This is a genomic window from Martinezella paranaensis (assembly GCF_014200235.1).
In the GTDB taxonomy this organism is placed as follows: domain Bacteria; phylum Pseudomonadota; class Alphaproteobacteria; order Rhizobiales; family Rhizobiaceae; genus Rhizobium; species Rhizobium paranaense.
Window position 1 is genome coordinate 228833 of the sequence record NZ_JACHBI010000004.1, and the last position, 54343, is coordinate 283175.

Consider the following 54343-nt stretch of genomic DNA (forward strand, 5'->3'; position numbering starts at 1 on the left):
ACGTTCACCCGCGATCCAAAGCTCAGGCGATCGCCGGCGCTGCCTGCTTTTCGTCCAGCCAGCCGCCGGTAAAGCCGGCGCGTTCCAGGCCGCGGCGCAGGATCGGCGATTGCCGCATCAGGTTCCAGATCAGCCCGGTGCGTTCGTTTTCGATCATCATGACGAGCAGGCCCTGATCGATGGCAACCGAACGGTCGTCGACCCAGCCTTCCGGGCCGGGACCCCTGACGCTCGGGTTGAAGCCACCGGGAAAGCGGCCGTCCAGCAACAGGTTCGGATAGGTGGCAAGGATAGCCCTGGTGCCATCGAGCGCGGCTTTGCGGTCGAACGGCAGACAGGATAGCGGCCCCCAGGGCGCAATCGTACCGTCGTCGGGACCGAGCGGCGCACCGCGGGCGGCATAGCCGAGAACCTTCGGGCTGTAACGCCGGCTGTGCTTGGTGCCCGTCGGGTTCGGGCCGTCGCAGGCCGAGAGCCCCCAGATGTCCTTAGCATAGCCGATGAAGTGGCCGGGGTTGCGGTCGGTGTAATCGCGTTGAACGGCGATGGCCGTCTGGGTGTTGCGGAAATAATCCGTATCCTTGTCGGCCACATGCCGGTCGGCAATGCCGCGAAAATCGATCCAGGCGTGCGAGAAGAGATGGATGAACAGCGGCCCGGCATAGAGATAGGGCGTGTCCTTGAACATCATCCAGGTATAGGTCGAGGCGAAGGCGTCGTAGCTCGAGGACGGCACGGAATGGGTGGTCGAAGCGAGCGCCAGCACATAAAGGAAGATCGCCTCGTCATAGCCCTGATAGCGCCAGCGCAGGAAACCGCTGCTCGGCTTCCAGCCCATGCTGATCGTTTGGCCCTTGTTCAGGGCCCAATGCCAATCGCAGCGCTCGTAGAGAAACTGCGCCTGCTTACGGATGTCCACTTCGTCCTGGTCGGGGCCGTTGAAATAGGCAGCCGCCGTCAAGACGCCAATCAGGAAAAGGCCGGTATCGATGGTCGAGAGTTCGCTGTTCCAGGCGCGGTTGCCGGTCGCCATATAGAGGAAGTGATAGTAGAAGCCGCGATAACCGGTGGCGCCGCGTTCTTCGCCCTGTTGGCTTTCGGCAAAGAAATTGAGTGTGGTCAGCACGCGCTCTGCCGCTTCCGCGCGGCTGATCCAGCCGCGTTCGACGGCGACGGGGTAGCTCGACAGTGCAAAACCAACGGCGGCGATGCTGCAGTGGCTCGTCTTGATCGACGTATCCGCCACCAGCCCGTTTTCCGGATTGGTGTAGAGCATGAAATAGTCGAAGGCTGAACGTTGCAAGCGATCGATCAGCACATCGTCGGCTTCGTTGGTCTGTTGCAGCATTGTCTGATCCATCTCCTCGGCGCCCCCCGTTTCTGCTGAGCACAAGAGCTCGGACAGTTGCAAATCAAAGATGATTGATGCTGCCACGCTTTTGTGGACGATTGTTTAAGATGGAAACGTCCGCCGGATATACCGGCAGGCGGCCGCCTCCAGAAAGCTCAATCATCGACAAGACGAATAGCCGCGAGCACTGCGTCCAGCAAACCATCGGCCGTTTCGTCGCCGGGAAGCGATCTGATCATGCCGTTCAGACGTCCCTCTAGCCGGAGCATAGCGAAGCCATGCACCAGTGACCAGAGGGCCGTCGCCTGTGCCGCCATCTTCAGCGGCGATGCCGATGTGTCTGATGTGCGGGCCTGGACGGCGGCCATAAGCGCCTGGCGCGCCGCGAGGGCGGCGCTTGCCGGTGCGGTAAGATTTACGGGGTGGTATCCGCAGCGCGTGCGGCGGCAATTGGCGGGACAGTAAATGCTCGCGCGCTTTTCGTCTTACCGAGCATGAGACATCCTGTTGTTTGGCTTAGCGGGAAGCCGAGTTTGGTTCTGGAAACTTATCCGGCCCGTCGAGTCTGACCTGCCTGCTCGGCGGCTTTTTCAAGGGTTTCTTCCGCCCACTGATTCAGGCTCTTGCCGGAAAGCTCGGCAGCCATGGCGGCACGACGATGAACTTCCGGGTCAACTCTGAACATCATCTTGCCGGAATAGGGCTTTTGCGGCTCCTTACCAATCTGATGACACGTAGCGACATAATCATCGACTGCCTCGTGAAAGGCTCTCTTAAGTTCGGTGACGCTTTCGGCATGAAAGCCGATAACGTCGGAAATGCCGGCGATCTTGCCGAAAAAGATTTCATCTTCATCGTCATATTCGATGCGGGCGTGATAGCCCTTGTAACTCATGGTGTTCACGGCCTTACTCCGATTTGGATCAGAAATTCTCTGGCATCACGAACTTGATATCGCTTGGCTTCCTTGTCCGGATGGGGGCGATGAAAGCTCGCAACCGCGCCATCTTTTTCGAACTTCACGCGCGAGCCACTTCCTTCGATGACATTTGCGCCTGTTGCGATGAGAAGACTTTCGATATCGGCCCAATCAATCGTGCCAGATATCGGGTTTCTGAAAACCGCGGCAAAAGTTCTGATCTGCTTGCTATTTATGCTAGCAATATAGAGGATGCTAGCAGAATATGCAAGCGGTAGGTTGAGTGCATAGCTCAGGTCAACCTAGCCTCCACCCGCTCCCTCAGCCTTTGAAGCGTCCGCCCGAAAATCCCATCGTCCCCGAGCGCTCTCGCGAGTGTCAGCGCGCCTTGGATGCCGACAACCGCTTCTTCGGCGAGCGCATTTGCTTCCGCCGTCGTGACGCATGCTCTCATCAAAGCGCCGGCAAGCGCTTCGATCCAACGGTAGAAATAGGCCTGGATCGCGCCTGCGAAACGGTCGCGTGTTTCGTCGAGTGCGAAGGCGCCGATGAGGCAGATGCGGCGGCCGGAGCGGAAATACGTGTCTGTCGTCTCCCACATGCGGGCGATGGCGGCGCGCGGGTCGTCCTCTTCGAGCGGCTTGAACATCTCGTTGACGAACCAGGCGTCGATGTTGGCCATGATCTCCGCCGCCATCTCCTCCTTTCCGCCGGGGAAGAAATGATAGAGGCTGCCTTTCGACAATCTGGTGCGCGCCGTGATGTTGCTCATCGATGCGCCCTCGTAGCCGAGTTCGCGAAAGACTTCGGCGACGAGGGTTATGGCATCCGATTTTTCGAAGATGGTGCGTGTCATCGCCTTCGTCTTAGAGCCCGAGATCGGACAGTCCCGGATGATCGTCCGGGCGGCGACCGAGCGGCCAATGGAATTTCCGATCTTCTTCCTTGATCGGCATGTCGTTGATCGAGGCGAAACGGCGCTGCATCAGGCCGTCAGCGTCGAATTCCCAATTCTCGTTGCCATAGGAGCGAAACCAGTGACCGCTGTCGTCGTGCCATTCATAAGCGAAACGCACGGCGATGCGATTGCCGTCGAAGGCCCATAGCTCCTTGATCAGCCGGTAATCCAACTCCCTGGCCCATTTGCGGGTGAGGAATTCGATGATTTCCTTGCGGCCGCGCGGAAATTCGGCGCGGTTCCGCCACTGGCTGTCTTCGGTATAGACCTTCGAGACACGTTCAGGATCGCGGCTGTTCCAACCGTCTTCAGCTAGGCGGACCTTGGCGATCGCGGTTTCGCGGGTGAACGGCGGCACGAGTGGGGTGGCCATGGCTTGCTCCTTTTAGACCGATGTAGCCACACTAGACCGATCGGTTTATAAGAGCAAGAGTGAGTTCAGCGCCTTCAAGAGGCTATCGCGCGAATTTCTTTGCACCGACGACGCAGCAGACAACGCCAAGGGTCACCGCAAGCATTGACCAACTGACGCTTTCCTTCAGCAGCGTGGCGGCGAGCGCCAAGCCGAAGAAGGGCTGCAGCAACTGCAATTGCCCGACGGCAGCAATGCCGCCCTGTGCCAGTCCGCGATACCAGAAGACGAAGCCGATCAGCATGCTGAAGAGCGAGACATAGATCAGGCCGATCCAGGCTGGCTCGCCGATGCCACCGATCGCCTGCGGCATGGTGAACAGGCAAAGCGCGATCATGACCGGCAGCGACAGGACCAATGCCCAGGAAATAACCTGCCAACCTCCCAGCCGGCGTGACAGCACCGCACCCTCGGCATAGCCGAGCCCGCAGACGAGGATTGCCGCCAGCATCAGCAGATCGCCGACCGGCGAGGCGGAGATACCCTGGGCGAGCGCATAGCCGCAGACGATGGCGCTGCCGATGGCGGAAAATAGCCAGAAGGCCGGCCGCGGCCGTTCGCCGCCGCGCAATACGCCGAATATGGCCGTGGCCAGCGGCAGCAATCCGATGAAGACGATCGAATGCGCCGAAGTGACATGCTTGAGCGCCAGCGCCGTCAGCAGCGGAAAGCCGACGACGCAGCCCAATGCCACGACGGCAAGGGGGATGATATCGCTGCGAACGGGCCGTTTCTCCCGAAAGGCAAGCAGCAGGCACAGCGCCAGAATGCCGGCGATTGCGGCGCGGGCGACCGTCAGGAAGACGGGATCGAAATCCATGACCGCCACCCGTGTTGCCGGCAATGAGCCGCTGAAAATCAGCACGCCCGTCATTCCGTAGATCCAGCCGCTTGTCGTCTTGTCCATTGCGATGCTCCAAGTTTGCTAGCCGGTATCGACGAAGTCGGCTGGTCATTCCAGAGACGGTGCAGTACAATTTCCGCAAACTGTTATGGTATGAGGTGCAGTACGGATGAACGATGTCATCGTCATGAAAGCGGCCAGCGGCACGCGTATCCAGGGTGTGATGGCGGCGATTGCGGATCGTATCGCCGCGCGCAGCCTGGCGCCGGGTGCGCGGCTTCCTTCGGTGCGCAGCTTCGCCAAGACGATGCAGGTGTCTGTTTCCACCGTGGTCGAAGCCTATGAACGGCTGGCGGCCGAGGGCGTCATCCGCTCGCGGCCCGGTTCGGGTTTCTACGTCTGCGGGCCGCTTGCGCCGCTTTCTCTGTCGGAGATCGCTCCCCGGCTCGAACGCGATGTCGATCCGCTCTGGATTTCGCGGCAATCGCTCGAGGTGGACGACGGTGTTCTGAAGCCCGGCTGCGGCTGGCTTCCGCCCTCCTGGATGCCGGAGGAGGCGTTGCGTCGCGCGATGCGAAGCCTGGCGCGAAACGGCGGCAGCGGCATTCTCACCAACTATGGGACGCCGCTCGGTCTGCCGCCTTTGCGGCAGCTTCTGGCTCGGCGCATGGGTGAGCACGGTATCACCGCGTCGCCCGATCAGGTCATGCTCATGGAATCCGGCACACAGGCCATCGATCTTCTCTGCCGGTTCCTGCTCGAACCCGGCGATACCGTGCTGGTCGACGATCCCTGCTATTTCAATTTCCACGCCCTCTTGCGGGCGCATAGGACCAATATCGTCGGCGTGCCCTTCACGCCGACGGGGCCGGATATCGAGCTGTTCGCTCAGGCGCTCGAAAGATATAAGCCGCGCCTCTACATCACCAATTCTGCCGTTCACAACCCGACCGGTGCCGCATTGTCGCCGGTGACGGCGCATCGCCTGTTGAAGCTGGCGGACGCTTCCAACCTGATCATTATCGAAGACGATATTTTCGCCGATTTCGAGCACATGCCAGCGCCACGGCTTGCCGCCTATGACGGGCTCGATCGGGTGATCCATATCGGCAGTTTTTCAAAGACGCTGTCGGCCTCGGTCCGGTGCGGCTTCATCGCGGCCCGGCAGGATTGGATCGACAGCCTTGTCGATCTGAAGATCGCCACCAACTTCAGCGGCGGCCAATTGGGGGCTGAGCTGCTGTTTGCGGCCCTGAAGGACGGAGGCTATCGCAAGCATATCGAGGCGCTGCGGGTCCGGCTTGCCAAGGCCATGAGCGAAACCATCTCCCGATTGGAGGCAATCGGCATCACGCCTTGGCTGAAGCCGCAGGCCGGCATGTTCCTTTGGTGCCGGCTGCCGGAGGGCCTGAATGCCACTGGCATCGCCCGCGCCTGCCTTGCCGAAGGCATCATCCTGGCGCCCGGCAACGCCTTCAGCCAGAGGGATACGGCAAGCAATTTCCTCCGCTTCAATGTCGCGCAATCGACGGATGCCCGCATTTTCGACGTGCTGGCGGCGTCGATGCGGAGATTGGGGTCTGGATGATCGGCGGCGTAGCTGCTCAGGTCCCGGGCGATGACGATCCGGCCGGCGAGACTGCCGGATGTGTTACTTGTGCAGCATCTTCAAAGCTTCGAGAAAATAGCTGTCGGCGCCGGAATAGTCGTCGGCCTTGCAGCGCTTGAGACCTTCGGCCACCAGTTCGCGTGCCCGCTTTCTGTCGGCGGGGCTAACCGTCGATGTCTTCAAGCCCTCATTGATGCTGTCCACCATTTTCGCGCATGGGGCGGAATTGTTGTTTCCCGTGGTTGCGGCGTTGGCGCCCAAGACGGTGAAGGCAAGGGCGAAGGTGACGGAGATGAGCGACGGAATGACAAGAGCGAGCGTTTTCATATCCCGGCATCCTCAGCTCCGTCCGCGATCTACGGACAGGACATAAAAAGCAAGCGTCTCTGGGTATGGCCTGACGCCGGGGAAGAGATGGGAAAGACAATCGGACACTAGGAAGCAGCTCGGATAGGCTCTTGCAGGTCTTGCTGAACTCAAGCATCACATTATACCTCTGCCACAAGGCCGCTTCAATTGCGGTTCACATCGGCTTCATAATCCCCGTTGACCAGACGAGATCGACCGTGCGTGTTCTGCTTGTTGAAGACGACAATATTCTTGGATCATCCCTCAAGAAGGCTTTGGAGAAGCATGCCTACGGCGTCGATTGGATGCGCGATGGCGAGTCCGGTCTCGAAGCCGCACAGCATTCGCATTTTGCGGCGGTCATTCTCGATATCAACCTGCCGCAGCTCAATGGCATGGAGGTGCTGAGAGGCATTCGGCAGCGGGGCAATGCGGTGCCGGTTCTGCTGCTGACAGCGCTGGATGCGGTACGGCAGAAAGTCGAAGGGCTTGATGAGGGCGCCGACGATTACCTGGTCAAGCCGTTCGATCTTGACGAGCTGCTTGCCCGCCTGCGCGCGCTGATCCGCCGCCGCGACGGGCGGACCGAAAGCCTCATTCGATGCGGCGATGTCGAGGTCGACCCATCGGCGATGGTCGCCCGCAAGGGCAATGCGCAGGTCCATACCACCGCCAAGGAATTCCATCTGCTGAAGCTGCTGATGGAGCGCAGCGGCCGATACGTGACCAAGAATGATATCGAATATGCGCTCTACGATGCCGAGAACACCGTCGAAAGCAACGCCATCGAGGTGACGATCTATAATCTGCGCAAGAAACTCGGCACCGATTTCATCAAATCGATCCGCGGCGTCGGCTACATGATCGAGCGATGAGCACCTCCACACTAACCCGCAAACTCTTCTTCAGGATCGCGCCGGTCGTGGTGGTGACGATCGTGGTGATCGGCGCTTTCGCGTTCAACAGTGCGACGCGCGAGATCAACAATATCTACGATGCCCAGCTCATCGACGATGCGAACGTTATCTGGAGCTTGCTGCGCCGCCCTCTGGAACTATCGCCCGACCGCTCTCCGAAGAAGATCGACGATATCGACTTCAACATGGACAATCAGCTAGCCTTCAACGAGGACGCTGACGATTATGCCGACGCTCACATGTTTCGCGCCTGGGTGGATGGCCGCATCCGCTTTTACAGCAGCACGGCCTTCATGTCCGACGTGCCGCAGCAGAAGGTCGGCTTCACCACCATTACCTACCGTGGAGAGGAGTGGCGCGTCTATTCGCTGCCGATACCGAACACGACCATCGTCATGGAGATCGGCGAAAAGATTGCCCTGCGGGAAACGCTTGTCTCCAACATCCTGCTCAATCTCTTCTTTCCGCTGCTTGTTCTCGTGCCGGTCATCGGCTTTCTCATCTGGCTCGGCATCAACAGCGGCTTGCGCACGATCCATGGGCTGGTACGCCAGATCCGCACCCGGTCGCCCGACGATCTCTCCGCCATCCCTGTCAAAGATCTGCCGCGCGACCTGTTGCCGCTCGGCCGCTCAATCAACCAGCTTCTCGAAAAACTCGGTCATTCATTGACACTCGAGCGGCGCTTCTCTGACCTTGCGGCACATCAATTGCGCACTCCGCAGGCCAGCGTGAAGCTGTTGCTGCAGATGCTGGGCAACAGCGACAGCGAGCAGGAGAGGCAGACGATCATCGCCGATCTCGTGGCCAGCAACAATCGCGCCATACATCTGATTGAGCAATTGCTGCGGCTTGCCAGGGTAAGCCACCATCCCCTCAATCCGACGTCCGTCACGCTCTATCATATTGTGGCGTCGGTTCTGGCGGAATTCGGCAATATCATCACCAGCCGGCAGCTCGATGTCTTGCTTGATGGCGACGAGACGGCGCAGGTCAAAACAGATGAATCGCTGCTGCGCATGATGATCGGCAACCTTTTGGACAATGCCATCAAATATACGCCCGTCGGCGGCAAGATCGAAGTGGTGATCTCCTCCGAAAGCGCACTCTGGCGGATATCGATCAGCGATAGCGGACCCGGCATTCCACCCGATGAGCGGGCGGCGGTCTTCCAGCGATTCTACCGGCTTAATACGCTCCACACCGAAGGGTCTGGCCTCGGTCTTGCGATCGTCGCCGATACGGCTGACCGACTTGCTGCATCCATCCAGCTATCGACGCCGCGTTGGGGCACGGGCCTGCGGGTCGACCTGCGGCTGCCCAAAAACCCATAAAGCGCCCTCTGCACCTTCCCTTGAATATGCGATTCTCATAGCTGGACGGGTTCAGCTTTTCACGGAATCTTGAGCCGCTCCATTTTTCATTTTCGCATCATCCTGCCCTCATGCCTGGCTCATCCGTCGTTGTTAAACGCAACTTCAGGATAAGGCGAAGGGATATTTTCATGCAGGTGTTTTGCGATTTTGATGGAACCATATCCATCGAAGACGCGACGGATATGGTGTTATCCCGTTTCGCCGGCTCCGAATGGGAAGATATAGAACAGCAGTGGAAACGCGGGCTGATCGGGTCGGCCGAGTGCATGCGCCGGCAGATTGCCCTCGTGCAGGCAAGCCGGAAAGATCTCAATGCTCTCCTGGACGAGGTGTCCATCGACCCCGGCTTTGAGGACTTTCTCTCATACTGCAACCGCAGTGATTTGCCGGTGACGATCGTCAGCGACGGTGTCGACTATTTCATTCGCCACATCCTGGCGCGTCACGGCATCGACGACCTGCGGATAATCGCCAACGTCCTCACCTATCGCTTCGCTCATGGCCGAGAATTGTATTCTCTTTCTCCGTCGCTTACGGCAGCCGGATGCATGTCCGGTTCAGGCGTCTGCAAATGCCGGGTTGTCAAAGGCACCGAACTGCAGATCTACATCGGCGATGGGCGAAGCGATTTCTGTGTTTCCGATAAGGTCGACCTTGTCTTCGCAAAAGCCAAGCTCGCCGATTATTGCGAGGACCAGGGCATTCCCTATGTCGGCTTCGAAAGCTTCGTCGACCTGCTTCCAAAGATGAAAGCCATTCTTCCGAGCGTCGCCCGGGGACCCCGCGCGCTGCTGCAATCCAAGATCGCATGAACTAGATCAAGAGGCATTTAATGAAAACCAATGTAGTCGAAGCCTTCAGTGGCGAGATGGAGTCGCACGTCAAATCTGAGGCGGAGTTGCGTGTCCTTGAAGAGACCTATTGCTCCCATGGCGATACGGTCCACTACACAGCAAAGCCGAAATTCTTCGAGGAGTGCGAAGGCTCTTATGTCTACGACAAGGCCGGGACGCCGTTCCTCGATCTGCAGATGTGGTATTCCGCCGTCAATTTCGGCTACCGCAACGAACGCCTGAACGCCGCCGCACACCGTCAGCTCGACCGGCTGCCGCAGGTCGCTTCGCAATATCTGCACCGTGAAAAGGTGGAGCTTGCGGCGATGATCGCCCAGGATGCCGAGAGCAAATTCGGCCACAAGGGCCGCGTCCATTTCAACGTCGGTGGCTCGCAGGCCGTCGAGGATTCGCTGAAGCTGGTGCGCAACTACACCGGCGGCAAGAGCCTGATGTTCGCCTTCGAAGGCGGTTATCACGGCCGTACCCTCGGCGCTTCGGCGATCACCTCCAGCTACCGCTACCGCCGCCGCTACGGCCATTTCGGCGACCGCGCGCAGTTTGTTGAATTCCCCTATCATTTCCGCGGCCCGAAGGGCATGTCGAAGGAAGAATACGGGCATCACTGCGTCCAGAAGTTCGCCCGCTTGTTCGAGAGCGAATACAACGGCGTCTGGGACCCGAAGGCCGGCAAGTCCGAATATGCCGCCTTCTACATCGAGCCGATCCAGGGCACAGGCGGCTACGTCATTCCGCCCATGAACTTCTTCGTCGAACTGAAGAAGGTGCTGGACGATCACGGCATCCTGCTCGTCGTCGACGAAATTCAGATGGGCGTCTACCGCACCGGCAAGCTCTGGTCGATCGAGCATTTCGGCGTTTCGCCCGATGCTCTCGTCTTCGGCAAGGCGATCACCAACGGGCTCAACCCGCTTTCAGGCGTCTGGGCAAGGGAAGAGATGATCAATCCAGAGATCTTCCCGCCCGGTTCGACACATTCCACCTTCGCCAGCAACCCGATGGGGACCGCCGTGGCTCTCGAAACCATGAAGATGTTGGAAGAGGAGGATTTCGGCGCGGCCATCATGGCCAAGGGCGCCTATTTCCTCGATGGGCTGAAACAGTTGCAGAAGCGCCATGCCATTGTCGGCGAAGTCGACGGTCTCGGCTTGGCCTTGCGGATGGAGATCTGCAAGGACGACAGCTACACGCCGGACAAGGCGACGATGGACTGGCTCTGCGACGAGGGCATGAAGGGCGACATTCAGGTCGGTTCCAAGATGTACGGCCTCGTGCTCGACGTCGGCGGCTACCACAAGAACGTCATCACCTTTGCGCCGAACCTGCTCATCACCCGCGAGGAGATCGATCTGGCGATTGCACTGCTCGATCAGCTTCTCACGCGCGCGGCCCGGAGGTAAGTCGGTGCAACTCCTTCTTCTTCATCTCGATGATGCGTTGGAGTTGCAACCAGATTTCGTGCGCGCCTGCAAGTTTGCGGGCGCGTGCCAATATGTCGATAAAGCAAGCGGCAAGGCGGTCCGTCTCTGGAGCAAGCAGACGGCGCTTTCCGAACTCAGCCGCAATATCGTGCGGAACACGCCGGCAGTCGGCAAGGATCCGCAGCTCTGCTTCATGGGCTCGGGCGACTTTCATCACATAACGGCGCTGCTTCTTGACGGGGCGCTGGAGCGGCAATCCGTGTCGGCGACGCTCATTCATTTTGACAACCACCCGGACTGGGTGACCTTCAATGGTGGCATGCATTGCGGATCCTGGGTCAACAGTGCGCTTGCCAACCGCAATATCCAGAAGGTCATTACCATCGGTGTTTGCAGCCACGACCTTCGCAGCCCGGAGCGCAAGGGTGCCAACCTGCACTGGCTCGGCGAAGGCAAGCTCGAACTTTATCCCTATGAACATCCGCCGAGCCGGGTCTTGGCCGATTACGGCAGCGGCGCCAGCTATCGGCAGGAAAAGGGCGCCTTGCACTGGAAATCCATCTCCGAGATCGGCGAGGAAAATTTCATCGACCGGATGCTGAGCCGGATTCGTACCGAAGCCGTCTATCTGACGATCGACAAGGACGTGCTGGCCGCGGACGACGCCGTGACGAACTGGGACCAGGGGCGCATGCGGTTGCCCTATCTCCTGGCGCTGATCAGCGAAATCGGCAACCGCCATCGCATTATCGGCGCAGACGTCATCGGCGACTACTCCGCCCCGAACTATGCCGGCAGCTTGCAAACCAGGCTTTTGAAAAGGGCCGAGATTTTTATCGATCAGCCGCATATCCGGCCGAAGGCCGACGCGATCAGAAACATCAACAGTGCCGCCAACCACGCGCTGCTGGAGGTCTTGGCGGAGTACATGGCATGAGCGGCAGCCTGACCCTTCCCATGCTTGGCCTGATCCTTTTCTGCGTGCTGGCGGAAACGGCGCGCGAGGTCTGCTTCAAGCAGTCCGCAAGCCAAAACACCTTGCTTTCGGCGTTGGCCAAGCCCGTGACATGGCTCGGCATCTTCTTTTGGGCGGTGGAGCTGTTGGCCTGGACCGCGGTGCTTGAGCACGTCCCCCTATCCATCGCCTTTCCGCTGATGGCGCTGAGCTATGTCGTCATCGTCTTCGCCGGAGCCTTGGTCTTCAAAGAAAATATCAACCTCCGCCACGCGACGGGTGTGTTCCTCGTGACCGCCGGCGTGGCTTGTGTGGGAGTAACCGGACTATGAAAATCTTCGCGCACTCGAGATGGGACGTCGTGCCGGTTCTGGCCGCTGCGGCGCATCTCGTCTTCGACATCTACCTGATCGTCGGTTTCGAAAGCCGGCCATTGTGGCTTTCGGCTGTCCTCGGCTGCCTGTATGCCGTGTCGATCTCGTGGAATATCAACAGCATATCCCATAATTTCATCCACACGCCCTATTTCAAGCCGCGCTGGATGAACTATGCGTTCAGCCTGCTGGAATCGGTCGCGATCGGCTTCTCGCAGACCTATTATCATTGGGTGCATATGCGCCATCACTCCGGCAACAGCGACCGGCCGGATGAAAAGGGCGATACGATCGATCTGCTGTCGATCTATCGCCACGGTCGCAACGGCGAGCCGGAGAATGTGTGGTCCTACACGCTTCTGAGCTTCTTCCGTGACAGCCTCGGCGATATCCATAAGGCCATCGCTCGCAACCGTCCGTTCGATGCGAATTGGGGCCGTTTCGAGCTCTTCTTCTTCCTTGGCCTTGCTGCGATTGCACTGATCTACGACTGGAAGGCCGTGCTGTTCTTCGTGCCCTTCTATTATTTCGGCAACTGCCTGTCGTCGCTCAACGGCTATTATGAGCATCTGCATGGCGATCCGGACGAGCCGATCGCCTGGGGCGTCAGCAGCCACAAGTCGTTCTACAATTGGCTGTGGTTCGGCAACGGCTATCACGCCGAGCACCATTACCGGCCGCGGACCCATTGGACGAAACTGCGCACGCTGCACGAGCAGATCAGGGAAGAGCAGGAAAAGGCCGGCACGCACGTCATCAGCACCTGCCACGCGCTTGGCTTCATGGCCAAGGAAAATCGGCAGGCGGAGCTTTCGCATCATGAAGGCTGATGGACTGAGCTTTTTTCTCGAAGGCTCGAATGACAAAGGCGTGCTGCTTGTTCACGGACTGACGGGGGCTCCGGCGGAAATGAAGCTGGTCGCCCGCCATCTCCATCGCAAGGGCTATAGCGTCTATGCGCCGCTGCTGGCCGGCCATGGCGTCGACGCTGGTACGTTGCGGCGCACGCGATGGGAGGATTGGCTGGAGAGCGTCGTGCAGGCGTCGGAATTGCTCGCGCAGAGAACGCAGCAGGTCTTTGCCGCCGGTATCTGCGTCGGTGGCAAGCTTTCGATGCTGGCGGCCGAAAGCCGCCCCGATACGATCCGCGCCGTGGCCATCTATTCCCCGTGCTTTCATTATGACGGGTGGGACGTTCCTTTCTATTATCCGCTGCTGTCGTCGCAAATCGGCTGGCTATCCCGCATTCCTTTTCTCGACCGCCTCAATTTTCGCGAGACCGCATCTCTCGGGATCAAGGACGAGCGGATGCGCAAGCTGATCGAAGCCATGGGGGGTGAGGGTGTTCTTGAGAAATTCCCCGGCAGGGGGCTCGTCGAGATGCATCGGCTGGGCAAGGCCCTCAGGGGCAGACTGCCGGAGATCAAGACGCCGACGCTGATCCTGCACGCCGAGGACGACGACCTCAGCAATCCCCGGCATGCCCGCTATATTTCCGACCATATCGGCGGTCCGCACCAACTCAGATGGATCAAGGATAGTTACCATATGATCCATGTCGACCGTCAGCATCGGCAGGTAGCCGACTTCACCGCAGATTTCTTCGAGACGAGCCATGTCACAGCCCTTGCCTAGCCTTTCGCCGGCACCGGTCCGCGATCCCGTCGCCGAGGTGCATTTCAGCATTCGCGCCATCGGCCGCGATGCCTGGAACGCGTGCTTTCAAGATCAGGTCGAGGACTATGATTGCCTGCTGGCCATCGAGGAGGCCGGCATCGAGGGCTTCGAATGGCGCTATATCACGATCGTCGAAGACGGGCGGGTCAGCGCCGCCATGCCGGCTTTCCTCTGCCCCTATGCGCTGGACACGACTCTGGAAGAGGGCGCGCTGCGCAGGATGGTACGTCGCGTGCGGCAACGCTTCCCGGGCTTCCTGACGCTGCGCCTTGCCTGTCTCGGCTCGCCCTGCACGGAAACGGGCGCGGTCGGCTTTCATCCTGATGTGGCGCTGGAACGCCGCGAAGCGTTGTTTGCGGAGCTGCTGTCGTTCTTCGAACAGCTTGCGGCGACGGAAGACTGCGCGCTGATGGGCCTGAAGGATATTCCCCAGCCGATTGTCCCCGCGCTCGATGGCCCACTCTCCGCCCGCCGTTACGCCATGATCGGCGGCCTGCCGACCGCCTGGCTTGATATCGATTTCAAGACGATCGACGAATATCTCGCCCGGCTCTCCTCGGGCACGCGCAAGGACATGCGCCGCAAGTTGAAATCCTTTGGGGAGGTCAGGGTCGAGATCCGCACGGATTTCGGCGATTTCCTGCCTGAGGTCATGAGGCTCTACCACGATACCCGTAATCGCAGCGAATGGCAGTTCGAGGAGCTGACGGCCGGCTATTTCGAGGGAATTCTCTCGCGCATGGAAGGTCGTTCCTTCTGCGCCTTCTATTTCGTCGAGGACAGGCTCCTTGCCGCCAACCTGATCGTCCATGACGGGCGCGTCGCCATCGATAAATTCTTCTGCATGGATGGCGAAGAGGGCCGACCCTACAATCTCTATTTCCTGAGCTGGTTCACCAATCTGCGTTATTGCCTGGAACACGGCATAGGCCGTTACCAGAGCGGCCAGGCCTATTATGAGAACAAGGTGCGGCTCGGCAGCACTCTCACCGCCAATGCGATGTTCTTTCGCCATCGCAATCCCGTTCTTCAGAAAATATTGCGGCTGGTGTCTCCGCTGTTTTCGACAGATGAGGTGGTTGAGTAGATGTCGATGCGCTTATCCTGGCTGGCTGTGCCGGTGTTGAACACGCTGTACCAATTCTTCATCAAGCACGGGGCCGCGCAATTGGACGCTGCTGCCGGAGCGGATTGGCTGTGGCAGGCGCTGGCGTCGCATTGGATCCTGGCGGCGATCGCTGCGGAAATCCTCTGCTTCTTCATCTGGATGAATGTGCTTTCCGAGCTTGATCTCAGCCGGGCCTTCCCCCTTTCCGGCATCAGCTACGTCTTGATCATCGCCACCGGCTGGTTCGTCTTCGGCGAACCGGTGGTGGGCCTGCAGGTCATCGGCAGCGGGTTGATCCTGACGGGCGTCTGGCTGATCGCAAGCGCCGCGGGTGAACCGTCCGAGCAAAATGACTGGGGTTCAAAGCACGGTTCGCTCAGTACCGACACGGGTAAGGATAAGTGATGTCCCGATTGCAAGCTGAAGACCATCGCCAAAACAAGGGCGTCGGCATCTTGTCCGGCCTTGCGGACTGGAGCCTGAAACGCGCGCTGTCGCATATCGTGACAAGGGGATCTCTGACGGTGACGACGGCCGCTGGCCGCGTCCTGACGTTTGGCGACGGCGCCGGTCAGCCGGTCCATGTCCGCTTCGCGGATACCCGCGCTGAGTGGGCTTTCCTTGTCGATGCCGACCTGCGGCTCGGCGAGCTCTACATGGATGGCCGTTTCCTCGTCGAACAGGGCTCGCTCTACGATTTCGTCGCGATGATGCTGCGGGAGGCGCAGAATAGCACGCATCCGCTCATTGCTCGCGTCATAGATCATATCCGCACGAGGCTGCGGATTTTCCGTCACCGCAATCTGCCGGGGCGTTCCAAGACAAACGTCGCGCATCACTACGATCTCGACGGCCGGCTCTACGAGCTTTTCCTGGATCCGGATCGGCAATATTCCTGCGCCTATTTCGAGCATCCCGACCAATCGCTGGAAGAGGCGCAACTGGCGAAGAAAAGGCATCTGGCCGCCAAGCTGTCGATCGAGCCGGACAACAGCATTCTCGACATCGGCTGTGGCTGGGGCGGTCTTGCCCGGCACCTAGCCGAGCAGGCGCCGGGCGGCTATGTCCTCGGCGTTACCCTGTCCGAAGAGCAGCACGAGTATGCTTCGAAACGGGTGCCGGGCGCGATGGACGGATCGCTGGCGGAAGTTCAGTTCGCGCTCAGGGACTATCGCAGCCTGACCGGCCATTTCGACAGGATCGTTTCGGTCGGCATGTTCGAGCATGTCGGCCTGGCATCCTATCGGACCTTCTTTCGCAAATGCGCCGAGTTGCTGGAGGATGATGGCATCATGGTGCTGCACACCATCGGCTGTTCGGCGACGCCCGGCTTCACCACGCCCTGGCTCGACAAATACATCTTCCCCGGCGGTTATATTCCAGCACTTTCGGAGATCGTACCGGAAGTCGAGGCAGCGGGATTGACGATCACCGATGTCGAGGTGCTGCGCCTGCACTATGCCTGGACGCTCGCCAACTGGCGCGAGCGCTTCATGGCGCGTTGGGCCGAGGTGACGAAACTCTATGACGAGCGCTTCTGTCGGATGTGGGAATATTATCTTTCGACCGCAGAGGCTGCGTTCCGCTACGAAGATCTCGTCGTCTTCCAGATCCAGATCAGCAAGCGCAACGACATTGTCCCCGTCACGCGGGACTACATCGCCCGCAGCGAAGTGGAGCAAGCTTCAAAATCGAACGTCGAACGTTCTGTTGAGCGTAAAGCCGATAACGTTCTGGTTGGGTGAACCGATCTGCGAGGTGATCGGGCTGTCGGCGGCATCGCCCACCAAACGGCTGTATTTGTTATAGACCTGCACGCTCCAGGCGGGCGAGAACGTATAGGTCGCCGCGACCGTAAAGCCGACGGATTTCAGGCCACCGCCGGCGTCAAAGGCGTTGATATGACCGTTTTTCGCCGCCTCGCTTTCGGAGATTCCGAAATTGTTGCTCATGTAGGTGGAGTTCGCCAGCGACATGCGCGGGCCTACGGAGAGAAGCCAACTGTCTCCGACGGGCTGGAACCAGTCGAGCGACAGATCGGCAACGAGACCATCGCCGCCCCAGAGCGCCTGGCGCGTCTCGGCCCGCACCCGCAACTGATTTTCCATCGGCCAATATTGCGCGAACGCGCCTGCATCGAAATTCCAGCGAACCCTGCGCAGCCCGTCCAGATGAGAATCGTCGAATGCCGAGCGCCCGCTTCTCAGGCCGACGACCGGGCCGACTTCGATGCCGCCGACCTCGAACAGGCTATAGTCGATGTTGTCGTCCGGGGCGCTGTAGTCCTGTGTTTCACCAAGGCGATGGACGTCGAAAGATGGCATGCCGCTGAAAGAAAGATGCTTAGATCCTTCGTAGGAAGGTCCGTATTCCACCGTGCCGCCGAGCGTCACGACCCAGGTGGTTGAATCAGACTTCGCCGCTTCCTGCGCCAGTGCCGGAAGCGCGCCGGCTGCGGATGTCGCCAGCAAAGCCATCCCGGCAAACGCCGAGAACCTGTTGAACAAAGATGTGTTGACGCTGAACACCCTGCCGACACCCGTTCGTAATCGCCCAATTTGCAGGCGGATTGCCCCGGCGGCATTACTAACACAACCTGATGTTATACAAATAGAAAAAACTTGAGCGACGATGGCTGCATCCATTTGGCGGTTGGAACGGCTTGTACAATTTGCGGGAAACGTGTTGTAACCTCTTTGAGGCTTCATGGACCGATCCTCGGAAAAACGATTTTTATTCGCAGCCCAGGTCTGCAGTTCTCCACCAGGATCCCGGCGCCATGGAGGTCAGCGATGGCTTTTACCAGGCTGAGACCAAGCCCGCTTCCTTTGGATGTACGGCTTTTTTCCAGCCTGTAGAGGCGGCGGAAGACGTTGTCGTGCTCGTGTTCGGGAATGCCGGGGCCGTTGTCTTCGACACTCGTGATGATCGTTTTGGCATCTGCTTCACTCCGGACCACGATATCGGTCCCGACCGGACAATGGCGAATGGCGTTCTCGATGAGATTGGCATACATCTGGGTCAGGAGCTCCCGATCGCCCCAAATGACCTCGTGCGGCTGGTCAAGGCTGGTTCTGAGCCTTTGACCATTGTCCTCGGCGACGCTGGAATAAATATCATCGAGCGATTGCAGCATATCGCCGAGATCGACCTTGCCGAATCTGGACTTTCGGGCTCCCGCTTCGATCTGTGCGATCCGCAGCAATGCCTCGAAAGTTTCGTTGATGCGGTCGGCTTCCGAACTCGCGGCCTCAAGTTCCTGAACCACCATCATGCCCGTTTCCTGTTTCGCGAGGGCTTCGTCGACGGTCATCTTGAGGCGGTTGAGCGGGGATTTCAGGTCATGGGCTATATCGGTGCTGACCTGGCGCATTCCATCGACGGTCGCCGCAAGGCGGGCAAGGGCGTCGTTGATGTCATAGGACAGCAGATCGACGTCATCGCCGCGTCCGACGATTGGAACGCGCGCATCCAGGTTTCCACGCGCCACATGTTCCATCGTGCTTCGAACGGCGCCAAAACGCCTTTGCACGCGCAGAGCAATCAATCCGCCGCCGAAAATTGCAAGTAGCAGGACGATGATCGAGGCCCAGCCGAAGCTTTGCAGCATGATTGCTTCAATGTTTTTGGTTTCCCTCTGACTGAGGCCCACGGTCAGGCGATTTTCGTCGACTGTGCCGGAGAAGATCCGGTATTGCTGGTCCCCTTGTAATTGCATCTTGTCGCCGTCAACGTCGCTCCAGCCCTCCGGAAATTTGAGGTCGGGGATATTGCCGGCAAGAATCTTTCCCGAGGGATCGACGAGCGAAAATACGCGCTGGCGGTCGTCGCTTGCCTTGGCGTAGGTCTCAACCGTATCCAGCAGGTCCTGGATGTCCTGATCGCCGTAGGCTGCGGCAATCACGGCAAAGGTCTCCTGTATCGTCTGGTCCTGACGCTGCTGAAGTTCCCATTTGACAAGCTGATAGACGATCAAGCCTGTCACTATGAAAGCACTGATGAACATCAGCGAAAAGATCAGCGCCAGACGAAACGATGTGCTGCGCAGAATGCTATCGCGGCGCATGCAACGAATAACCAGTGTTTCTGATCGTATGAAGGAGCGGTACGTCGAACGGCTTGTCGATCTTGCCGCGCAGCCTGCTGATATGCGTTTCGACCACGCTGGTCTTCGGATCGAAGTGGAAATCCCATACACGTTCAAGGAGCATCGTTCGGGTGAGAACCCTGCCTTCGTTGCGGGCGAGCACCTCCAGAAGCGTGAATTCCCGCGGCTGCAGTTCGATCTCGACCCCGGCCCTGGTGACACGGCGTTTCATCACGTCCATCGTCAGGTCGGCAACCTGCAGCATGGTCTTTTCGGAAACGGTGGGCGGACGGCGGGCGAGCGCGTTGACCCGCGCCAGAAGTTCGGAAAACGCGAAGGGTTTGACGAGGTAATCATCGGCGCCGGCCTCGAGACCTTCCACCCGGTCATCAATGCCTGCGATCGCGGTTAGAAAAAGCGCAGGCGTCTTGACGCCGGCGGCGCGCATCGACCGCATGATTGACAGGCCATCGAGACCGGGCAACATGCGGTCGATGATAAAGATGTCATAGGTCTCGCGAATGGCATGGAAAAGTCCATCCTGCCCATCCGACAGCATGTCGCATACGTGCCCTGCTTCCCGCAGCCCGCGCGAGACGAATTCCCCGATTTTGATGTCGTCTTCTATGAGCAATATGCGCATGAAACGATCTGTTCCTATTTCGGCAATGGCGCCGTTTGAAAGCGGGTTTGTCCGCCGTCCGCCGGCGTCTCATGGCGACTGGCGAGTGCGAATATATCGATTACTGCAAACTCATTTCACCAACCTGAAGCGCAGCAGGTCATATCTCCCGGGACTCTCCGAGCTCCGCCTCCATAGGCTCCTGATCCGTAGGTTTTTGGGCAATGGTCATGTAGATCACCAGGCAGGCGATCACGGCGAGGAACAGCAGGCTGGTGACGATCGTGCCGAAACCCAGGCCGCCATATTCCTGCGGCTGCGACAGCAGATCGCCGAACGAGGCTCCGAGCGGCCGCGTCAGAATATAGGCAAGCCAGAAGGCCAGGATGGTGTTCATTCTGAAGACAAAATAGGCAACCGCAATCGCCGCGATGATGCCTCCGAAGAGAATGCCGGTGGTGAGATAGCCAAGCGCGAAGACTTCGGCCACCAAATCGCCCACGGCCGTTCCGAGAGAGAAGGTGAACAGGATGGCGAGCCAGTAGAAGGCTTCCCGGCGCGTCGTGAAGATGGAGTGGATCGACAATGTCCTCTCGACCGCATACCAGACCGCAAAGGTCACAGCGAGCGCGATCGTGAATGCGATGGCCGTGGTCTGAAGTGCGACCCCGAAATTGTCGACGAGATTGTCGGAAACGAGCGTGCCAACGATGCTGATGAGAACGACGGCTGCCCAATAGAAGGGCGGAACGTAGTGCCTTTGTGCAAACTGAAACACCAGGGCGACAATCAGTACTGCGGTCATCAATAGGGAAGTGACGGTGAGGCCGAGGCCGAGATTAACGGCAAGATAGTCGGCAGCCGTCTCGCCCATGGTCACGGCCATCAGCTTGATCAGCCAGAAATCGATAGTGACCTCGGGAACCCGGTTCTGCTGAACCGGCGCCGTGTGAGTATGTGTCATCGGATTTCTCCAGGTGTTTGCGGCTTATTTGCCCATGATCTTCATGGCGTCGGCCAGAAACTTGTCGGAGCGGGTGTCGTCGTCGGCATTGCAGCGCTCGATAGCCTTGGCTTCGAGGTCGTTGACCTTTGTCATATCGGCATCGCTGAGCTTGGCCGTTGCCTTGGCTGTGCGCATATCCTTCAACATCTCTTCGCAGGGTGTGGCGGCGGCGTGAGCTCCGGATACGACGAAGCCGATGCTTGCAATGACGGTGAGAATGGCGGCGGCGATGATCTTTTTCATGGAAGATTCCTTTGCTCCTGCGGGCCGGCAGGCCCAAATTGATCGACCGGCGAAATGTTCTCAGCCGGTGAGCAAGCGATCTAGCGCGGTGCCTCTACGGCGGCTTTGCCGCCAGGATACGGTTTCGTAAGGTTGGCGCGGTCGCCGGTCATTTCGGTCTCGCCAAGCGGTCTCTGCCCGCGAGGTTACGCATCCGTATGTTCCAGGCAATCTCGCTGCAAAATTGCGAGTTCACGTTGGATTTGTCGCCTCTCACGGCGCGAATGACTCGTTGAGTCAAAACAATGAATCAACTCGAAAAGGATCAGGAAGATGAAAAGATCAGTCATCATCGCAGCGGCAATATTTGCGGTCGCGTCGTCGACGGGAGCCTTTGCAAAGGGAATTACCGATACGATCAAGAGCGTCGACAAAAAAGGCGACTCGATTACGCTGATGAGCGGAAAGGTCGTGAGGCTGCCGGAGAAGATTGAAGTGGAACGCTTCAAGGCCGGCGAGAAGGTCCGGGTCAACTATTCCACGACAAAAGCCGGCAAGACAACGGTATCAAGCGTCCGTCCCGTTATGTAGGACATTGGCAGTGTGATAGCGCATGATCCCTTAGCCCGAAACAGGGTCAGGGGATTGTGTTTCGGCACACGCAGTCCGGCGAAAGGGACGGTTCCTCAGGCCAGCGGCAATCTCAGCACTGGACTTCCAGCCTCGTCGCCACGAGCTGTGAATAATTCGTTCCCATCGGGTCGTTGAAAAACATGCTGGTGAGTGTGGCCTGGTTCTGGGCGATGATCTCTTTCGGGTTGGGCCGCACCACTTTGCGCTTGCAGCGGGCAAATGCCTCGCCGGAGGTAGCCATGTCGCTATCGGTGGCGAAATCGACCGCCGTATAAAGCGTCGTGTCGTAAATGCCGAAAATCGTGGTTCCCTTGAGGAAGGTCTTCTGCTCTGGTTTCAGTGAAAAGGTCAGTATCAGGGCGTTGTCCTTATAGTCCGCCTGTATCGTCTCGGGCTTCGCCATCGCGACCGCTTTGCCGTTGCTGGTGACGTTTGTGTAGTAGTTGTACTGCGCAAGCGAATTCCTGACCGTCTTGCCCACGGCCTTCAGCTCACCGGTATCCAGCGTCATGTTGCCGTTCTTGTCGAAATCCAGCAGCACTGACGAGGAAAACACCTCGTCGAAACGCCAGACATTGCGAAGCTCGGCGATCGAGCCGTCCGGTGCTGCAACCACCTCGAACTTGGCGTCGATGAATATATGCGGGTGGGCAAGAGCCGGGACAGGCAGAAGCGACAGCATCGCGATCGGCAAAATCATCAATCGTTTCATTCAGGCTCTGTCCGTGATCCGTCTGGGGCTCTGATGTCGAGGCCTGAACTTCAATTGAGACTGATTTGAGACCCTGGAGGGTTGCGATCGCGGTGGCTGATGCGGGCGAAGTCGAACCGAGATTCGCTGCCCTGGTTGCATTCATTCTACCGGACTGTTCCATCGGAAGGTGGCGACAAAGCCTGAGATCAGTACCAGCAGCAGGAGCAGGTGGAAGACACGGTCTGCCGTTGTCTGTGGGCCGATGCCGATGGCGATGGTGAACGCGCCGATCAGCGTTGCGAAAAGGGCAAAACTCTGGACCGCGAGAGCCACGGAGCGGGTCCATGCCGGTTGGAAAAGGCACGCGAATACCCCGCAAAACAGAACTACCGCAATCACCCCTTCGGCTGTCGCCGCCCGTGTGTGGGCATAATAGCTGCCAAGGAGCACGCCGGAGTGGACAAGCGAGGCGGCGGCAAAGAGCGTGACTTCGAAGAGGAGAAGAGGTTTCGCCCAAGAATTCATGACCGGGTCCGTCGCTGCCCTTTGCGTGTAGATGGTATCGAAAACAACGCGCTTGGTTTCCCTGGGTTTCATCATTTGTTTCCATGGCCCAAAAATGCAGCCGGACTTTGTCGCACCGGAGCCCGCTTCGGAGCGCCCCACCGAGGAACGGTGCGATGTTTTTACGCATCGTTGCATTGGAACACCGACCGGCCAGCCACGTTTGTCGCCGGGACATTCCGTCCCTGAGGATAGCAAAATGCTGAAACCAGCTTTAGCCACAGCCCTCTTCCTCGCAGCAAGCGTTGCACCGCTCTATGCTGCGAGTTCGCCCATGAGCAAGCCAGGGGCTGAATGCAATGCGGCCACGATCGCGGACACGCAGACGAAGGCCGACGCGATCCCCGATGCGGCCCATAAGAAAATCGCATTGAGACAATTGACGCTGGCAACGGATTCCCTCAAGGCACATAAATTGTCGGATTGCCGCAGCCATTTGACCCGCGCGTTGCATGAAATCTGACGCATATCCATGATTTGAGCAGGATCGACATCCGGGGTTCGTCGAAACCCCGGCTCTTCACATTGTCGCGACTGCGAAGCTAAACGCGCGGTTTTCTTGATTCGCATCATGTCTGCGCTAAACTCAACAAGTCTCATGCATTTCCTTCATTGCCCTGCCAGAGGCTCCTCAGGCGGGGCGCTTTTTGGTTATGACGACTAAGGGGCAGTTCATGATCCGCGGTTTGGTGTTGGCAAGTAAGATCCCGTTGCAGAATGACGATATCGAAATCTGCCAGCGCGTGTTCGACCAGATCTGCGTTGAAAAGGGCATCAAGGATGACGAACGGTGCGAGGAGCTTGCCGCATCCATCATCGATTTCTATCAACACGGCGTGAAAAACGAAGCGAGTTTGAAACGGCTGTTTTTCTAAAGCGCATCGCGATCTCTAGGATTCGCTCCTTGCGCTTTAGGTCTTTGATTTTGCGCATGTCGTTATCGCAAAACCGCTGCGCACTTTTGCGCGACATGCTTAGCCGCCGGGCGGCGATGGCTATGCCGAGGTTGTCTCTTCAAAGATGGATTGCGCGCGGGCGTAACTGGCCTATCGTTATGCCATGGAACACACCGAAATCTTCCAACGCCTGGGCGTAGCGCTTGCGATTGGCCTGCTCGTCGGCGTCGAGCGAGGCTGGCAGGAGCGTGACGTTCGGGCAGGCGGCAGAACGGCCGGCATCCGCACGTTCGGCCTCACCGGCTTTCTTGGCGGAATAGCCGGCATATTGCAGTCCATGATTGGCCCATTGCTGCCGGCCACGATCGCCGTCCTGCTCGGCCTCATCTACATCGCCGGCAAGTGGCAGGAAACGAAGGAGGATGAGGATTACAGCATCACCTCGGTCGTTGCCGCGCTCGTCGTTTTCGGTCTGGGGGTTCTGGCTGCCGTTGGCGACATCGTGACTGCGGCAGCCGGCGGCGTCGCTACGACGGTAATTCTTGCCGCACGCTATAGCCTACATGGCTTTCTTAAAGGGCTGACCTGGCCGGAACTGCGTTCGGCGCTGGTGCTGCTGGCGATGACTGTGATTGCGCTGCCGTTGCTGCCGGACAGGGCGCTTGATCCTTGGGGAGCGCTCAACCCGTTCTCTCTATGGCTGCTGACCATTACCATCGCCGCCCTCTCCTTTGCTGGCTACGTTGCCATCAAGGTGACGGGCACGAGCCGCGGCGTGTTGCTGGCCGGTGCTGCCGGAGGAATGGTCTCCTCGACGGCGCTGACGCTTTCCTTCGCTCGCCATTCTAAGGAGGCACCGCAGGGCTCGGCACATCTGGCCGCTGGGGCGGCCATTGCCGGCGCCTTGTCCTTCGCCCGCGTTTTGGTCGTCGGCAGTGCCCTTTCCTTCAACCTGCTCGTGCCACTGGCATCCGGCTTGGTGCCGGCGATTATCGGCTTCCTGATTGCCGGTTTCCTCTGGGTCTGGCGTTCCAGCGCTGCAACGGATGTGCCGGAAATTACGCTGAAGAACCCGTTCGAATTGAGCATGGTGTTTTCATTCGCCGCATTGCTCGGGCTGATCAGCCTCATATCGAAAATGACGATTGCCTATATCGGCACATCGGCACTTTTCGTGGTGGCGGCAATCTCCGGGCTGGTGGATGTGGACGCGATCACGCTTTCAACCGCGCGGCTTGCGGGTTCGGCGATCGACGTCAAGACAGCTGCCGACGTCATCCTCATTGCCGTCGTCATCAATGTGGTGACGAAGGCGGCGCTGGCCTTCTCATCCGGCACGCGGGAATACGGCATGGCCTTGGCGCAGGCGTCGGCGATTGCGATCGTCACCGGAGCAGTCGCTTATTTCGCGCTGCGCAGTTTCATACCCGATTGATGCGATGACCATCAGGAGGCCCGCCGACATCGGCCGGAGACGGCTTTCGTGGGCATTGGACATCTCTTGCGCACTGCTTCGCGGATTGGCATTCTAATGCTGTTGCCAGATGGGTGTCGCTATGTCCGATGATTATGAGACTGCCCTGGTGCGGATAACCGGTCGGGTACAGGGCGTCAGTTTCCGTGTTTGGACGCGAAACGAGGCGTTGAGGCTCGGTTTGGCAGGCTGGGTCCGCAACGAATCGGACGGGTCCGTCGCCGCTTTGATTGCCGGACCTGATGCCGCGATTTCGACCATGATGGAGCATTTCTGGCATGGACCTCCCGGCGCATCGGTTTCTAGCGTGGAGAAACAACCGACTACGCTCGCGGAGATGCCAACAGGGTTTCGCATCACCGGCTGAATGAATTCGCAGCCTGCAAGCCGCTTGCCGAAAAGCGACCAGCCTCGCGGCAAACGCCAAATGGCCCCAAAAGGCCATTCCAAACTAACCGATTTTTTGTAAAACTGGAGCGGGCGAAGGGATTCGAACCCTCGACCCCAACCTTGGCAAGGTTGTGCTCTACCCCTGAGCTACACCCGCTCATATCCGCAACCGTCCGGGGTAGTGTGTTGGACCGCTGGGCGTCGTCTTGCGGCGACGGGCGCTATATGGCCTAACCATTTTTCAAATGCAACAGGGAAATGACGAGGTCGCGAAGAAAAATCTGTATTTTTTTCGTCGCCTGCCGGAAAGCCCCGGAACGCCTGGCTTTGTCGTCTGGAAGATTGCAATGGATTTGCGGGCGACGTATCAGGGGCGGGTCATTTTTATTGCGAGACCCCCCATGACCGACAACAGCCCGAAAACCCGCGACGATCTTCTCCGTTTCCTGGATGGCCTCGGCATTGCCCATAGCACCAAGGATCATCCGCCGGTGTACACCGTTGCCGAATCGGTGTCGCTGCGCGACGAAATCCCCGGCGGGCATACGAAGAACCTGTTCGTAAAGGACAAGAAGGACAATTTCTTCCTGCTGACGGTCGAGGAGAATGCGAACGTCGATTTGAAGACGGTGCACACGCTGATCGGTGCGGCCAGCAAAGTCTCCTTCGGTAAACCGGAAAAGCTGTTAGAATATCTGGGCGTCATTCCCGGCGCGGTGACGGCCTTCGGGGCGATCAACGATACGGGCAACAACGTCACCTTTGTGATCGATGCCGAATTGATGGAACATGACATCATCAATTGCCATCCGTTGTCGAACGATGCGACGACCTCGCTTGGCAGCGGCGATCTCGTGCGCTTCATGGAAGCGACGGGTCATACGCCGCTAGTCTTGAAAGTGACGGGCTGACATACGATTTTAGCGCTACGATTAGAGCGAGATGACTTAATCTTCGAATTGTCCTGTCGCTCAGGCTATTCCATTGGGCGTGATTTTATCCGAAAGCTTCTTCTTTCCTTTTGGAATCATGCTTTAAAAGGTCCAGGATACCGGCAGGCGGGAGACACTCATGAGCGGTTCAAACAATCCCTATAACGCTTCCTTCGGCGGCCAGATGTCGGCTTCGGCGTCCTATGGTGCCGCACCTGTCGCATCCGGCGGCGCTTCGCCCATCAAGGACACCACGACGGCGAATTTCGCGCGGGACGTTATCGAGGAATCGCGCAACCAGCCGGTTCTGGTGGATTTCTGGGCGCCCTGGTGCGGCCCGTGCAAGCAGCTCACGCCGGTTCTGGAAAAGGTCGTCAACGAGGGCAAGGGCCGCGTCAAGCTGGTCAAGATGAACATCGACGATCATCCGGCCATTCCCGGTCAGCTCGGCATCCAGTCGATCCCGGCGGTCATCGCCTTCGTCAACGGCCGCCCGGCCGACGGTTTCATGGGCGCTGTCCCCGAAAGCCAGGTTCGCCAGTTCATCGATCGCCTCGGCGGTCCGGCTGACGGCGCCGGCGATCAGGCGGCGGAGATCGAAGCGATTCTGGAAGAGGCGGCCGGCCTTCTCGCTGGCGGCGATATCAATGGCGCCGCCGAGCTGTTCGGCGCGGTGCTGCAGGCCGATCCGGAAAATGCCAAGGCGCTGGCCGGCATGGCCGAGTGCATGATTGCCGCCGGCCAGAGCCAAAGGGCGCGCGAAGCGCTGACCGATCTGCCGGAAACGCTTGCCAACGATGCCGGCATCCAGGCCGTGGTGAAGAAGCTCGATCAGATCGAGGAAGCCCGCAAGCTCGGCGATCCCGTGACGCTCGAGCAGGAATTGGTGCTCAATCCCGACAATCACGAGCAGCGGGTCAAACTCGCCAAGATCCGCAATGTCGAGGGCAAGCGTGATGAGGCCGCCGAGCATCTGCTGACGATCATGCGCCGCGACCGAGCTTTTGACGACGATGGCGCGCGCCGTCAGTTGCTGCAGTTCTTCGAAGTTTGGGGTCCGAAGGACCCGGCGACCATTGCCGCGCGCCGCAAGCTTTCGTCGATCCTGTTTTCCTAAGCGTTGTGCGTTCGAGGGAGTGTCCGGGAGAAAACCGGGTGCTCTATCCGGTGCGCAGCGCCTGCCTCGCTTGAACAGGAAAGCGGAATGCTTCGGCGTTTTGCCCGGAAATCCTCTTGTGTTTTCGGGAGAGGGGCTCACATTGTCCTGTGGCGTGGCGTGTGACGGAACAATGTCCGTTGGGTATCGTTCTTACGCATCTCAAAACGAGCGGCGTAGTGAGTAGCGGGACGAAAATCATGCAAGTCGGCAATGCCAGATATTTGAAGCCAAGCGATCTGCCGGAATCGGTGGTTGTCTTTCCTCTGTCCGGCGCTCTACTTCTGCCGACCGGGCAATTGCCGCTCAATATCTTCGAGCCGCGCTATCTTTCGATGTTCGATGCCGCGATGGCCGGCAACCGGCTGGTCGGCGTCGTGCAGCCGGCGCTCGGTGAGCCGCCGGAAACGCCGCATCTTTCGCATGTCGGCTGCCTTGGGCGCATCACATCCTTCGCCGAGACGGGCGATGGCCGCTATATCACCTCGCTGACCGGCATCTGCCGTTTCCGGCTGATGGACGAGATCACCGGCCACCATCCATACCGCAGCTTCCGCATCACCCCCTTCATTTCCGACCTCAAGTCGCGCGACGAAGAGGACAGCGTCGATCGGTCGTCGCTGCTGTCGGCCTTCCGGGCTTATCTCGATGCCAACAAGCTGGAGGCGGATTGGGAGAGCGTGGAGCGCGCCAGCAATATGACGCTGGTGAATTCGCTGGCGATGATGGCGCCCTTCGATCCCGCCGAGAAGCAGGCGCTGCTGGAGGCGCCCGACCTGAAGACGCGGGCGGAAACTTTCATCGCCATCATCGAAATCGTCCTCGCCCGCTTCGGCGATACCGATTCGGTCATGCAGTAAGGGGGTGCGATGGACATCACCGTCAGCAAAGTGGACCCAAAACTGCTCGATCTCCTCGTCTGCCCCCTTACCAAGGGACGGCTGAGCTACGATCGCGAAAAGAACGAGCTGGTGTCGGAAAAGGCACGGCTCGCCTATCCCATCCGTGACGGCATTCCGATCATGCTGATCTCGGAGGCGCGGCGCTTAGAGGATTGAGGCGGCGTTACCGGCAAAGGTAAAAGGACCTCAGATAGCCTCGCCCGCCAGCAGCCGCGGATTATCCCTGGCAACGGTGCCGGCGGCTTGGCCGATAAAGAAGGATTTGAGTTGCGGCAGCCGGTCGACGAGGCCGAGGCCGAAATCGCGGGCGACGCGCAATGGCGTGATGTCGTTGGAGAATAGTCGGTTCAGCACGTCGGTGGTCACCCCCATGCGGAAGGTGTCGAAGCGCCGCCAGGTCTGGTAGCGTTCGAGAATGTTGATCGAGCCGATATCAAGGCCAAGGCGGTCTGCTTCGACGACGGTTTCCGCCAATGCCGCAACATCCTTGAAGCCGAGATTGAGGCCCTGGCCGGAGATCGGGTGGATGCCGTGGGCGGCATCGCCGGCGAGCGCAAAGCGCGGCGCGACGAAGGCGCGGGCGAGCGTCAGGCCAAGCGGGAAGGCGCGGCGGTCACCGACGGTGTGCAGTGCGCCGAGCTTGTGGCCGAAACGGCGCTCCAACTCCTCCTCGAACACCAGATCGTCGGCGGCGACCAGCCGGTCGGCGTCGGATGTGCGCTCGGTCCAGACGAGCGAGGCGCGATTGTTCTTCAGCGGCAGGATGGCGAAGGGGCCGGAAGGCAGGAAATGCTCCTCGGCACAGCCATTGTGCGGCCGCTCGTGCTCGACGGTCACGACGATGCCGGACTGGCCATAGTCCCAGTTTACGGTCTTGATTCCAGCCATGTCGCGAAGTTTGGAGCGCACGCCGTCGCAGGCGACCAGCAGCTTTGCTTCCAGTGTGCTGCCGTCCGAGAGCGTCAGCGTAACGCTTGCGTCGCCGGTCTTGAAGTCCGTGGCGCTGACGCCGTGGCGAATCGTAATCCCCAGGCGTTCGCAGGCGCCACGCAGCGCGCCGACCATGGCGAGGTTCGGGACCATATGCGCGAAGGGCTGCCCTTCCGCCACTTCCCCGTCGAAGGTGAGAAAGACCGGGCGCACGGGATCGCCGGTGCGCGAATCGGTGACGATCATGCGGGTGATCGGTTCCGCTTCCGGCTTGATCTCGTCCCAGATGCCGAAAACCTCCAGCATCTTCGAGGCGGCGGCGATGATCGCCGAAGCGCGCATGTCCTTCTTCCAGGCGGTTTCCGGGGCGGCCTCTATGACCATGACGTCAAGATGGGGCGCTGCCTGCTTGACGGCGACTGCGGCGGCGAGACCCACATAACCGCCACCCACTACCAGCATGTCCAACATAGCGCTTCCCCGTGTCCTACTGTCATTTCCTGTTCTATATAGAGCATCCCATTCGTGGTTCCTACCGTCGGAGTTCAATCAAAATGTCGCGCGAGAACGAGAAACAGACCGCCATGGAAGTCGTGCTCGCGACGCTCGATCTGGAAACGATCGAGATGAACCTGTTTCGCGGCAACAGTCCGCAGGTCGGGTGGCAGCGCGTCTTCGGCGGGCAGGTGATCGGCCAAGCCTTGATGGCAGCACAGCGGACGGTGGCGGGCGAGCGCTTCGTGCATTCGCTACATGCCTATTTCATGCTCCCCGGCGATCCCGCCGTCCCGATCCTCTACCAGGTTGACCGGCTGCGGGACGGCTCGAGTTTCAATACGCGCCGCGTGCTGGCGATCCAGCACGGCAAGGCGATCTTCGCGATGACGGCGTCCTTCCAGGTCGACGAGCCCGGTTTCGAGCATCAAAGCGAGATGCCGCAGGTGCCGGCTCCGGAAGAGCTTATGGACGAACAACAGATCAAGGAACGCTATATCGCCAACGCACCGGAGAATGTGCGCCGCTATTGGGAGCGGAAACGCGCGATCGAAATCCGGCCGGTATCACTCGATCATTATTTCTCCCGTACCGAGCCCAGTCAGCGGCAGGATATTTGGGTTCGCCTGACCGGACCGGTGCCGGATGACCGGCTCTATCGGAATGCCGTGCTTGCCTATCTCTCGGACATGACGCTCATCGACGCAGCGCTGCATGCGCATGGCACCTCGGTTTTCGATCAGGGCCTGCAGGTCGCGAGCCTCGATCATGCCATGTGGTTTCACCGGCCGTTCCAGCTTGATGACTGGTTGCTTTACACTCAGGACAGCCCGAGTGCTTCGGGCGGGCGCGGCTTGGCCCGTGGTAGTCTTTTTACGCGGTCTGGTGTCCTGGTTGCGTCGGTGGCCCAGGAAGGGTTGATTCGTAAAAAGGCAAATGATTAATTGATGGGCAATTTTACAAATTTGCATATTATTTGTGCGTGAGCTTTGCCGCGATCTGCCGCTTTATTAGGTGTCTTACGAAAACACCTTAAATTTCAATAAATTACAATAGTGTCACGAATCTGGCACGTCCCTTGAATGTGTACCTTCGGTCGCTGCTGAAACAGTCGTCAGCGGCAAGGAGAATCGGCTCCGTGCCGAGGGTAAACAAAGGATGGGAAACCAGATGAAAATTGTGATGGCCATTATCAAGCCGTTCAAGCTCGATGAGGTCCGTGAGGCTCTCACGGCTGTCGGCATCCAAGGCCTGACTGTGACCGAAGTGAAGGGTTACGGGCGTCAGAAGGGACATACCGAAATCTATCGTGGCACGGAATATGCCGTCAGCTTCCTGCCGAAGCTGAAGATCGAAGTCGCGGTCGCAACTGAAATCGTCGACAAGGCAGTGGAAGCCATCGCCGCGTCCGCCAAGACCGGACAGATCGGCGACGGCAAGATTTTTGTCTACTCGATTGACCATGCCGTGCGCATCCGTACGGGCGAAACCGATTCAGAAGCGCTGTAAGAAACGGCCGATCAGGGAGTTATTTGCAATGACATCTACAAAGCTTTCCTCCACTCTCGCACGGGTAGGCGCGCTTTCTGCGGCTTTGCTCGCGCCGGCAGTTGCCTTTGCGCAGCAAGCCACGACGGCCGCAGCCCCGGCCGCCGCTGCCGCAGCGCCGGCAATGACCATGGACAAGGGTGACAACACCTGGATGCTGGTTTCCACGGTTCTCGTTCTCCTGATGACCATTCCCGGCCTGGCGCTGTTCTACGGCGGTCTCGTCCGCGCCAAGAACATGCTGTCCGTCCTGATGCAGGTCTTCATGATCACCGCGATGGTCATGATCATCTGGTGCGTCTACGGCTACTCGCTCGCCTTCACCGACGGCGGTTCGCTGAACAGCTTCGTTGGCGGCTTCTCCAAGGCTTTCCTTGCCGGCGTCAGCACCGATCCGAAGGATCTCGTCGAAACCTTCACCAAGGGCGTCGGTATTCCTGAGCTCACCTATGTCTGCTTCCAGATGACCTTTGCCTGCATCACGCCGGCCCTGATCGTCGGCGCCTTTGCCGAGCGCATCAAGTTCTCGGCCGTCATGCTCTTCGTCTTCCTGTGGGTTACCGTCATCTACTTCCCGATCGCTCATATGGTCTGGTTCTGGGGCGGTCCGAGCTCTTACACGGCTCCGACGGGCATGGTCTTCGGCTTCGGCGCGATCGATTTCGCTGGCGGTACGGTCGTTCACATCAACGCCGGTATCGCCGGTCTGGTTGGCGCGATCATGCTTGGCAAGCGCACCGGCTACAAGAAGGAGATTATGGCTCCGCATTCGATGACGCTCACCATGGTCGGCGCTTCGCTGCTGTGGGTCGGCTGGTTCGGCTTCAACGCCGGCTCGAACCTCGAAGCCAACGCTTATGCTTCGCTTGCGATGATCAACACCTTCGTCGCCACCGCTGCCGCCGCTCTTTCGTGGTGCGTCGTTGAAACCTTCACCCGCGGCAAGGCTTCGATGCTCGGTGCAGCTTCGGGTGCCGTCGCTGGTCTCGTCGCCGTCACGCCGGCTGCCGGCTTTGCCGGCCCGATGGGCTCCATCGTCCTCGGCCTGCTGGTTTCGCCGATCTGCTACTTCTTCGTCGATGTCGTGAAGAACAAGTTCAACTACGACGACAGCCTTGACGTCTTCGGTGTCCACTGCGTTGGTGGTATTTTCGGCGCTTTGGCAACCGGTATCCTGGTTAACCCGGCTCTTGGTGGTGCGGGCATCGTCGACTATTCGACGGCCGACTTCGCAGCCTCCTATCCGGGCACCGCAACCCAGTTGCTCGCTCAGTTGAAGGGCGTTCTCACCACGCTGGTCTGGTCAGGCGTCGGCTCTGCGATCCTCTACAAGATCGTCGATATGATCGTCGGCCTGCGCGTGTCGCCGGAAGCCGAGCGCGAAGGTCTCGACCTCGCCTCCCACGGCGAAGCCGCTTATCACAATTCCTAATTTGGAGCTTGCGGCGCCGGAACAAAGTTTCCGGCGCCGCTGAACATCCCGTCGCGGTTCATTTATCAAGGATGAGCCGCTCTTGGCCCGGACCTCGGTTCGGGCTTTTTTTGTTCGCGCGATCGCCTGCCACGCGCCCATATTTCATTGATTCGCCCGCCGCACGCGCATGGTTAACATGGCATTAACCCTCCTCTGATTAGCTAGAGCTGACGTATTTTGTGAACGGCCATGAGGCCGATTCGCGGGTGCTTTCGACAAAGAACGGGCTGGATAATATGGGCAGAAGCAATTCGGCAGCGTTGGGCGGTCCTTCCGGCCGTCTCTCGCTTTCGGGAGTGGTTTGGCGGCAGGTGAGGGGCCTCAGCGGCTTCGCGCTGCTGTTCCTGCTGGCGCTTGCCGTTGCGGCACTGGCGACATGGAACGTCATGGACCCCAGCTATTCCTATGCCACGAGCAATACGCCGACGAACATACTGGGTTTTTCCGGAGCTGCCTTTGCCGACATCATGATGCAGGCGCTCGGGCTTGCCTCCGTCGTCGCGCTGCTGCCGGTCGTCGCCTGGGCTTTCGCGTTGATTTCCAACCGGCGAATCCATCGCGTACCGGCTCGTCTCGGCGCCTGGGTCGGCGGGGCTATCGTTGCCGCCGGTTCCATCGCCTGCTTCCCGGCGCCTCCGACGTGGCCGATCCCGAACGGTATCGGCGGCGTCATCGGCGACATCCTTCTGCGCTTCCCTGCTCTTTTCATCGGCACCTATCCAAGCGGCGTCTTCGCCACCGTCTTCGGCTCCATTCTCGCGATTCCGGCCGCCTGGCTCATGCTGTTTGCTGCCGGCGTTCTCGGCCGCAGCCTGCCGGAAGACGAGGAGGATGAAGAGGAATATGAAAACACGCAGAGCCGTGCGCGCAACGTCGGTGATGACGATGAAGACGACGATCGCGGCGGCTTCCTGGCCTTCGGCGCTCTCATGCATGCCTGGTACAATACGCAGGCGCGTCTTCGTCGCCTGTTCGGCATGGGTCCGCGCAAGCGCCGCGACCACGCCTTCGATGCGCCTTACGACTTCAACGACGACGAGTTCGGCACGCTGAACGAGCCGGTGCGCGCCAAGGCGCCTGTTGTCCGCGGCGAACGCGTCGAACCTTCGATGGACGGTCCGGCGCCGCGCCGCGTCGTTTCTCCGCCATCGATGAGCATCGACGATGACGAGGATGAGGACGATGATCCGTCCTACGAGCGCGAGCTGCCACGCCCGGCCGGCATTCTGCCGGATGATGAGGAGGACGAGTGGGCGCTGCGTGCCGCTTCGCCGAAAGTTCCCGGCGGCCATGCCGGCCACCGCGTCGTTCCTGCCGCCGCCCGCCCGAAACCCGGCATCCGCGCCGAGCGCGAGGCGCAGACCTCCTTCATCCGCCAATACGGTTTCCAGCTTCCGGCCGTGCATCTGCTCGCCGAGCCGAAGACGATCGTGCGGGACGCAACGCTGTCTTCCGATGCTCTGGAGCAGAATGCCCGCATGCTCGAAGGCGTGCTCGAAGACTTCGGCGTCAAGGGCGAGATCATCCACGTCCGTCCCGGCCCGGTCGTGACGCTTTATGAACTCGAGCCTGCACCAGGCATCAAGTCTTCGCGCGTCATCGGTCTTGCCGACGATATCGCTCGCTCGATGAGCGCGATTGCCGCTCGCGTCGCCGTCGTCCCCGGCCGCAATGCCATCGGCATCGAACTGCCAAATTCCACGCGCGAGACCGTCTACCTGCGCGAACTCATCGCCAGCCGCGATTTTGAAAGCTCGAAGGCCAAGCTTGCCATGGCGCTCGGCAAGACGATCGGCGGCGAGCCCGTCATCGCCGATCTCGCCAAGATGCCGCATCTGCTCGTTGCCGGCACCACCGGTTCGGGTAAATCCGTCGCCATCAACACCATGATCCTGTCGCTGCTCTATCGGATGACGCCAGAGCAATGCCGCCTGATCATGATTGATCCGAAGATGCTCGAACTCTCCGTCTATGACGGCATCCCGCATCTGCTCTCGCCCGTCGTTACCGATCCAAAGAAGGCCGTAGTCGCTCTCAAATGGACCGTCCGTGAGATGGAAGAGCGCTACAAGAAGATGTCGAAGATCGGCGTGCGCAACATCGACGGCTTCAACACTCGCGTCGAGCAGGCCGTTGCGAAGGGCGAGGCAATCAGCCGGACCGTGCAGACCGGCTTTGACCGCCAGACCGGCGAGGCGATCTACGAGACCGAGGAATTCGATCTGAAGCCGATGCCGTACATCGTCGTCATCATCGACGAGATGGCCGACCTGATGATGGTCGCCGGCAAGGATATCGAAGGCGCCGTGCAGCGTCTGGCACAGATGGCCCGCGCCGCCGGCATCCATGTCATCATGGCGACGCAGCGTCCGTCCGTCGACGTCATCACCGGAACGATCAAGGCGAACTTCCCGACCCGCATCTCTTTCCAAGTGACCTCGAAGATCGACAGCCGTACGATTCTCGGCGAACAGGGCGCCGAACAGCTCCTCGGCATGGGCGACATGCTCTATATGGCCGGCGGTGGACGCATCCAGCGTGTCCACGGTCCGTTCGTCGCCGATGGCGAAGTGGAAGACATCGTCTCCTACTTGAAAACGCAGGGCTCTCCCCAATATCTCGATGCGATCACTGCCGACGACGATGACGACGACGATGGTCACGGTCCGGCGGGTACGGCCAACCTTTCCGACTCGGAGGATCCCTATGACCAGGCCGTGGCGATCGTGCTGCGCGATGGCAAGGCATCCACCTCCTACATCCAGCGCCGCCTCGGCATCGGTTATAACCGTGCCGCTTCGCTGATCGAGCGCATGGAGCAGGAAGGCCTGATCGGCCCGGCCAACCACGCCGGCAAGCGCGAGATTCTCGTGCCGACCGAAGCGGATGTTCTCGATCGCTAAGGGTTCGCGAGCCCCATGTCACATATCCCGAATATGCTTTCGGAGATTTGATCGCGGCTCGTGATCGAGCATGGGCCGCAGCGCCATGAAGACGCCGATTTTGCGCGCCATGGACAAAGCATTGAAGGAGAATTCGATGAAAAAGACCGATGCACAGCCCTCGACCCGCCTGAACCTCACCCGCCGTCACTTCCTCGGCGCTGTGCTGGCGGCGGGTGCGGCAGGCGCGGCACCCGTTGCGGCCTTTGCGCAGGCGCAGGCTGCAGGTCTCAATCCCGGCATTGCACAGGCGATCGCCGATCATTTCTCGTCCATTAAGACGATGAAGGGCGGCTTCCTGCAGATCGGGCCGCGTGGCGACCAGTTGAGCGGCTCCTTTTTCATTCAGCGCCCCGGCAAGATGCGCTTCAACTATGACCCGCCGTCCCGCATGCGCGTTATCTGCGACGGCAACAACGTGCAGGTCATCAACGACCAGACGCACACGAACAACATGTATCAGCTCTCGAAGACGCCGCTGAGCCTGCTGCTCGCCAACAAGATCGACCTTTCCGCCGACATGGTGCGCAATGTCGACGCGCAGCCGGACCTGACCAAGATCACGCTCGGCAATCGCACCGTCTTCGGTGATTCGACCATCGCCATGATCTTCGATTCCAAGACCTACGACCTGCGCCAATGGACCGTCATCGACCCCCAAGGCAAGACGACCGATGTCATCATCAACAATGTGAAGACCAATCTGTCCTTCGACGACAGCGTTTTCCGGATCGATTATTCCGGCGCGAACCGGTGATGTCCTGCCATCCATGATGGGGCGGGGAGAAGAGATTGAATGATCTTCCTTTTCTCTCCCTGCCGGTCTAAATCCCTAGCCTGATTAGAGATAAGGGTTTGGGCATGGGATTTTCGATTGCGACTTGGAACATCAACTCGGTGCGGCTGCGCATGCCGATCGTCGAGCAGTTCGTGATGCAGACCCGCCCCGATATTCTCTGCCTGCAGGAAACGAAGGTTCCGAACGAGCTCTTCCCGCTGTCGCCTCTGCGGGCGCTCGGCTATGAGCATATCATCGTCCATGGCCAGAAGGGCTATCACGGCGTCGCCATCGCCTCACGCTTCCCGCTGACCGAGGATCATCGGCAGGATTATTGCAATGTCGGCGATAGCAGACATATCTCAGCGATCTTCGAACGCGGCGGCCGGCGTATCCGGCTGCATAATTTCTACGTTCCGGCCGGCGGCGACGAGCCGGATCGGACGATCAATCCGAAATTCGGCCATAAGCTCGACTTCATCGAGGAGATGAAGCGGCTGCATGCCAATGCCGAGCCAAACACCTCCGCGATCCTTGTCGGCGATCTCAACATTGCGCCGCTCGAACACGACGTCTGGTCGCACAAGCAATTGCTGAAGATCGTCAGCCATACGCCGGTTGAAACCGACGGGTTGATCGAGGTGATGAAGCGCGGCGCCTGGCTCGATCTGATGCGCCAGCAGGTACCGGAGCACGAGAAGCTCTATACGTGGTGGAGCTACCGCGCCAAGGATTGGGAAGCGGCCGATCGCGGTCGCCGTCTCGACCACATCTGGTCGTCATCCGATCTCGGCCCGCATCTGCAGCGCATCGAAATCCTGAAAGCGGCGCGCGGCTGGGACCGCCCGTCCGACCATGTGCCGGTGACCGCGCATTTCAATCTCTGAGACTGAATTCAAGAGCTGCCAGGCCAAAGGCCGGAGTCTCGAACCACGAGGGTCGGCCTCCGGTTCCGCAATCGCCGAGGCCGGAGTCTCAGGAAAAGCGATGCAGTAACGCCGCGGCCTGCTTGGCGAGAACGGCGAAATTTTCGCGGACGCGGTTTTGGATGAGCAGACCGGCGTCGGGATATTCCTCGATCAGCCGGTGAAACAGCGCGCGTGTGATGCGGATGACATCGGAGTCCTCCAGCGCCACGGCGGTATATTTGCGCTCCACCAGCGTCACCAGCGCCAGCTCGGAGAGCATGGCACCGGCGTGCACGGTGGCCTCGACATGCGGTTGCCCGTCAGCATCAAGGGTGCTCAGCTCGAAACTGCCGTGGGCGATGACATAGGCGCATTCGGCCGGCGATTTTTCGCGGAACAGAGTAAGCCCGGTCGTGACATGACGGCGGTCGGCGCCGAAGGCGATCAACCGCAATGGCTCATCGCCCATGCCGTGGAACAGCGGCAATTGCGACAGCAGACGGATATCGTCGTTGAGCGCCATCTCTATCGCCTACGGAATGATCTTGTAGCCGCCGTTTTCCGTCACCAGGATTTCGGCGTTGGAGGGATCGCGCTCGATCTTCTGGCGCAGGCGATAGACATGGGTTTCCAGCGTGTGGGTGGTGACGCCGGAATTGTAGCCCCAGACCTCCTCGAGAAGGATGTCGCGGGTGACGACCTTCTGGTCGGCGCGGTAGAGATAGCGGATGATCGCCGCTTCCTTCTCCGTCAGGCGGATCTTCTGGCCGTCTTCCGTGGTCAGCAGCTTCTGGCTCGGCTTGAAGAGATAGCGGCCGACCGTGAAAGTCGCGTCCTCGCTCTGCTCGTGCTGGCGCAGTTGCGCGCGGATGCGGGCGAGCAGCACGGCGAAACGGAAGGGCTTGGTGACATAGTCGTTGGCGCCGGCTTCAAGGCCGAGAATGGTGTCGGAATCGGTGTCGTGGCCCGTGAGCATGATAATCGGAGCCTTGAAGCCGTTCTTGCGCAGCAGCTTCACAGCTTCGCGGCCATCCATATCGGGCAGGCCGACATCCATGATCAACAGATCGACGGGAGCGCCACGGGCGGCCTGGACGCCCTTTCCGGCGGTCGCCTCCTGCAGAACCGTGAACTCCTCATAAAGGGACAGTTGCTCGACCAGCATTTCACGCAGGTCGTTGTCATCATCCACCAGCAGAATGGTGCGTGCGGTCATGCGGTTGCGGTCCTCGTTCTATTGCCTCTTAAGTCCTACGCCAAATTGCATTTTTAGCAAGTCGTGAGGCAGCCCAGGCTTGGTCGTCCAATTGAAACTGCTATGATTTCAAACGAAATCACACGCAAAGCAAAAACATGTGAGGAAAATGCAAAAAGCAAGGGCGGGCGGCAGGCGGGCCGTTTCCACAATCGTCGTCCGTCCGGCGCCGGGGAAACCCACGCGCGCTTTGGTGCAGATCGGGCCGCTGACGGTGCCGGCGGCGATCGGCCGATCGGGGCGCAGCGTGCTTAAGCGGGAAGGGGATGGCGCAACGCCGATTGCGGCGATGAAGCTGCTTTATGGCTTTATTCGTGGCGACCATATCCCCTTCCTTCAGACGCCTTTGCAGATGCGGCGTATTCGCAAGGACATGCTCTGGTGCGACCAACCAGAGGACGCCAATTATAACCGGCTCGTCAAAGCGCCGTTCAAGCCAAGCCATGAAGAGATGCTGCGGCGTGACGGGCTCTACGACATTTGCGTCGTGCTCGATTGGAACATCCGCTCGCGCCGGCGCCATCGCGGCTCGGCAATCTTCTTTCATCTGATCAGGCCTGGCTACGAGCCGACGGCGGGCTGCGTCGCAGTCAATCTTCGCGACATGCAGCGAATCCTTCCGCTGCTTCGCAAGGGGACGATCATCCGGGTTCTCTGAGCGGTGGGCTGGGATTAAAATTCTGGGTAGTGGGCTGGGGTTAAAATACCGACATTCCCCACTATATAGGTTTGCGACCGGTGCGCCCGCGCGGGCTGAGGCCGGAACCTTTTCTTTGCGAATTTAAATCACGCCTTCACTCCACCCACCTCTCATTCCTTGGAGACTTATCGTGACCACGCAACCGACAATCACGTTCAATGACGGCAATGCCATTCCGCAGGTCGGCCTTGGCGTCTGGCAGACGCCGGAAAACGTAGCGCCCATGGCTGTCAGCACGGCCCTGAAGGCCGGCTATCGCCATGTCGACACGGCTGCCATCTATGCCAATGAAGATGGCGTCGGCGAAGGCATGCGCCAGTCCGGCGTTGCCCGCAAGGATATCTTCCTGACCACCAAGCTCTGGAACGAAGCCCAGGGTTTCGACTCGACCCTGAGGGCATTCGATGAAAGCCTGAAGCGCCTCGGCACCGACTATGTCGATCTCTATCTCATCCATTGGCCGTCGCCGCATCGTGGTCGCTATCTCGATAGCTGGAAGGCTTTCCTGCGCATCAAGGAAGAAGGCCGTGCCCGCTCGATCGGCGTTTCCAATTTCGGCAAGGAACATCTGGACCGCATCATCGGCGAGACCGGCGTCACCCCGGTGTTGAACCAGATCGAGCTACATCCGACCTTCCAGCAGAAAGCCCTGCGCGAGGTGCACGACAAGCTCGGCATCAAGACGGAGTCCTGGAGCCCGCTCGGCCAGGGCCAGCTTCTCGGCAATGCCGTCATCGGCAAGGTCGCCGCCAAGCATGGCCGCACGCCGGCTCAGATCATCATCCGATGGCACATAGACAACGGGCTGATCGTCATCCCGAAATCGGTGACACCGAGCCGCATCGAAGAAAACCTCAAGGTGTTCGACTTCAAGCTTGATGCGGATGATCTCGCCGAAATCGCCAAGCTGGATTCGGCTGGCGGACGCATCGGGCCGGACCCGATGAAGGCAGCGTTCTGATCGTCGGAGTTCGTGGAGGGATTACCTCTTCGCCTGATATTCGGAGGCCCGGAGCGAATACTCCGGGCCGCTCTGCGTCTTTGCAGTCGCGACCTCTTCAAATGCGGCGGCGGAGTGCATTGACCACCAGGGCGAAGGCCGGTGAGGCCTGCCGCCTGCTTGGATAGTAGAGGTGGTATCCGGTAAATGGCGGGCACCAATCCTCGAGAACCCTGACGAGCCGCCCGTCGTGAAGATAGGGCTGCACGACATCCTCTGGAAGATATGCCAACCCCAAACCTGCCAAGGCCGCATTCAGGCGGAGCGCGATATTGTTGAACACGAGCTGGCCTTCGACCCGCACCTTCAACTCCCGTCCTTCCTTCTCGAATTCCCAAGCGTAGATGCCGCCATAGGTCGGCAGGCGCAGATTGATGCAATTGTGACCGGTCAGATCCTGCGGTGTCAGGGGTTTCGGCCTGTTCTCAAAATATGCGGGAGCGCCGACGGCGGCCATGCGCATGTCCGGGCCGATGCGAACCGCGATCATGTCTCTCGCCACCTGTTCGCCCAGCCGAACGCCGGCATCATACCGTTCGGCGACGATATCGGTCAGGCCATAGTCGACGATAATCTCCACATGGACATCAGGGTATTGCGGCAGCAATGGTTCCAGGGCCGGCCAAAGGATGGTTTCGGCCGCGTGCTCGCCGGCGGTGATGCGAATGGTGCCCGCCGGCTTTTCGCGAAATTCGCTGAGGGCGGCCAGTTCATTTTCGATCTCGTCGAAGCGGGGACCTATGGTCACCAGCAATCGCTCGCCTGCTTCGGTCGGCGAGACGCTGCGGGTGGTGCGCGTTAGCAGCCTCAGCCCCAGACGAGCCTCAAGTCCCCGGATGGTATGGCTGAGCGCCGATTGCGAAACCCCGAGTTTTGCGGCTGCTTTGGTGAAACTCTGTTCCCGCGCCACGGCGAGGAACGCAATCAGGTCATTGATGGGCTGACGCGGCATTCATGAATCTTTCTCATAAGCCTTTGCCACTTCTACCATCTAATCGAGACTAATCGCACGTCCTAAATTCCGAGCATCAGCAGCCGACTTCATCGTGCTGCCTTTCGATAAAGGACAAAGATCATGGACATCAAACGAAACGGTTCGCAGCCATCGGGCAAGGGACCGGCCGACTGGTTCACGGGAACGGTGCGTATAGATCCGCTGTTCCAACCCCATGATTCCACGCGTGCGGCCGCTGCCAGCGTCACATTCGAGCCGGGCGCTCGCACGGCATGGCATACCCACCCCGTCGGCCAAACCCTGATCGTGACGGCCGGGCTCGGCCGGGTGCAGCGCGAGGGTGGCCCGATCGAAGAGATACGGCCAGGGGATATTGTCTGGTTCGCTCCGGGCGAGAAGCATTGGCACGGCGCTTCTTCCACCACGGCCATGACTCATATCGCCATCCAGGAACACCGCGACGGCAAGGTCGTCGAGTGGATGGAGCATGTCAGCGACGAGCAATATCAAGCCTGAGGGAGAAGAAGCCATGCAGATGCGCAAACTTGGAAACAACGGTCTCGAAGTCTCAGCCCTCGGTCTCGGCTGCATGGGCTTGAGCTATGGCTATGGCCCGGCAACGGACACGCAGGAGGCAATCAAGCTGATCCGCTCGGCCTTCGAACGCGGCGTCACCTTCTTCGACACCGCCGAAGCCTACGGCCCCTACAAGAATGAGGAGCTTCTGGGCGAAGCCTTGGCGCCCATTCGGGAAAAGGTCGTGATCGCAACGAAGTTTGGTTTCGAATTCGATGCGAATGGCGGCCAGAGCGGCATGAACAGCCGGCCGGAACACATCCGCAGCGTTGCCGAAGCCGCCCTGAAACGCCTGAAGACCGACGTCATCGACCTGTTCTATCAACATCGCGTCGATCCGAATGTCCCGATCGAGGATGTCGCCGGTGCGGTGAGGGATCTGTTCCGGGAAGGCAAGGTCAAGCATTTCGGATTGTCGGAGGCCGGCGCGCAGACGATCCGGCGTGCTCACGCGGTCCAACCGGTCGCAGCCCTTCAGAGCGAATATTCGCTCTGGTGGAGAGAGCCGGAACAAGAGGTTCTGCCGACACTCGAAGAACTTGGCATCGGCTTCGTTCCCTTCAGCCCGTTGGGGAAAGGCTTCCTCACTGGCGCGATCAGCGAAAACACCACATTCGACAGCAAGGACTTCCGCAACATCGTGCCGCGCTTCACGCCGGAAGCCCGAAAAGCCAACCAAGCCCTTGTCGATCTGCTTGGCACGATCGCGGTGCAGAAGCGGGCAACATCGGCTCAGATCGCCCTTGCCTGGCTGCTCGCGCAAAAGCCCTGGATCGTTCCGATCCCCGGCACCACCAAGATGCACAGGCTTGAGGAGAACATCGGAGCGGCTGATGTCACGCTTACCACCGACGATCTCCGCAATATCGAAAATGCCCTTTCGCAGATCGCTGTGCAGGGGGACCGTTATCCTCCGCATCTGCAAGCAAGGGTCAACCGCTAAGGGCAAGCCGCCCGGAAAGGAAAAGCCATGACAAAGGCATCACGGACAAGGTGGTTGTCATCACCGGAGCAAGCAGTGGCCTCGGCGAGGCGGCTGCCCGCCGTCTGGCGAAAGACGGAGCGAAACTGGCGCTCGGCGCTCGTCGTCTCGATCGCTTGAAGACTCTTGCCGAAGAGCTTTCGCTGGATCCTCAAGCCGTTCTGCAGACTGATGTGACGCAGTTCGAGCAGGTCAAGCGTCTCGTCGATCATGCAGTGAAGCTCCACGGCCGCATCGACGTCATCATCAACAATGCCGGGCTGATGCCGCACTCCCCTCTGGAGCGCTGCAGGATTGAGGATTGGGATCGCATGATCGATGTGAATCTCAAGGGCGTACTTTACGGCATCGGCGCGGCGCTGCCCCACATGAAGGCGCAGAAGAGCGGTCACATCATCAACGTGTCCTCGGTGGCCGGCCACAAGGTCAATCCGGGAGGAGCGGTCTATGCCGCAACGAAGCATGGTGTGCGGGTGATCTCCGAGGGGCTGCGGCAGGAGGTCAAACCTTACAACATCCGGACAACCATTATCTCGCCCGGTGCGGTCGCAACCGAACTTCCCGACAGCATCACCGAAGCCGACGTCGCCGAGCGTGTCCGGAAGGTCTATGAACTTGCTATTCCCGCCGATTCCTTTGCGAGCATGGTTGCGTTTGCCATGAGCCAGCCGGAAGACGTTGACATCAACGAGATCCTGTTCAGGCCGACCCGACAAGAATATTGAGCGTGAAAGTGGCCCGTGATCTGCGGGCCACTTTTCGGAGGTTCAGTTTGCGGCGGAGTTCTCCAGCGCAGGGGTTTCGAGGTCGGCCAAATATTTGCCGAGCAAAGCGTTCAGCGCTGCTCTCTCTTCCTCTGACAGACCTGCGACAAGACGGGCCTGTGTCTCGACATGGGCCGCCACTGCGCTGTCGATCAGCGCAAATCCTTTTTCGGTCAGCGATACCAGAAAGCTGCGGCCGTCTTCGGGGTTCGTACTACGGGCAACGAGACCTGCTTTTTCCAGTTGATCAATGCGGTTGGTCATGGTGCCGGAGGTAACCATCATGGCGGCCATGAGATCGCTGGGTGAGAGAGCATAGGGCGCTCCCGAGCGGCGCAAGGTCGCCAGCACGTCGAAGGTTGCGCGATTCAAGTCGAATTGCGCGAAAGTCCTCTCCATCTCGCGGCCGAGATGGTGGGCGACGTTTCCGAGGCGGCCGATCAATCCCATCGGAGTGGTGTCGAGATCGGGCCGTTCCCTTTTCCATTGGGCAAGAATCTTGTCGATGCGATCCATGCCGAGACATCGCCATGGAAAAATCTTGACGTCAAGATATTTTGAATTACCTTGAGGTCAAGATAAATTCGGACGTATGACATGACGCGCAATTCCGACCTGTTACTGACCGCCGTCTCGCCGGCAATATGGGGCAGCACCTATCTGGTAACGACGGAACTTCTGCCGGCCGGCTATCCACTGACGGTCGCCTTGTTGCGTGCGTTGCCCGCCGGGCTGCTTCTGCTCGCCATTGTCCGGCGATTGCCGCATGGCATCTGGTGGGCGAGGTCGCTCGCCCTCGGGGCGCTGAATTTCTCCGTCTTCTGGTGGATGCTGTTTATCTCGGCCTATCGGTTGCCGGGCGGAGTGGCGGCGACCGTCGGCGCCATACAGCCGTTGATCGTCATCGTGCTCGCGCGGCTCTTGCTCGGCTCGCCGATCCGCGGCCTTTCCATTGTGGCGGCCCTTGCAGGCATTGTCGGCGTCGCCTTCCTGATCCTTACGCCGCGGGCGGCGCTCGATCCTCTCGGCATTGCGGCTGGGGTTGGCGGTGCCGTCTCCATGGCGACCGGCACTGTGCTCAGCCGGCGCTGGCGGCCGGATGTCTCGCCACTCACCTTCACCGCTTGGCAATTGACGTCAGGCGGCTTGCTGTTGCTGCCTTTCGCCCTGATGATGGAACCGCCGCTTCCCTTTCCAACTGCCGCCAATATCTTGGGTTTTGCCTATCTCGGCCTCATTGGAGCGGCGCTCACCTATATTCTCTGGTTTCGCGGCCTGTCGCGGCTGGAGCCATCCGTCGTCTCGCCGCTCGGCTTTCTCAGTCCGATGACCGCGGTGATCCTCGGCTGGTGGGTGCTGGACCAGCAACTCAGCCCGATTCAGATCCTGGGCATTGCCATCGTGCTCGGCAGTGTCTGGCTCAGTCAACGCGCGCAGCAGCTTCCTTCCGTCAGGAAATCAGCGCCCGCCGATCCGGCAATCGCGTCGGAACGATAGAGTAGCGAGGTGGGGAGCTGATCAGTGCTCTCTCCATTGAGCCAAACAAAAAAGGCGGCCCGAAAGCCGCCTTTTCCATTGGTTATCTAAAACCGATCAGTTCCATTCGCGGATATCGACGAAGTGGCCGGCGATCGCGGCGGCTGCGGCCATGGCGGGCGACACCAGATGCGTGCGGCCTTTGAAGCCCTGGCGGCCTTCGAAGTTGCGGTTCGAGGTCGAAGCGCAGCGCTCACCCGGCTTCAGGCGGTCGTCGTTCATGGCGAGGCACATGGAACAGCCCGGCTCGCGCCAGTCGAAACCGGCAGCCTTGAAGATCTTGTCGAGGCCTTCGGCTTCCGCCTGTTCCTTCACCAGGCCGGAGCCCGGAACGATCATGGCGTTGACGGTCGAGGCCACCGTCTTGCCTTCGACGACCTTGGCGACAGCGCGCAGGTCTTCGATGCGGCCGTTGGTGCAGGAGCCGATGAAGACGCGGTCGATATTGATCTCGGTCATCGGCGTGCCCGGCTTCAGGCCCATATAGTCGAGCGCACGCCACTTGGAGGCACGTTTGGTCTCGTCCTGGATCTCGTCTGGGTTCGGAACGATGCCCTGCACGGAGACGACGTCTTCCGGCGAAGAGCCCCAGGAGACGATCGGCGGCAGGCTTGCGGCATCGAGCTTGACGACGCGGTCGTAATGCGCGCCTTCGTCCGACTTCAGCGTCTTCCAGTAGGCGACTGCCTGTTCCAGTGCTTCGCCCTTCGGCGCGCGCGGCTTGCCCTTGATGTATTCGAAGGTGGTCTCATCCGGCGCGATCAGGCCGGCGCGGGCGCCGCCTTCGATCGACATGTTGCAGATGGTCATGCGGCCTTCCATCGACAGCGCGCGAATGGCTTCGCCGGCATATTCGATGACGTAGCCGGTACCGCCGGCGGTGCCGATCTCGCCGATGATGGCGAGGATGATGTCCTTGGCGGTGACGCCGGGCGGAAGCTGACCGTCGACCTGCACCAGCATGTTCTTCGCCTTCTTCTGGATCAGCGTCTGGGTCGCCAGAACATGCTCCACTTCGGACGTGCCGATGCCGTGCGCCAGCGAGCCGAAGGCGCCGTGGGTCGAGGTGTGGCTGTCGCCGCAGACGATGGTCATGCCGGGCAGGGTGAAGCCCTGCTCGGGGCCGATGATGTGGACGATACCCTGGCGCTTGTCGTTCTCGGAGTAGTATTCGACACCGAATTCGGCGGCGTTCTTGGCGAGCGCCTCGACCTGGATGCGGCTTTCCTCGTTCTTGATGCCGAGATGGCGATCGGGCGAGGTGGGGACGTTATGGTCGACGACGGCGAGCGTCTTTTCCGGCGCGCGGACCTTGCGGCCAGTCATGCGCAGGCCTTCGAAGGCTTGCGGCGACGTCACTTCGTGAACGAGGTGACGGTCGATGTAGAGAAGACAGGTGCCATCGTCTTGGGCGTCAACGAGATGGTCATCCCAGATTTTGTCGTAAAGGGTGCGTGGAGCGCTCATGGCTACAAATCCATATTGGCATTGTCGAAAATGGGGGGTGACGGATCAGGACCGTCGGCCTCGGGAGTGATCAGCGAAGTCGGCTGTTGAGCGCGCCCGAAATCATCGCAAAGAATCGGGCCGGCAGGCGCTTGTGGTCCTGCAGCACGAAAGCCGTGACGACTTGTCCGTCTTTGCTCATGATCTTATTCATGCCGATGCTCATACCAATTTTCAAAACCTTCGGCAATGGTGGCGATGTGACAGCATTCTGTCGCACAAAACCGCGAAGTCGATCCAACGTCACCGTCTATGCCGTTCGCGCATCCGTTTCTCGAACCTGCGCAGCACCAGCGACAGGCCGACCGTCAGGATCAGGTAGATATAGGCGAGGATCGAGTAGCTTTCAAAATAGCGAAAGGAACCGGAGGAGTAGATCTTGGCAAGCTGGGTGATGTCGGCGACGCCGAGTACGGAAACCAGCGAGCTGTCCTTCACCATCGCAATGAAATCGTTGGAGAGCGGCGGGAAAATGACGCGAAAGGCCTGCGGCGCGACGACATGGCGGAAACGCCGGTAGCGCGACAGGCCAAGTGCCTTCGCCGCCTCGATCTGACCGTTATCGACGGCCTGGATGCCGGCACGGAAGACTTCGGCGATGAAGGCGGCATAGGCGATCATCAAGGCGACGATCGCTCGCCACATCAACGGCACGTCGCGCACCAGAAGCGGCTCGGTCCAGCCGGCTGCGGCAAGCGGCGATGTGACCGTATTGTAGAGCGCGACGAAGGCCGGCGCGCCGACGAAGGCAATATAGGACAGCAGCACCAGGATCGGGATGCCGCGAATGACTTCGACATAGAAGCGGGAGGTCTGGCGCAGGATCAGGCTGTCCGTAAGACCGAGCAGCGCGACGCCGAGGCCGAGCGCCATCGCCAACGTGAAGGCGACGATCGTGACGAAGATCGTCGTACCGATGCCTCGGACGACGGTCGTGAAGACCTGCGCGTAGAGATCGCTGGTGACGATGGCGATTGCAATGACTATGCCGATAAGAACAAGGACGACCAGCCACCAGGGAAAGTCGTCCTTGCTATGGTGCCCGCCCGGGCCTGCTTGCTGCACCATCAGAGCGGGCTTCCAGCTTTAGTCAGCATGCGGCTTACTGGCCCATCTTGTAATCGAGGAACCACTTCTTGTTCAGGGCGTCGAAGGTGCCGTCCGCCTTCAGGCTGGCGATGGCGGCGTTGACCGGAGCAACGAGATCGGAGCCCTTCGGGAAGATGAAGCCGAAATCCTCGGTGCCGAGCGGATCGCCGGTCAGCTTCAGTGCGCCGTTCGAAGCGTCGACATAACCCTTGCCGGCGGTGCCGTCGGTCAGAACCACGTCGACATCGCCTGTCTTCAGAGCCTGCACGGTCGCGCCGAAGGTCTCGAACAGCTTGATGCGCGGGTTCTGCTCATTGCCGTCGAGCACTTCATAGACGGCGGTGTAGAAGGGCGTCGTGCCCGGCTGCGCGCCGACCAGGCCTTCCTTGAAGGAGGCGAAGCTCTTGGCGTCGGTAAAACGCTTTTCATCGCTACGCACCAGCATGAACTGCTGCGAGCGCATATATGGATCGGAGAAGTCGACCTTCTGCTTGCGATCTTCCTTGATCGTGATGCCGGTCATGCCGATGTTGTATTGGTTTTCGGAGACGGCCTGGATCATCGCGTCCCAGCTCGTGTTCTGGTACTCGACCTTGAAGTTCAGCCGCTTGGCGATCTCGTTCATCGCGTCATATTCCCAACCGATCGCCTTGCCGGACTTGGGGTCTACGAATTGCAGGGGCGGATAGGCATTCTCGGTGACGACGACCACAGTCTTGCCGTTCAGATTCGGCAGGTCGGCGGCGAAGGAGGCAAAGGGTGCAAGCACGAGGGCGGTGAGGCCCACAAGGAACGAACGACGGAATGCCATGGAAATCTCCCCGGATAGCGTGATGGAAAATTGTCATATTTAGAAAGCGGATGGCAAGGCTATTGCCATGATGGCGATGATAAAAACAGAAAAGCCGCTCCAAAGCTTGTGGTCTGTGGAGAATTTTCCTTCGTCTTTTTCCTCGCAACAAAAAAGGCGACCCGAAGGCCGCCTTGATCTCTGCAATCCCAGGGGAAAGCTTATTCTGCTGCCGGTTCCGCGGCGGCGGCTGCAGCGGCTTCTGCTGCTGCCTTTGCTTCGGCGGCTTCCGCTGCTGCCTTTTCGGCTGCGAGAGCCTGAGCTGCGGCAACCTTTTCAGCCTCGACGCGAGCCTTTTCCTCGGCAATGGCCTGGCGCTCGGAATCGTTGAGCTTGCGGGCGCGCGTGCCGGTGTTTTCAACGATACGGGCAGCCTTGCCGCGCAGATCGCGCAGGTAGTAGAGCTTGGCGCGACGGACCTTACCGCGGCGAACGACTTCGACGCTTTCGATCATCGGGGAGTAAACCGGGAATACGCGCTCGACGCCTTCGCCGTAGGAGATCTTGCGGACCGTGAAGTTTTCCTGCAGACCGCCGCCGGAGCGAGCGATGCAGACGCCTTCATAGGCCTGAACGCGGGTACGGTTGCCTTCCGTGACCTTCACGTTGACGCGGACGGTGTCGCCGGCCGAGAACTCGGGAAGGGTACGCTTGGCTTCGATCTTGGCGGCCTGTTCGGCTTCCAACTGCTGAATGATGTTCATGTTATCAACCTCTTTGTTGGTTCAACAGCCAGAGCGCCCTGAACAATCTATCTTTGGTCGGACCCTGAAGTCTCGCCTTGGATATATGCCCGCAAAGGCAGGAGCGAATACGTCTGCTTTTCTTTGGTGGTTGATGGGAAATTTCCCATGCCGGGCGCGCACATATCCTATTGTCGCGGCTTTGTCACCCCTTGCGAGGCAATTTCATGCGCGAAACGTCCGCTTTTGCGAGGACTCGCTCCTTTTACTGGCTAAAAAATAAGCCGATATCGGAAGCGTTTAAATAATTGTCAAAACTCAAGTCGTGCTGCACACTTAATCGTCAGGGGAACTAAAAAAGAGGCAGCTATGACAGTGAATAATCCATCGCCCTCGCTTTATAACGTGGATCTGGCGCCAGCCGAAGAACGAAAGTGGGGGGCTTTCAGCATTTTCAACGTCTGGACCTCAGACGTCCACAGCCTGTGGGGCTATTATCTGGCCGCGAGCCTTTTTCTGCTCTGCGGCAGTTTCATCAATTTCGTCATCGCCATCGGCATCGGCTCGCTGGTGATTTTCTTTTTCATGAGCCTCGTGGGCAATGCCGGCGTAAAGACCGGCGTGCCCTTCCCGGTGCTGGCGCGTGCTTCGTTCGGCACGTTCGGCGCCAATCTGCCGGCGCTGGTGCGCGCCGTCGTTGCCTGCTTCTGGTATGGCGCGCAGACGGCCGCCGCCTCGGGCGCGATCGTCGCGCTGCTGATCCGCAACGACAGTCTTCTTGCCTTCCATCAGAATAGCCATTTGCTCGGCCATTCCACCCTGGAAGTCATTTGCTACGTCGTCGTATGGGGCCTGCAGTTGCTGATCATTCAGCATGGCATGGAGACGGTGCGCAAGTTCCAGGATTTGGCCGGTCCTGCGGTCTGGGTGATGATGCTTTTCCTCGCGGTCTATCTGATTGTGAAGTCCGGCACCTTCTCCTTCGGTTCCGAAATTCCGCGGGACGTGCTGCTCGAAAAGACCAAGGATGCCGGCGTGCCGGGTGAACCCGGCAGCTTTGCCGCGCTTGCCGCAGTCGCCGCCACCTGGATCACCTATTTCGCAGCGCTCTATCTGAACTTCTGCGATTTCTCGCGCTACGCCACGGACACGAAAACCCTGCGCAAGGGCAATCTCTGGGGTCTGCCGATCAATCTTCTGGCGTTCTGCCTCGTTGCGGGCGTGACGACGACGGCGGCATATGCCGTCTATGGCGAAGTGCTGCTGCATCCGGAAGCGATCTCGGCAAAATTCGACAGTTGGTTCCTGGCCTTGCTGGCGGCGCTCACCTTCGCGGTGGCGACGCTCGGTATCAACGTCGTGGCGAATTTCGTCTCGCCGGCCTTCGACTTCGCCAATGTCTTCCCGAAGCATATCAGCTTCAAGCGCGGTGGCTTGATCGCGGCGTTGATTGCGCTGGTGCTTTATCCCTTTGCGCCATGGGAGACGGGTGCCGCGCATTTCGTCAACTTCATCGGTTCCACCATGGGTCCGATCTTCGGTATCATGATGGTCGACTACTATCTGATCCGAAAAGGTCAGCTAAACGTCGAGGGGCTTTATCATGAGAACGGCGAGTTCGAATTCCAGAGCGGTTGGCACCTCAACGCTTTGATCGCCTTCGTCATTGGCGGCCTGTTCTCGTCGATCCTGCCGACCTTCACCAGCATCCTGCCGGATTGGTGGGGAACCTACGGCTGGTTCTTCGGCGTCGCCATCGGCGGCGGGGTCTATTACGTGCTCAGGATGCGCGCCGCGCCGGCCGCTGCCGCTTTGCAGAAGTAACATCTGAGCCCGGCTTCTTCGGTCGGGCCTTTCTGCCAAGAAGCTTTGATCCGCCACTTCTGAAGTGGCGGATCAAGCAAATCCAGCCGTGCAGTTTATAACGGCAGCGGTTTGCCCGCCTGCTCGCTGACCATGTACTCGGCATACCACGTCGGCCATTCCTCATCGCGCTGGCCGGTCCGCTTCTCGTGCTCGCCATGGGCCATCTCAGCACGGCGGAGCGCGCTTGCGAGATCGGTCGGCGAGGTGAATGTCGTCGCGCTCGCGTCCACGCGTCCGGGCAATCTTCCTGTGATCTCCTGCAATAGCCAGCCGTTGCCATCCGGATCGTTGAACGATGCGAAGGAGCGGTAGCTGCGTTGATCGGGATCTCGACCGCTGACCCGGACACGCCCGAACAGGTAGGGTTCGTCCGCGCCAGCGTAAACGCCGCTGGCGTCGTGGAACACCTCGCTGATCTCGGCGCCGCGGCTGCGCAGCTCCTTGCGGGCGGCTTCGATGTCGGAGACAATCAGGTATAGGCCCTTTGCGGAGCCGGGTGCTGCTCCAGTGACGTTCTTGCCGAAGATAACAGAGCAGCCGGAACCCGGCGGCGTAAACTGGATGACGCGGTAGCCGCCATCGTCAGAGGCGAAATCGGCGTCGAGCCTCCAACCCAGCCCATCGTAAAAGCGCTTGGCGCGATCGACATCCGAAACTGGGATGACGACAATCTCGAATTTCATATCAAGGGAATTGCTCATGCTCAGCTCCTTAGGTTTGGGTGCCTTGAGAGGAATGACACATGTTCAAATTCAAGCAGGCGGATAATAGGGATGGCACGCAGCCAGATCAATTACCCTGAGGTATTAGCGGGAGAATGCGCTACCCGGGATTGTGTAAAATTTCGATTGATCAATGAGGTTTTGGCAAGCGCCCCATCGCCTTCGATCCGCTATTCCCTGGGCGTTTGATCAAGCAAATCCGGCCGGCGTTCTTTCGTCAGCTTCTCCGCCTCTTGCCTCTGCCATTTGGCGATGGCGCCGTGATTGCCTGATGTGAGTACCGCGGGGATTTCGCGGCCTTCCCAGATCTGCGGCCGCGTATACTGCGGATGTTCGAGCAGGCCGCCTTCAAAACTTTCGTGCAGGCCGGAAAGATCGTTGCCCATGACGCCGGGCAGAATGCGGACGATGGCGTCGAGCAGGATCAGCGCCGCCGGCTCGCCGCCGGAAAGGATGTAATCGCCGATCGAGACTTCTTCGAGATTGCGCCCGTCGATCACCCGCTGGTCGACGCCTTCGAAACGGCCGCAGACGATGATGACGCCGTCGCCGGCAGCAAGTTCCCGAACGCGCTTCTGCGTCAGCGGTTTTCCACGGGGGCTCATCAGCAGGCGCGGGCGATCGTCGTTTTCGCTCGCATGGTCGATGGCGCGGGCGAGAACGTCGGGCTTCAGCACCATGCCGGCGCCACCGCCAGCCGGCGTGTCATCGACGGTTCGGTGTTTGTCGGTGGCGAAATCGCGAATCTGCACTGTGTCCAGCGACCATTGCCCGCGCTCCATCGCCTTGCCGGCGAGGGACGCGCCGAGATGGCCAGGAAACATCTCGGGGTACAGGGTCAGGATGGTTGCCCGGAAACTCATGGCCGGGTCACTTCTTTGCTTTACCGGGCCGCTTCGGTGGCTTGCCGGTGAAATCATCGGGGTTGTCGATCAGGCCGGCAGCCATCGGATCGATGAGAATCTTGCCGCCTTCCAAGTCGATTTCCAGCACGGCAGCCTCAGAGAATGGGATGAGCACCGGGCGTTTACCCGGCCCCTTCAGCTCCAGGAGATCGCCGGCGCCGAAATCATAGATGCCACTGACCGTGCCGTAGCCGGTGCCCTTGTCGTCGACCGCTTCCAGGCCTTCGAGATCGGCATAGAAGAATTCGTCGTCCTCCAGCTCGTCGTCGGGCAGGTTGTCGCGCTCGATATAGAGTTCCAGCCCGTTCAGCGCCTCGGCAGCATTGCGGTCGTTAACGCCGCGAAAGCGGACGATCACCACGTTCTTGGCTTCGCGGATTTCCAACACCTCGAAGCTGCGGCCGTCGAGGCTGTGCAGATGGCCGTAATCGCCCAGTGCTGCGGGATCGGAGGTAAATGCGCGGGCGCGCACTTCGCCTCTCAGGCCCTGTGCGGCGCCGATAGTGGCCATCAATACCGGATTTTCAAGTTTCGTCATGGTCCTGTGCCGACTGCCAGAGGATCGATTGCGTTCTCTCATAGGATGAACGCTCGCCGATGGGAACAAAAAACGGGCGGCATGTCGCCATGCCACCCGTTTCAAATGGTCGTTGCGGCTGATTATTCAGCAGCAGCGGCGGCGTCGGCAGCCTTCTGTGCCTTTTCAGCAGCGCGTTCCTGAGCGCGCTTGCCCGGCTTTGCCTTTTCCGGGTTGTTCTTGGCTTCGCGCGTTGCGATGCCGGCTTCGTTGAGGAAGCGCAGAACGCGGTCGGTCGGCTGGGCGCCGTGGTCGAGCCAATGCTTGATGCGCTCGGCCTTGAGTTCAACGCGCTTGGCGTCGTCCTTGGCAAGCATCGGGTTCCAGGAGCCGAGGGTCTCCAGGAAACGGCCGTCGCGGGGCGAACGGGCGTCGGCTACGACGACGTGGTAATACGGGCGCTTCTTGGAGCCACCGCGGGCGAGACGAATTTTCAGTGCCATGTTCTTTACTCCTTAGGCTTTTCTTGACCGCTTCGTTTTGGCGGTATGGTTACTTCGCGCTGCTGTTTTGCGTGTCGCATGATCTCTTCCGAAAACCGCTTCACACTTTTCGGGATCATGCTTTGAGATCAGCAGCGATCTGTTCATGATGCCGGATG

64 protein-coding genes and 1 tRNA gene (1 of these 65 only partly in view) are annotated in these 54343 nt (G+C 59.6%); 34 read left to right on the forward strand and 31 right to left on the reverse strand.

The window, feature by feature from the left end; all coding sequences use genetic code 11:
• Nucleotides 1-22: 22 nt before the first annotated feature.
• From GGD50_RS12310 to GGD50_RS12340, 7 genes are all read right to left on the reverse strand, one after another.
• Nucleotides 23-1348 (reverse strand): glucoamylase family protein, encoded by a 1326-nt coding sequence (locus tag GGD50_RS12310; protein ID WP_107109699.1) that lies wholly within the window; start codon nt 1346-1348, stop codon nt 23-25.
• A 158-nt stretch (nt 1349-1506) separates the two neighbouring features.
• Nucleotides 1507-1818: a TetR-like C-terminal domain-containing protein gene (locus GGD50_RS12315; RefSeq protein WP_280951180.1), complete on the reverse strand. Its 312-nt coding sequence runs from the start codon at nt 1816-1818 to the stop codon at nt 1507-1509.
• A gap of 80 nt (nt 1819-1898) precedes the next feature.
• On the reverse strand, nt 1899-2255 hold the full coding sequence (locus GGD50_RS12320; protein WP_107109697.1) for a type II toxin-antitoxin system HicB family antitoxin: 357 nt from the start codon (nt 2253-2255) through the stop codon (nt 1899-1901).
• Nucleotides 2252-2566, reverse strand: a complete 315-nt coding sequence (locus tag GGD50_RS12325) for a type II toxin-antitoxin system HicA family toxin (RefSeq protein ID WP_210318837.1) — start codon at nt 2564-2566, stop codon at nt 2252-2254. Before GGD50_RS12325 ends, GGD50_RS12320 begins: the two co-directional genes overlap by 4 nt.
• Nucleotides 2563-3126, reverse strand: coding sequence for a TetR/AcrR family transcriptional regulator (locus tag GGD50_RS12330; RefSeq protein ID WP_107109695.1), 564 nt, complete (start codon nt 3124-3126; stop codon nt 2563-2565). The genes GGD50_RS12325 and GGD50_RS12330 overlap by 4 nt, the downstream gene beginning before the upstream one ends.
• Nucleotides 3127-3136: 10 nt before the next feature.
• Nucleotides 3137-3601, reverse strand: a complete 465-nt coding sequence (locus GGD50_RS12335; RefSeq protein WP_107109694.1) for a nuclear transport factor 2 family protein — start codon at nt 3599-3601, stop codon at nt 3137-3139.
• Nucleotides 3602-3683: 82 nt separating this feature from the next.
• Nucleotides 3684-4547 carry a DMT family transporter gene (locus GGD50_RS12340; RefSeq protein WP_107109693.1) on the reverse strand — a complete coding sequence of 288 codons (864 nt, stop codon included), beginning with the start codon at nt 4545-4547 and terminating at the stop codon, nt 3684-3686.
• A 106-nt stretch (nt 4548-4653) separates the two neighbouring features.
• Between GGD50_RS12340 and GGD50_RS12345 the strand changes: the two genes are divergently transcribed.
• Nucleotides 4654-6072 (forward strand): aminotransferase-like domain-containing protein, encoded by a 1419-nt coding sequence (locus tag GGD50_RS12345; RefSeq protein WP_107109692.1) that lies wholly within the window; start codon nt 4654-4656, stop codon nt 6070-6072.
• 63 nt (nt 6073-6135) lie between these two features.
• On the opposite strand, the gene GGD50_RS12350 is transcribed toward GGD50_RS12345, so the two are convergent.
• Nucleotides 6136-6420 carry a hypothetical protein gene (locus GGD50_RS12350; protein WP_107109691.1) on the reverse strand — a complete coding sequence of 95 codons (285 nt, stop codon included), beginning with the start codon at nt 6418-6420 and terminating at the stop codon, nt 6136-6138.
• A 239-nt stretch (nt 6421-6659) separates the two neighbouring features.
• Between GGD50_RS12350 and GGD50_RS12355 the strand changes: the two genes are divergently transcribed.
• From GGD50_RS12355 to GGD50_RS12405, 11 genes are all read left to right on the forward strand, one after another.
• Nucleotides 6660-7316, forward strand: a complete 657-nt coding sequence (locus GGD50_RS12355; RefSeq protein ID WP_107109942.1) for a response regulator transcription factor — start codon at nt 6660-6662, stop codon at nt 7314-7316.
• The gene (locus GGD50_RS12360; protein ID WP_107109690.1) at nt 7313-8692 is read left to right on the forward strand and encodes a sensor histidine kinase; all 1380 of its coding nucleotides are present in this window, start codon (nt 7313-7315) and stop codon (nt 8690-8692) included. The genes GGD50_RS12355 and GGD50_RS12360 overlap by 4 nt, the downstream gene beginning before the upstream one ends.
• Nucleotides 8693-8862: 170 nt before the next feature.
• Complete coding sequence (locus GGD50_RS12365) at nt 8863-9546, forward strand: MtnX-like HAD-IB family phosphatase (protein ID WP_107109689.1); 684 nt, start codon at nt 8863-8865, stop codon at nt 9544-9546.
• 20 nt (nt 9547-9566) lie between these two features.
• Nucleotides 9567-10988 carry an aspartate aminotransferase family protein gene (locus GGD50_RS12370; protein ID WP_028751404.1) on the forward strand — a complete coding sequence of 474 codons (1422 nt, stop codon included), beginning with the start codon at nt 9567-9569 and terminating at the stop codon, nt 10986-10988.
• 4 nt (nt 10989-10992) lie between these two features.
• The gene (locus GGD50_RS12375) at nt 10993-11946 is read left to right on the forward strand and encodes an arginase family protein (RefSeq protein ID WP_107109688.1); all 954 of its coding nucleotides are present in this window, start codon (nt 10993-10995) and stop codon (nt 11944-11946) included.
• Nucleotides 11943-12296: a DMT family transporter gene (locus GGD50_RS12380; protein WP_107109687.1), complete on the forward strand. Its 354-nt coding sequence runs from the start codon at nt 11943-11945 to the stop codon at nt 12294-12296. The genes GGD50_RS12375 and GGD50_RS12380 overlap by 4 nt, the downstream gene beginning before the upstream one ends.
• Complete coding sequence (locus tag GGD50_RS12385; protein WP_107109686.1) at nt 12293-13168, forward strand: fatty acid desaturase family protein; 876 nt, start codon at nt 12293-12295, stop codon at nt 13166-13168. Before GGD50_RS12380 ends, GGD50_RS12385 begins: the two co-directional genes overlap by 4 nt.
• Entirely contained in the window at nt 13158-13973 is an 816-nt protein-coding gene (locus GGD50_RS12390) for an alpha/beta hydrolase (protein ID WP_107109685.1), read from the forward strand. The genes GGD50_RS12385 and GGD50_RS12390 overlap by 11 nt, the downstream gene beginning before the upstream one ends.
• On the forward strand, nt 13954-15102 hold the full coding sequence (locus GGD50_RS12395; protein ID WP_107109684.1) for a GNAT family N-acetyltransferase: 1149 nt from the start codon (nt 13954-13956) through the stop codon (nt 15100-15102). Before GGD50_RS12390 ends, GGD50_RS12395 begins: the two co-directional genes overlap by 20 nt.
• Nucleotides 15103-15528, forward strand: coding sequence for a DMT family transporter (locus GGD50_RS12400; protein ID WP_181316109.1), 426 nt, complete (start codon nt 15103-15105; stop codon nt 15526-15528).
• Nucleotides 15528-16868, forward strand: coding sequence for an SAM-dependent methyltransferase (locus tag GGD50_RS12405; protein ID WP_107109683.1), 1341 nt, complete (start codon nt 15528-15530; stop codon nt 16866-16868). The genes GGD50_RS12400 and GGD50_RS12405 overlap by 1 nt, the downstream gene beginning before the upstream one ends.
• Here the strand turns inward: GGD50_RS12405 and GGD50_RS12410 are convergent.
• The 5 genes from GGD50_RS12410 to GGD50_RS12430 all read right to left on the reverse strand — a co-directional run bounded on the left by GGD50_RS12410 (nt 16809) and on the right by GGD50_RS12430 (nt 21081).
• The gene (locus GGD50_RS12410) at nt 16809-17600 is read right to left on the reverse strand and encodes a MipA/OmpV family protein (protein ID WP_107109682.1); all 792 of its coding nucleotides are present in this window, start codon (nt 17598-17600) and stop codon (nt 16809-16811) included. The two genes, GGD50_RS12405 and GGD50_RS12410, sit on opposite strands and share 60 nt — an antisense overlap.
• Nucleotides 17601-17827: 227 nt before the next feature.
• On the reverse strand, nt 17828-19189 hold the full coding sequence (locus GGD50_RS12415) for a sensor histidine kinase (protein WP_107109681.1): 1362 nt from the start codon (nt 19187-19189) through the stop codon (nt 17828-17830).
• A complete protein-coding gene (locus GGD50_RS12420; protein WP_107109680.1) occupies nt 19176-19853 on the reverse strand; it encodes a winged helix-turn-helix domain-containing protein in 678 nt (225 codons plus the stop codon). Before GGD50_RS12420 ends, GGD50_RS12415 begins: the two co-directional genes overlap by 14 nt.
• 139 nt (nt 19854-19992) lie before the next feature.
• Nucleotides 19993-20796 (reverse strand): COG4705 family protein, encoded by an 804-nt coding sequence (locus GGD50_RS12425; protein WP_107109679.1) that lies wholly within the window; start codon nt 20794-20796, stop codon nt 19993-19995.
• 24 nt (nt 20797-20820) lie between these two features.
• Complete coding sequence (locus tag GGD50_RS12430) at nt 20821-21081, reverse strand: hypothetical protein (protein ID WP_107109678.1); 261 nt, start codon at nt 21079-21081, stop codon at nt 20821-20823.
• A gap of 312 nt (nt 21082-21393) precedes the next feature.
• On the opposite strand from GGD50_RS12430, the gene GGD50_RS12435 reads away from it, so the two are divergent.
• A complete protein-coding gene (locus tag GGD50_RS12435) occupies nt 21394-21651 on the forward strand; it encodes a DUF1344 domain-containing protein (RefSeq protein ID WP_107109677.1) in 258 nt (85 codons plus the stop codon).
• 112 nt (nt 21652-21763) lie between these two features.
• On the opposite strand, the gene GGD50_RS12440 is transcribed toward GGD50_RS12435, so the two are convergent.
• Together GGD50_RS12440 and GGD50_RS12445 are read right to left on the reverse strand one after the other, a co-directional pair.
• Nucleotides 21764-22405 carry a DUF1007 family protein gene (locus GGD50_RS12440; protein WP_107109676.1) on the reverse strand — a complete coding sequence of 214 codons (642 nt, stop codon included), beginning with the start codon at nt 22403-22405 and terminating at the stop codon, nt 21764-21766.
• Nucleotides 22406-22546: 141 nt separating this feature from the next.
• Nucleotides 22547-22984 (reverse strand): hypothetical protein, encoded by a 438-nt coding sequence (locus GGD50_RS12445; protein ID WP_245407524.1) that lies wholly within the window; start codon nt 22982-22984, stop codon nt 22547-22549.
• 166 nt (nt 22985-23150) lie between these two features.
• On the opposite strand from GGD50_RS12445, the gene GGD50_RS12450 reads away from it, so the two are divergent.
• From GGD50_RS12450 to GGD50_RS12465, 4 genes are all read left to right on the forward strand, one after another.
• Nucleotides 23151-23414, forward strand: a complete 264-nt coding sequence (locus GGD50_RS12450; RefSeq protein WP_107109675.1) for a hypothetical protein — start codon at nt 23151-23153, stop codon at nt 23412-23414.
• A 211-nt stretch (nt 23415-23625) separates the two neighbouring features.
• Nucleotides 23626-23826 carry a hypothetical protein gene (locus tag GGD50_RS12455; protein ID WP_107109674.1) on the forward strand — a complete coding sequence of 67 codons (201 nt, stop codon included), beginning with the start codon at nt 23626-23628 and terminating at the stop codon, nt 23824-23826.
• 184 nt (nt 23827-24010) lie between these two features.
• Nucleotides 24011-25282, forward strand: coding sequence for an MgtC/SapB family protein (locus tag GGD50_RS12460; protein WP_107109673.1), 1272 nt, complete (start codon nt 24011-24013; stop codon nt 25280-25282).
• A 121-nt stretch (nt 25283-25403) separates the two neighbouring features.
• A complete protein-coding gene (locus tag GGD50_RS12465) occupies nt 25404-25688 on the forward strand; it encodes an acylphosphatase (RefSeq protein ID WP_107109939.1) in 285 nt (94 codons plus the stop codon).
• Nucleotides 25689-25793: 105 nt separating this feature from the next.
• Here GGD50_RS12465 and GGD50_RS12470 read toward each other — a convergent pair.
• Nucleotides 25794-25868: transfer RNA gene (locus tag GGD50_RS12470), tRNA-Gly, on the reverse strand.
• Between the two features lie 244 nt (nt 25869-26112).
• On the opposite strand from GGD50_RS12470, the gene GGD50_RS12475 reads away from it, so the two are divergent.
• The 4 genes from GGD50_RS12475 (at nt 26113) to GGD50_RS12490 (ending at nt 28857) form a co-directional block, all read left to right on the forward strand.
• A complete protein-coding gene (locus tag GGD50_RS12475; RefSeq protein WP_107109938.1) occupies nt 26113-26622 on the forward strand; it encodes a prolyl-tRNA synthetase associated domain-containing protein in 510 nt (169 codons plus the stop codon).
• Between the two features lie 160 nt (nt 26623-26782).
• The gene (gene trxA / locus GGD50_RS12480; protein ID WP_107109672.1) at nt 26783-27760 is read left to right on the forward strand and encodes a thioredoxin; all 978 of its coding nucleotides are present in this window, start codon (nt 26783-26785) and stop codon (nt 27758-27760) included.
• A 239-nt stretch (nt 27761-27999) separates the two neighbouring features.
• Nucleotides 28000-28659: an LON peptidase substrate-binding domain-containing protein gene (locus GGD50_RS12485; RefSeq protein WP_107109671.1), complete on the forward strand. Its 660-nt coding sequence runs from the start codon at nt 28000-28002 to the stop codon at nt 28657-28659.
• A gap of 9 nt (nt 28660-28668) precedes the next feature.
• Entirely contained in the window at nt 28669-28857 is a 189-nt protein-coding gene (locus GGD50_RS12490; RefSeq protein WP_107109670.1) for a Trm112 family protein, read from the forward strand.
• 30 nt (nt 28858-28887) lie between these two features.
• Here the strand turns inward: GGD50_RS12490 and GGD50_RS12495 are convergent, their stop codons facing one another.
• Nucleotides 28888-30102 carry a ubiquinone biosynthesis hydroxylase gene (locus tag GGD50_RS12495; RefSeq protein ID WP_107109669.1) on the reverse strand — a complete coding sequence of 405 codons (1215 nt, stop codon included), beginning with the start codon at nt 30100-30102 and terminating at the stop codon, nt 28888-28890.
• An 83-nt stretch (nt 30103-30185) separates the two neighbouring features.
• On the opposite strand from GGD50_RS12495, the gene tesB reads away from it, so the two are divergent.
• The 6 genes from tesB (at nt 30186) to GGD50_RS12525 (ending at nt 37755) form a co-directional block, all read left to right on the forward strand.
• A complete protein-coding gene (tesB, locus tag GGD50_RS12500; RefSeq protein WP_107109668.1) occupies nt 30186-31070 on the forward strand; it encodes an acyl-CoA thioesterase II in 885 nt (294 codons plus the stop codon).
• Nucleotides 31071-31284: 214 nt separating this feature from the next.
• Nucleotides 31285-31635 (forward strand): P-II family nitrogen regulator, encoded by a 351-nt coding sequence (locus tag GGD50_RS12505; RefSeq protein WP_181316108.1) that lies wholly within the window; start codon nt 31285-31287, stop codon nt 31633-31635.
• A gap of 28 nt (nt 31636-31663) precedes the next feature.
• Nucleotides 31664-33106, forward strand: coding sequence for an ammonium transporter (locus GGD50_RS12510; RefSeq protein WP_107109667.1), 1443 nt, complete (start codon nt 31664-31666; stop codon nt 33104-33106).
• 278 nt (nt 33107-33384) lie between these two features.
• On the forward strand, nt 33385-36051 hold the full coding sequence (locus tag GGD50_RS12515) for an FtsK/SpoIIIE family DNA translocase (protein WP_107109666.1): 2667 nt from the start codon (nt 33385-33387) through the stop codon (nt 36049-36051).
• A gap of 136 nt (nt 36052-36187) precedes the next feature.
• Nucleotides 36188-36847, forward strand: coding sequence for an outer-membrane lipoprotein carrier protein LolA (locus GGD50_RS12520; protein WP_107109936.1), 660 nt, complete (start codon nt 36188-36190; stop codon nt 36845-36847).
• 104 nt (nt 36848-36951) lie between these two features.
• Complete coding sequence (locus GGD50_RS12525) at nt 36952-37755, forward strand: exodeoxyribonuclease III (RefSeq protein ID WP_107109665.1); 804 nt, start codon at nt 36952-36954, stop codon at nt 37753-37755.
• Between the two features lie 88 nt (nt 37756-37843).
• On the opposite strand, the gene GGD50_RS12530 is transcribed toward GGD50_RS12525, so the two are convergent.
• Both GGD50_RS12530 and GGD50_RS12535 read right to left on the reverse strand, forming a co-directional pair.
• Nucleotides 37844-38299 carry a cyclic nucleotide-binding domain-containing protein gene (locus tag GGD50_RS12530; RefSeq protein WP_107109664.1) on the reverse strand — a complete coding sequence of 152 codons (456 nt, stop codon included), beginning with the start codon at nt 38297-38299 and terminating at the stop codon, nt 37844-37846.
• A gap of 9 nt (nt 38300-38308) precedes the next feature.
• Nucleotides 38309-38992: a response regulator transcription factor gene (locus GGD50_RS12535; protein WP_107109663.1), complete on the reverse strand. Its 684-nt coding sequence runs from the start codon at nt 38990-38992 to the stop codon at nt 38309-38311.
• A 148-nt stretch (nt 38993-39140) separates the two neighbouring features.
• Between GGD50_RS12535 and GGD50_RS12540 the strand changes: the two genes are divergently transcribed.
• Together GGD50_RS12540 and GGD50_RS12545 are read left to right on the forward strand one after the other, a co-directional pair.
• Nucleotides 39141-39689, forward strand: a complete 549-nt coding sequence (locus GGD50_RS12540; protein WP_107109662.1) for a L,D-transpeptidase family protein — start codon at nt 39141-39143, stop codon at nt 39687-39689.
• Between the two features lie 172 nt (nt 39690-39861).
• Nucleotides 39862-40692: an aldo/keto reductase gene (locus GGD50_RS12545; protein WP_107109661.1), complete on the forward strand. Its 831-nt coding sequence runs from the start codon at nt 39862-39864 to the stop codon at nt 40690-40692.
• Between the two features lie 97 nt (nt 40693-40789).
• Here GGD50_RS12545 and GGD50_RS12550 read toward each other — a convergent pair whose 3' ends face one another.
• On the reverse strand, nt 40790-41683 hold the full coding sequence (locus GGD50_RS12550; RefSeq protein ID WP_107109660.1) for a LysR family transcriptional regulator: 894 nt from the start codon (nt 41681-41683) through the stop codon (nt 40790-40792).
• Nucleotides 41684-41806: 123 nt separating this feature from the next.
• On the opposite strand from GGD50_RS12550, the gene GGD50_RS12555 reads away from it, so the two are divergent.
• From GGD50_RS12555 to GGD50_RS12565, 3 genes are read left to right on the forward strand one after another with little or no spacing between them, the layout of a single operon-like run.
• Nucleotides 41807-42202 (forward strand): (R)-mandelonitrile lyase, encoded by a 396-nt coding sequence (locus GGD50_RS12555; RefSeq protein ID WP_107109659.1) that lies wholly within the window; start codon nt 41807-41809, stop codon nt 42200-42202.
• Between the two features lie 13 nt (nt 42203-42215).
• Nucleotides 42216-43205 carry an aldo/keto reductase gene (locus GGD50_RS12560; protein ID WP_107109658.1) on the forward strand — a complete coding sequence of 330 codons (990 nt, stop codon included), beginning with the start codon at nt 42216-42218 and terminating at the stop codon, nt 43203-43205.
• Between the two features lie 50 nt (nt 43206-43255).
• Nucleotides 43256-43969, forward strand: a complete 714-nt coding sequence (locus GGD50_RS12565) for an SDR family oxidoreductase (RefSeq protein ID WP_245407523.1) — start codon at nt 43256-43258, stop codon at nt 43967-43969.
• A gap of 42 nt (nt 43970-44011) precedes the next feature.
• On the opposite strand, the gene GGD50_RS12570 is transcribed toward GGD50_RS12565, so the two are convergent.
• A complete protein-coding gene (locus GGD50_RS12570; protein WP_107109656.1) occupies nt 44012-44524 on the reverse strand; it encodes a MarR family winged helix-turn-helix transcriptional regulator in 513 nt (170 codons plus the stop codon).
• 81 nt (nt 44525-44605) lie between these two features.
• Between GGD50_RS12570 and GGD50_RS12575 the strand changes: the two genes are divergently transcribed.
• A complete protein-coding gene (locus tag GGD50_RS12575) occupies nt 44606-45505 on the forward strand; it encodes an EamA family transporter (protein ID WP_107109655.1) in 900 nt (299 codons plus the stop codon).
• A gap of 96 nt (nt 45506-45601) precedes the next feature.
• Here GGD50_RS12575 and leuC read toward each other — a convergent pair whose 3' ends face one another.
• From leuC to rplS, 5 genes are all read right to left on the reverse strand, one after another.
• Nucleotides 45602-47011, reverse strand: a complete 1410-nt coding sequence (leuC, locus tag GGD50_RS12580; protein ID WP_107109654.1) for a 3-isopropylmalate dehydratase large subunit — start codon at nt 47009-47011, stop codon at nt 45602-45604.
• 70 nt (nt 47012-47081) lie between these two features.
• Complete coding sequence (locus tag GGD50_RS33225) at nt 47082-47204, reverse strand: hypothetical protein (RefSeq protein WP_280749438.1); 123 nt, start codon at nt 47202-47204, stop codon at nt 47082-47084.
• An 89-nt stretch (nt 47205-47293) separates the two neighbouring features.
• Nucleotides 47294-48118, reverse strand: a complete 825-nt coding sequence (locus tag GGD50_RS12585) for an amino acid ABC transporter permease (RefSeq protein WP_107109653.1) — start codon at nt 48116-48118, stop codon at nt 47294-47296.
• 34 nt (nt 48119-48152) lie between these two features.
• Nucleotides 48153-48950: a basic amino acid ABC transporter substrate-binding protein gene (locus GGD50_RS12590; protein ID WP_107109652.1), complete on the reverse strand. Its 798-nt coding sequence runs from the start codon at nt 48948-48950 to the stop codon at nt 48153-48155.
• A gap of 200 nt (nt 48951-49150) precedes the next feature.
• Complete coding sequence (gene rplS, locus GGD50_RS12595; RefSeq protein ID WP_107109651.1) at nt 49151-49693, reverse strand: 50S ribosomal protein L19; 543 nt, start codon at nt 49691-49693, stop codon at nt 49151-49153.
• 348 nt (nt 49694-50041) lie between these two features.
• On the opposite strand from rplS, the gene GGD50_RS12600 reads away from it, so the two are divergent.
• Complete coding sequence (locus GGD50_RS12600; protein WP_107109650.1) at nt 50042-51496, forward strand: NCS1 family nucleobase:cation symporter-1; 1455 nt, start codon at nt 50042-50044, stop codon at nt 51494-51496.
• A gap of 95 nt (nt 51497-51591) precedes the next feature.
• On the opposite strand, the gene GGD50_RS12605 is transcribed toward GGD50_RS12600, so the two are convergent.
• The 5 genes from GGD50_RS12605 to GGD50_RS12625 all read right to left on the reverse strand — a co-directional run.
• Nucleotides 51592-52239: a VOC family protein gene (locus tag GGD50_RS12605; protein ID WP_107109649.1), complete on the reverse strand. Its 648-nt coding sequence runs from the start codon at nt 52237-52239 to the stop codon at nt 51592-51594.
• Between the two features lie 191 nt (nt 52240-52430).
• Nucleotides 52431-53123 (reverse strand): tRNA (guanosine(37)-N1)-methyltransferase TrmD, encoded by a 693-nt coding sequence (trmD, locus tag GGD50_RS12610; protein ID WP_107109648.1) that lies wholly within the window; start codon nt 53121-53123, stop codon nt 52431-52433.
• A gap of 7 nt (nt 53124-53130) precedes the next feature.
• Nucleotides 53131-53703: a ribosome maturation factor RimM gene (gene rimM, locus GGD50_RS12615; protein WP_107109647.1), complete on the reverse strand. Its 573-nt coding sequence runs from the start codon at nt 53701-53703 to the stop codon at nt 53131-53133.
• A gap of 122 nt (nt 53704-53825) precedes the next feature.
• Nucleotides 53826-54185, reverse strand: coding sequence for a 30S ribosomal protein S16 (gene rpsP / locus GGD50_RS12620; protein WP_107109646.1), 360 nt, complete (start codon nt 54183-54185; stop codon nt 53826-53828).
• A 115-nt stretch (nt 54186-54300) separates the two neighbouring features.
• Nucleotides 54301-54343: the final stretch of a chorismate mutase gene (locus tag GGD50_RS12625; protein ID WP_034481598.1), read on the reverse strand. 260 nt of this gene lie beyond the right edge of the window; the window shows 43 of its 303 coding nt (coding positions 261-303); the start codon falls outside the window, past its right edge; its stop codon occupies nt 54301-54303.

Coding starts and splice junctions, on each gene's coding strand:
- GGD50_RS12310 (WP_107109699.1), bottom strand. CDS start 1,348: ATGCTGCAACAGACCAACGAAGCCGACGATGTGCTGATCGATCGCTTG.
- GGD50_RS12330 (WP_107109695.1), bottom strand. CDS start 3,126: ATGACACGCACCATCTTCGAAAAATCGGATGCCATAACCCTCGTCGCC.
- GGD50_RS12335 (WP_107109694.1), bottom strand. CDS start 3,601: ATGGCCACCCCACTCGTGCCGCCGTTCACCCGCGAAACCGCGATCGCC.
- GGD50_RS12340 (WP_107109693.1), bottom strand. CDS start 4,547: ATGGACAAGACGACAAGCGGCTGGATCTACGGAATGACGGGCGTGCTG.
- GGD50_RS12345 (WP_107109692.1), top strand. CDS start 4,654: ATGAACGATGTCATCGTCATGAAAGCGGCCAGCGGCACGCGTATCCAG.
- GGD50_RS12350 (WP_107109691.1), bottom strand. CDS start 6,420: ATGAAAACGCTCGCTCTTGTCATTCCGTCGCTCATCTCCGTCACCTTC.
- GGD50_RS12360 (WP_107109690.1), top strand. CDS start 7,313: ATGAGCACCTCCACACTAACCCGCAAACTCTTCTTCAGGATCGCGCCG.
- GGD50_RS12365 (WP_107109689.1), top strand. CDS start 8,863: ATGCAGGTGTTTTGCGATTTTGATGGAACCATATCCATCGAAGACGCG.
- GGD50_RS12370 (WP_028751404.1), top strand. CDS start 9,567: ATGAAAACCAATGTAGTCGAAGCCTTCAGTGGCGAGATGGAGTCGCAC.
- GGD50_RS12380 (WP_107109687.1), top strand. CDS start 11,943: ATGAGCGGCAGCCTGACCCTTCCCATGCTTGGCCTGATCCTTTTCTGC.
- GGD50_RS12385 (WP_107109686.1), top strand. CDS start 12,293: ATGAAAATCTTCGCGCACTCGAGATGGGACGTCGTGCCGGTTCTGGCC.
- GGD50_RS12390 (WP_107109685.1), top strand. CDS start 13,158: ATGAAGGCTGATGGACTGAGCTTTTTTCTCGAAGGCTCGAATGACAAA.
- GGD50_RS12395 (WP_107109684.1), top strand. CDS start 13,954: ATGTCACAGCCCTTGCCTAGCCTTTCGCCGGCACCGGTCCGCGATCCC.
- GGD50_RS12400 (WP_181316109.1), top strand. CDS start 15,103: ATGTCGATGCGCTTATCCTGGCTGGCTGTGCCGGTGTTGAACACGCTG.
- GGD50_RS12405 (WP_107109683.1), top strand. CDS start 15,528: ATGTCCCGATTGCAAGCTGAAGACCATCGCCAAAACAAGGGCGTCGGC.
- GGD50_RS12410 (WP_107109682.1), bottom strand. CDS start 17,600: ATGGCTTTGCTGGCGACATCCGCAGCCGGCGCGCTTCCGGCACTGGCG.
- GGD50_RS12415 (WP_107109681.1), bottom strand. CDS start 19,189: ATGCGCCGCGATAGCATTCTGCGCAGCACATCGTTTCGTCTGGCGCTG.
- GGD50_RS12420 (WP_107109680.1), bottom strand. CDS start 19,853: ATGCGCATATTGCTCATAGAAGACGACATCAAAATCGGGGAATTCGTC.
- GGD50_RS12425 (WP_107109679.1), bottom strand. CDS start 20,796: ATGACACATACTCACACGGCGCCGGTTCAGCAGAACCGGGTTCCCGAG.
- GGD50_RS12430 (WP_107109678.1), bottom strand. CDS start 21,081: ATGAAAAAGATCATCGCCGCCGCCATTCTCACCGTCATTGCAAGCATC.
- GGD50_RS12435 (WP_107109677.1), top strand. CDS start 21,394: ATGAAAAGATCAGTCATCATCGCAGCGGCAATATTTGCGGTCGCGTCG.
- GGD50_RS12440 (WP_107109676.1), bottom strand. CDS start 22,405: ATGAAACGATTGATGATTTTGCCGATCGCGATGCTGTCGCTTCTGCCT.
- GGD50_RS12445 (WP_245407524.1), bottom strand. CDS start 22,984: ATGAAACCCAGGGAAACCAAGCGCGTTGTTTTCGATACCATCTACACG.
- GGD50_RS12450 (WP_107109675.1), top strand. CDS start 23,151: ATGCTGAAACCAGCTTTAGCCACAGCCCTCTTCCTCGCAGCAAGCGTT.
- GGD50_RS12455 (WP_107109674.1), top strand. CDS start 23,626: ATGATCCGCGGTTTGGTGTTGGCAAGTAAGATCCCGTTGCAGAATGAC.
- GGD50_RS12460 (WP_107109673.1), top strand. CDS start 24,011: ATGGAACACACCGAAATCTTCCAACGCCTGGGCGTAGCGCTTGCGATT.
- GGD50_RS12465 (WP_107109939.1), top strand. CDS start 25,404: ATGTCCGATGATTATGAGACTGCCCTGGTGCGGATAACCGGTCGGGTA.
- GGD50_RS12475 (WP_107109938.1), top strand. CDS start 26,113: ATGACCGACAACAGCCCGAAAACCCGCGACGATCTTCTCCGTTTCCTG.
- trxA (WP_107109672.1), top strand. CDS start 26,783: ATGAGCGGTTCAAACAATCCCTATAACGCTTCCTTCGGCGGCCAGATG.
- GGD50_RS12485 (WP_107109671.1), top strand. CDS start 28,000: ATGCAAGTCGGCAATGCCAGATATTTGAAGCCAAGCGATCTGCCGGAA.
- GGD50_RS12490 (WP_107109670.1), top strand. CDS start 28,669: ATGGACATCACCGTCAGCAAAGTGGACCCAAAACTGCTCGATCTCCTC.
- GGD50_RS12495 (WP_107109669.1), bottom strand. CDS start 30,102: ATGTTGGACATGCTGGTAGTGGGTGGCGGTTATGTGGGTCTCGCCGCC.
- tesB (WP_107109668.1), top strand. CDS start 30,186: ATGTCGCGCGAGAACGAGAAACAGACCGCCATGGAAGTCGTGCTCGCG.
- GGD50_RS12505 (WP_181316108.1), top strand. CDS start 31,285: ATGGGAAACCAGATGAAAATTGTGATGGCCATTATCAAGCCGTTCAAG.
- GGD50_RS12510 (WP_107109667.1), top strand. CDS start 31,664: ATGACATCTACAAAGCTTTCCTCCACTCTCGCACGGGTAGGCGCGCTT.
- GGD50_RS12515 (WP_107109666.1), top strand. CDS start 33,385: ATGGGCAGAAGCAATTCGGCAGCGTTGGGCGGTCCTTCCGGCCGTCTC.
- GGD50_RS12520 (WP_107109936.1), top strand. CDS start 36,188: ATGAAAAAGACCGATGCACAGCCCTCGACCCGCCTGAACCTCACCCGC.
- GGD50_RS12525 (WP_107109665.1), top strand. CDS start 36,952: ATGGGATTTTCGATTGCGACTTGGAACATCAACTCGGTGCGGCTGCGC.
- GGD50_RS12530 (WP_107109664.1), bottom strand. CDS start 38,299: ATGGCGCTCAACGACGATATCCGTCTGCTGTCGCAATTGCCGCTGTTC.
- GGD50_RS12535 (WP_107109663.1), bottom strand. CDS start 38,992: ATGACCGCACGCACCATTCTGCTGGTGGATGATGACAACGACCTGCGT.
- GGD50_RS12540 (WP_107109662.1), top strand. CDS start 39,141: ATGCAAAAAGCAAGGGCGGGCGGCAGGCGGGCCGTTTCCACAATCGTC.
- GGD50_RS12550 (WP_107109660.1), bottom strand. CDS start 41,683: ATGCCGCGTCAGCCCATCAATGACCTGATTGCGTTCCTCGCCGTGGCG.
- GGD50_RS12555 (WP_107109659.1), top strand. CDS start 41,807: ATGGACATCAAACGAAACGGTTCGCAGCCATCGGGCAAGGGACCGGCC.
- GGD50_RS12560 (WP_107109658.1), top strand. CDS start 42,216: ATGCAGATGCGCAAACTTGGAAACAACGGTCTCGAAGTCTCAGCCCTC.
- GGD50_RS12570 (WP_107109656.1), bottom strand. CDS start 44,524: ATGGATCGCATCGACAAGATTCTTGCCCAATGGAAAAGGGAACGGCCC.
- GGD50_RS12575 (WP_107109655.1), top strand. CDS start 44,606: ATGACGCGCAATTCCGACCTGTTACTGACCGCCGTCTCGCCGGCAATA.
- leuC (WP_107109654.1), bottom strand. CDS start 47,011: ATGAGCGCTCCACGCACCCTTTACGACAAAATCTGGGATGACCATCTC.
- GGD50_RS33225 (WP_280749438.1), bottom strand. CDS start 47,204: ATGAATAAGATCATGAGCAAAGACGGACAAGTCGTCACGGCTTTCGTG.
- GGD50_RS12585 (WP_107109653.1), bottom strand. CDS start 48,118: ATGGTGCAGCAAGCAGGCCCGGGCGGGCACCATAGCAAGGACGACTTT.
- GGD50_RS12590 (WP_107109652.1), bottom strand. CDS start 48,950: ATGGCATTCCGTCGTTCGTTCCTTGTGGGCCTCACCGCCCTCGTGCTT.
- rplS (WP_107109651.1), bottom strand. CDS start 49,693: ATGAACATCATTCAGCAGTTGGAAGCCGAACAGGCCGCCAAGATCGAA.
- GGD50_RS12600 (WP_107109650.1), top strand. CDS start 50,042: ATGACAGTGAATAATCCATCGCCCTCGCTTTATAACGTGGATCTGGCG.
- GGD50_RS12605 (WP_107109649.1), bottom strand. CDS start 52,239: ATGAGCAATTCCCTTGATATGAAATTCGAGATTGTCGTCATCCCAGTT.
- trmD (WP_107109648.1), bottom strand. CDS start 53,123: ATGAGTTTCCGGGCAACCATCCTGACCCTGTACCCCGAGATGTTTCCT.
- rimM (WP_107109647.1), bottom strand. CDS start 53,703: ATGACGAAACTTGAAAATCCGGTATTGATGGCCACTATCGGCGCCGCA.
- rpsP (WP_107109646.1), bottom strand. CDS start 54,185: ATGGCACTGAAAATTCGTCTCGCCCGCGGTGGCTCCAAGAAGCGCCCG.